Source organism: Acinetobacter sp. TYF_19 (assembly GCF_043105125.1).
Lineage (GTDB): Bacteria > Pseudomonadota > Gammaproteobacteria > Pseudomonadales > Moraxellaceae > Acinetobacter > Acinetobacter johnsonii.
Genome location: NZ_JBICLH010000013.1, coordinates 171,237 through 228,907 on the forward strand (window position 1 = coordinate 171,237; position 57,671 = coordinate 228,907).

General features: G+C 42.5%; 53 protein-coding genes, 4 tRNA genes and 1 pseudogene (2 of these 58 cut by a window edge). 28 read left to right on the forward strand and 30 right to left on the reverse strand.

Going from position 1 to position 57,671, the window contains the following annotated elements:
• The 3 genes in view from ACF8FD_RS01380 to ACF8FD_RS01390 are tightly spaced (each overlapping or abutting the next) and all read right to left on the reverse strand, a layout consistent with a single transcriptional unit that may run on beyond the window.
• On the reverse strand, positions 1-256 hold the start of the coding sequence (locus ACF8FD_RS01380; RefSeq protein WP_130235305.1) for a type 4a pilus biogenesis protein PilO. It extends 482 nt beyond the left edge of the window; 256 of the gene's 738 nt are visible here — the first part of the coding sequence; the start codon lies at positions 254-256; its stop codon lies beyond the left edge, outside the window.
• Positions 253-909, reverse strand: coding sequence for a PilN domain-containing protein (locus ACF8FD_RS01385; RefSeq protein ID WP_168158668.1), 657 nt, complete (start codon positions 907-909; stop codon positions 253-255). Before ACF8FD_RS01385 ends, ACF8FD_RS01380 begins: the two co-directional genes overlap by 4 nt.
• Positions 909-1,967: a pilus assembly protein PilM gene (locus ACF8FD_RS01390; RefSeq protein WP_086209047.1), complete on the reverse strand. Its 1,059-nt coding sequence runs from the start codon at positions 1,965-1,967 to the stop codon at positions 909-911. The genes ACF8FD_RS01385 and ACF8FD_RS01390 overlap by 1 nt, the downstream gene beginning before the upstream one ends.
• Before the next feature lie 165 nt (positions 1,968-2,132).
• Between ACF8FD_RS01390 and ponA the strand changes: the two genes are divergently transcribed.
• A complete protein-coding gene (ponA, locus tag ACF8FD_RS01395; protein ID WP_279678839.1) occupies positions 2,133-4,661 on the forward strand; it encodes a penicillin-binding protein PBP1a in 2,529 nt (842 codons plus the stop codon).
• 31 nt (positions 4,662-4,692) lie between these two features.
• Here the strand turns inward: ponA and ACF8FD_RS01400 are convergent, their stop codons facing one another.
• The 9 genes from ACF8FD_RS01400 to ACF8FD_RS01440 all read right to left on the reverse strand — a co-directional run bounded on the left by ACF8FD_RS01400 (position 4,693) and on the right by ACF8FD_RS01440 (position 15,160).
• Positions 4,693-5,499: a putative RNA methyltransferase gene (locus ACF8FD_RS01400; protein WP_094148984.1), complete on the reverse strand. Its 807-nt coding sequence runs from the start codon at positions 5,497-5,499 to the stop codon at positions 4,693-4,695.
• A gap of 69 nt (positions 5,500-5,568) precedes the next feature.
• Entirely contained in the window at positions 5,569-6,687 is a 1,119-nt protein-coding gene (gene mraY / locus ACF8FD_RS01405) for a phospho-N-acetylmuramoyl-pentapeptide-transferase (RefSeq protein WP_004691502.1), read from the reverse strand.
• Positions 6,688-8,097 (reverse strand): UDP-N-acetylmuramoyl-tripeptide--D-alanyl-D-alanine ligase, encoded by a 1,410-nt coding sequence (gene murF / locus ACF8FD_RS01410; RefSeq protein ID WP_279678838.1) that lies wholly within the window; start codon positions 8,095-8,097, stop codon positions 6,688-6,690.
• A gap of 9 nt (positions 8,098-8,106) precedes the next feature.
• Positions 8,107-9,603: a UDP-N-acetylmuramoyl-L-alanyl-D-glutamate--2,6-diaminopimelate ligase gene (locus tag ACF8FD_RS01415; RefSeq protein ID WP_279678837.1), complete on the reverse strand. Its 1,497-nt coding sequence runs from the start codon at positions 9,601-9,603 to the stop codon at positions 8,107-8,109.
• A 7-nt stretch (positions 9,604-9,610) separates the two neighbouring features.
• Positions 9,611-11,434, reverse strand: a complete 1,824-nt coding sequence (gene ftsI / locus ACF8FD_RS01420) for a penicillin-binding protein PBP3 (protein ID WP_010327652.1) — start codon at positions 11,432-11,434, stop codon at positions 9,611-9,613.
• A gap of 12 nt (positions 11,435-11,446) precedes the next feature.
• A complete protein-coding gene (gene ftsL, locus ACF8FD_RS01425) occupies positions 11,447-11,779 on the reverse strand; it encodes a cell division protein FtsL (protein WP_234954484.1) in 333 nt (110 codons plus the stop codon).
• Positions 11,779-12,702, reverse strand: a complete 924-nt coding sequence (rsmH, locus tag ACF8FD_RS01430; RefSeq protein ID WP_279678835.1) for a 16S rRNA (cytosine(1402)-N(4))-methyltransferase RsmH — start codon at positions 12,700-12,702, stop codon at positions 11,779-11,781. The genes ftsL and rsmH overlap by 1 nt, the downstream gene beginning before the upstream one ends.
• A gap of 187 nt (positions 12,703-12,889) precedes the next feature.
• Entirely contained in the window at positions 12,890-13,909 is a 1,020-nt protein-coding gene (locus ACF8FD_RS01435) for a sulfate ABC transporter substrate-binding protein (RefSeq protein ID WP_279678834.1), read from the reverse strand.
• A 252-nt stretch (positions 13,910-14,161) separates the two neighbouring features.
• Positions 14,162-15,160 (reverse strand): sulfate ABC transporter substrate-binding protein, encoded by a 999-nt coding sequence (locus ACF8FD_RS01440; RefSeq protein WP_184117970.1) that lies wholly within the window; start codon positions 15,158-15,160, stop codon positions 14,162-14,164.
• Between the two features lie 387 nt (positions 15,161-15,547).
• On the opposite strand from ACF8FD_RS01440, the gene ACF8FD_RS01445 reads away from it, so the two are divergent.
• From ACF8FD_RS01445 to ACF8FD_RS01465, 5 genes are all read left to right on the forward strand, one after another.
• Positions 15,548-15,832, forward strand: coding sequence for a hypothetical protein (locus tag ACF8FD_RS01445; RefSeq protein ID WP_004978106.1), 285 nt, complete (start codon positions 15,548-15,550; stop codon positions 15,830-15,832).
• Between the two features lie 148 nt (positions 15,833-15,980).
• Positions 15,981-17,489 carry a glutamate--tRNA ligase gene (gltX, locus tag ACF8FD_RS01450; protein ID WP_126035030.1) on the forward strand — a complete coding sequence of 503 codons (1,509 nt, stop codon included), beginning with the start codon at positions 15,981-15,983 and terminating at the stop codon, positions 17,487-17,489.
• Positions 17,490-17,581: 92 nt separating this feature from the next.
• Positions 17,582-17,657: transfer RNA gene (locus tag ACF8FD_RS01455), tRNA-Glu, on the forward strand.
• 152 nt (positions 17,658-17,809) lie between these two features.
• On the forward strand, positions 17,810-18,151 hold the full coding sequence (locus ACF8FD_RS01460) for a hypothetical protein (RefSeq protein WP_087011787.1): 342 nt from the start codon (positions 17,810-17,812) through the stop codon (positions 18,149-18,151).
• 145 nt (positions 18,152-18,296) lie between these two features.
• Complete coding sequence (locus ACF8FD_RS01465) at positions 18,297-19,100, forward strand: DUF4198 domain-containing protein (protein WP_279678832.1); 804 nt, start codon at positions 18,297-18,299, stop codon at positions 19,098-19,100.
• Between the two features lie 59 nt (positions 19,101-19,159).
• On the opposite strand, the gene ettA is transcribed toward ACF8FD_RS01465, so the two are convergent.
• Complete coding sequence (ettA, locus tag ACF8FD_RS01470; RefSeq protein ID WP_004691537.1) at positions 19,160-20,821, reverse strand: energy-dependent translational throttle protein EttA; 1,662 nt, start codon at positions 20,819-20,821, stop codon at positions 19,160-19,162.
• Between the two features lie 295 nt (positions 20,822-21,116).
• On the opposite strand from ettA, the gene ACF8FD_RS01475 reads away from it, so the two are divergent.
• The 4 genes from ACF8FD_RS01475 to ACF8FD_RS01490 all read left to right on the forward strand — a co-directional run bounded on the left by ACF8FD_RS01475 (position 21,117) and on the right by ACF8FD_RS01490 (position 24,458).
• Entirely contained in the window at positions 21,117-22,394 is a 1,278-nt protein-coding gene (locus ACF8FD_RS01475) for an O-acetylhomoserine aminocarboxypropyltransferase/cysteine synthase family protein (RefSeq protein ID WP_234304410.1), read from the forward strand.
• A gap of 320 nt (positions 22,395-22,714) precedes the next feature.
• Positions 22,715-23,590, forward strand: a complete 876-nt coding sequence (locus ACF8FD_RS01480; RefSeq protein ID WP_238893368.1) for an SDR family NAD(P)-dependent oxidoreductase — start codon at positions 22,715-22,717, stop codon at positions 23,588-23,590.
• Between the two features lie 131 nt (positions 23,591-23,721).
• Positions 23,722-24,045: a hypothetical protein gene (locus ACF8FD_RS01485; protein WP_010327664.1), complete on the forward strand. Its 324-nt coding sequence runs from the start codon at positions 23,722-23,724 to the stop codon at positions 24,043-24,045.
• 95 nt (positions 24,046-24,140) lie between these two features.
• Positions 24,141-24,458: a hypothetical protein gene (locus ACF8FD_RS01490; RefSeq protein WP_279678831.1), complete on the forward strand. Its 318-nt coding sequence runs from the start codon at positions 24,141-24,143 to the stop codon at positions 24,456-24,458.
• A gap of 57 nt (positions 24,459-24,515) precedes the next feature.
• Here the strand turns inward: ACF8FD_RS01490 and ACF8FD_RS01495 are convergent, their stop codons facing one another.
• Positions 24,516-26,867 (reverse strand): Tex family protein, encoded by a 2,352-nt coding sequence (locus ACF8FD_RS01495; RefSeq protein ID WP_279678830.1) that lies wholly within the window; start codon positions 26,865-26,867, stop codon positions 24,516-24,518.
• Between the two features lie 336 nt (positions 26,868-27,203).
• On the opposite strand from ACF8FD_RS01495, the gene ompR reads away from it, so the two are divergent.
• The 4 genes from ompR to ACF8FD_RS01515 all read left to right on the forward strand — a co-directional run bounded on the left by ompR (position 27,204) and on the right by ACF8FD_RS01515 (position 32,004).
• On the forward strand, positions 27,204-27,968 hold the full coding sequence (gene ompR, locus ACF8FD_RS01500) for a two-component system response regulator OmpR (protein WP_004691545.1): 765 nt from the start codon (positions 27,204-27,206) through the stop codon (positions 27,966-27,968).
• A gap of 303 nt (positions 27,969-28,271) precedes the next feature.
• A complete protein-coding gene (locus ACF8FD_RS01505) occupies positions 28,272-29,732 on the forward strand; it encodes an ATP-binding protein (RefSeq protein ID WP_078425529.1) in 1,461 nt (486 codons plus the stop codon).
• A gap of 206 nt (positions 29,733-29,938) precedes the next feature.
• The gene (locus tag ACF8FD_RS01510; protein WP_004978127.1) at positions 29,939-31,456 is read left to right on the forward strand and encodes an acetyl-CoA hydrolase/transferase family protein; all 1,518 of its coding nucleotides are present in this window, start codon (positions 29,939-29,941) and stop codon (positions 31,454-31,456) included.
• Positions 31,457-31,584: 128 nt separating this feature from the next.
• On the forward strand, positions 31,585-32,004 hold the full coding sequence (locus ACF8FD_RS01515; protein WP_005401378.1) for a GNAT family acetyltransferase: 420 nt from the start codon (positions 31,585-31,587) through the stop codon (positions 32,002-32,004).
• Between the two features lie 10 nt (positions 32,005-32,014).
• Here ACF8FD_RS01515 and ACF8FD_RS01520 read toward each other — a convergent pair whose 3' ends face one another.
• The 4 genes from ACF8FD_RS01520 to ACF8FD_RS01535 all read right to left on the reverse strand — a co-directional run bounded on the left by ACF8FD_RS01520 (position 32,015) and on the right by ACF8FD_RS01535 (position 33,763).
• Positions 32,015-32,767, reverse strand: a complete 753-nt coding sequence (locus ACF8FD_RS01520) for a class I SAM-dependent methyltransferase (RefSeq protein WP_234304408.1) — start codon at positions 32,765-32,767, stop codon at positions 32,015-32,017.
• A gap of 143 nt (positions 32,768-32,910) precedes the next feature.
• Positions 32,911-32,986: transfer RNA gene (locus tag ACF8FD_RS01525), tRNA-Phe, on the reverse strand.
• 137 nt (positions 32,987-33,123) lie between these two features.
• A tRNA-Phe gene (locus ACF8FD_RS01530) sits at positions 33,124-33,199 on the reverse strand.
• A gap of 186 nt (positions 33,200-33,385) precedes the next feature.
• Positions 33,386-33,763 carry a GNAT family N-acetyltransferase gene (locus ACF8FD_RS01535; protein WP_004691552.1) on the reverse strand — a complete coding sequence of 126 codons (378 nt, stop codon included), beginning with the start codon at positions 33,761-33,763 and terminating at the stop codon, positions 33,386-33,388.
• Positions 33,764-33,855: 92 nt separating this feature from the next.
• On the opposite strand from ACF8FD_RS01535, the gene hisB reads away from it, so the two are divergent.
• The 5 genes from hisB to hisA all read left to right on the forward strand — a co-directional run bounded on the left by hisB (position 33,856) and on the right by hisA (position 37,391).
• The gene (gene hisB, locus ACF8FD_RS01540) at positions 33,856-34,449 is read left to right on the forward strand and encodes an imidazoleglycerol-phosphate dehydratase HisB (RefSeq protein WP_058951612.1); all 594 of its coding nucleotides are present in this window, start codon (positions 33,856-33,858) and stop codon (positions 34,447-34,449) included.
• Positions 34,449-35,066 (forward strand): imidazole glycerol phosphate synthase subunit HisH, encoded by a 618-nt coding sequence (gene hisH / locus ACF8FD_RS01545; protein WP_234304407.1) that lies wholly within the window; start codon positions 34,449-34,451, stop codon positions 35,064-35,066. The genes hisB and hisH overlap by 1 nt, the downstream gene beginning before the upstream one ends.
• Positions 35,067-35,354: 288 nt before the next feature.
• On the forward strand, positions 35,355-35,819 hold the full coding sequence (locus ACF8FD_RS01550) for a DUF805 domain-containing protein (RefSeq protein WP_004978134.1): 465 nt from the start codon (positions 35,355-35,357) through the stop codon (positions 35,817-35,819).
• Positions 35,820-35,911: 92 nt separating this feature from the next.
• Positions 35,912-36,580 carry a 3'-5' exonuclease domain-containing protein 2 gene (locus ACF8FD_RS01555; RefSeq protein ID WP_279678829.1) on the forward strand — a complete coding sequence of 223 codons (669 nt, stop codon included), beginning with the start codon at positions 35,912-35,914 and terminating at the stop codon, positions 36,578-36,580.
• Between the two features lie 79 nt (positions 36,581-36,659).
• The gene (gene hisA / locus ACF8FD_RS01560; protein ID WP_159152670.1) at positions 36,660-37,391 is read left to right on the forward strand and encodes a 1-(5-phosphoribosyl)-5-[(5-phosphoribosylamino)methylideneamino]imidazole-4-carboxamide isomerase; all 732 of its coding nucleotides are present in this window, start codon (positions 36,660-36,662) and stop codon (positions 37,389-37,391) included.
• A gap of 76 nt (positions 37,392-37,467) precedes the next feature.
• Here hisA and ACF8FD_RS01565 read toward each other — a convergent pair whose 3' ends face one another.
• A complete protein-coding gene (locus ACF8FD_RS01565; RefSeq protein WP_184117962.1) occupies positions 37,468-38,016 on the reverse strand; it encodes an XRE family transcriptional regulator in 549 nt (182 codons plus the stop codon).
• Between the two features lie 91 nt (positions 38,017-38,107).
• Here ACF8FD_RS01565 and ACF8FD_RS01570 point away from each other — a divergent pair, with 91 nt between their 5' ends.
• Positions 38,108-39,007 (forward strand): DMT family transporter, encoded by a 900-nt coding sequence (locus tag ACF8FD_RS01570; RefSeq protein ID WP_234304405.1) that lies wholly within the window; start codon positions 38,108-38,110, stop codon positions 39,005-39,007.
• Between the two features lie 72 nt (positions 39,008-39,079).
• Here the strand turns inward: ACF8FD_RS01570 and ACF8FD_RS01575 are convergent, their stop codons facing one another.
• Together ACF8FD_RS01575 and ACF8FD_RS01580 are read right to left on the reverse strand one after the other, a co-directional pair.
• A complete protein-coding gene (locus ACF8FD_RS01575; RefSeq protein ID WP_234304404.1) occupies positions 39,080-40,492 on the reverse strand; it encodes an FAD-binding oxidoreductase in 1,413 nt (470 codons plus the stop codon).
• 40 nt (positions 40,493-40,532) lie between these two features.
• Positions 40,533-41,834, reverse strand: coding sequence for an APC family permease (locus ACF8FD_RS01580; protein WP_392452959.1), 1,302 nt, complete (start codon positions 41,832-41,834; stop codon positions 40,533-40,535).
• 129 nt (positions 41,835-41,963) lie between these two features.
• Here ACF8FD_RS01580 and ACF8FD_RS01585 point away from each other — a divergent pair, with 129 nt between their 5' ends.
• Positions 41,964-42,323, forward strand: coding sequence for a helix-turn-helix domain-containing protein (locus ACF8FD_RS01585; RefSeq protein WP_234304402.1), 360 nt, complete (start codon positions 41,964-41,966; stop codon positions 42,321-42,323).
• 336 nt (positions 42,324-42,659) lie between these two features.
• On the opposite strand, the gene ACF8FD_RS01590 is transcribed toward ACF8FD_RS01585, so the two are convergent.
• Genes ACF8FD_RS01590 through ACF8FD_RS01600 form a run of 3 tightly spaced genes read right to left on the reverse strand, consistent with a single transcriptional unit; the run spans position 42,660 to position 44,674 of the window.
• On the reverse strand, positions 42,660-43,052 hold the full coding sequence (locus tag ACF8FD_RS01590; RefSeq protein ID WP_234304401.1) for a hypothetical protein: 393 nt from the start codon (positions 43,050-43,052) through the stop codon (positions 42,660-42,662).
• A gap of 28 nt (positions 43,053-43,080) precedes the next feature.
• Positions 43,081-43,710: a DUF1294 domain-containing protein gene (locus tag ACF8FD_RS01595; protein ID WP_234304400.1), complete on the reverse strand. Its 630-nt coding sequence runs from the start codon at positions 43,708-43,710 to the stop codon at positions 43,081-43,083.
• A gap of 13 nt (positions 43,711-43,723) precedes the next feature.
• A complete protein-coding gene (locus tag ACF8FD_RS01600; protein ID WP_004978153.1) occupies positions 43,724-44,674 on the reverse strand; it encodes a homoserine kinase in 951 nt (316 codons plus the stop codon).
• A 110-nt stretch (positions 44,675-44,784) separates the two neighbouring features.
• Here ACF8FD_RS01600 and hisF point away from each other — a divergent pair, with 110 nt between their 5' ends.
• Both hisF and ACF8FD_RS01610 read left to right on the forward strand, forming a co-directional pair.
• Entirely contained in the window at positions 44,785-45,546 is a 762-nt protein-coding gene (gene hisF / locus ACF8FD_RS01605) for an imidazole glycerol phosphate synthase subunit HisF (RefSeq protein ID WP_317112828.1), read from the forward strand.
• Between the two features lie 74 nt (positions 45,547-45,620).
• Positions 45,621-46,082, forward strand: coding sequence for a hypothetical protein (locus ACF8FD_RS01610; protein WP_010327681.1), 462 nt, complete (start codon positions 45,621-45,623; stop codon positions 46,080-46,082).
• A gap of 336 nt (positions 46,083-46,418) precedes the next feature.
• Here ACF8FD_RS01610 and ACF8FD_RS01615 read toward each other — a convergent pair whose 3' ends face one another.
• On the reverse strand, positions 46,419-47,057 hold the full coding sequence (locus ACF8FD_RS01615) for a hypothetical protein (protein WP_010327682.1): 639 nt from the start codon (positions 47,055-47,057) through the stop codon (positions 46,419-46,421).
• Between the two features lie 110 nt (positions 47,058-47,167).
• Here ACF8FD_RS01615 and ACF8FD_RS01620 point away from each other — a divergent pair, with 110 nt between their 5' ends.
• Both ACF8FD_RS01620 and aqpZ read left to right on the forward strand, forming a co-directional pair.
• Entirely contained in the window at positions 47,168-48,169 is a 1,002-nt protein-coding gene (locus ACF8FD_RS01620; RefSeq protein ID WP_010327683.1) for an AraC family transcriptional regulator, read from the forward strand.
• A 131-nt stretch (positions 48,170-48,300) separates the two neighbouring features.
• Positions 48,301-48,986 (forward strand): annotated as a pseudogene (gene aqpZ / locus ACF8FD_RS01625) (aquaporin Z).
• Between the two features lie 81 nt (positions 48,987-49,067).
• Here aqpZ and ACF8FD_RS01630 read toward each other — a convergent pair.
• Positions 49,068-49,313 (reverse strand): hypothetical protein, encoded by a 246-nt coding sequence (locus tag ACF8FD_RS01630; RefSeq protein ID WP_010327684.1) that lies wholly within the window; start codon positions 49,311-49,313, stop codon positions 49,068-49,070.
• A 76-nt stretch (positions 49,314-49,389) separates the two neighbouring features.
• Positions 49,390-50,478 carry a DNA/RNA non-specific endonuclease gene (locus ACF8FD_RS01635; protein WP_010327685.1) on the reverse strand — a complete coding sequence of 363 codons (1,089 nt, stop codon included), beginning with the start codon at positions 50,476-50,478 and terminating at the stop codon, positions 49,390-49,392.
• 257 nt (positions 50,479-50,735) lie between these two features.
• Here ACF8FD_RS01635 and ACF8FD_RS01640 point away from each other — a divergent pair, with 257 nt between their 5' ends.
• On the forward strand, positions 50,736-51,239 hold the full coding sequence (locus ACF8FD_RS01640) for a hypothetical protein (RefSeq protein WP_234304397.1): 504 nt from the start codon (positions 50,736-50,738) through the stop codon (positions 51,237-51,239).
• 62 nt (positions 51,240-51,301) lie between these two features.
• Here the strand turns inward: ACF8FD_RS01640 and ACF8FD_RS01645 are convergent, their stop codons facing one another.
• Complete coding sequence (locus tag ACF8FD_RS01645) at positions 51,302-53,179, reverse strand: potassium transporter Kup (RefSeq protein ID WP_242759781.1); 1,878 nt, start codon at positions 53,177-53,179, stop codon at positions 51,302-51,304.
• A gap of 121 nt (positions 53,180-53,300) precedes the next feature.
• Between ACF8FD_RS01645 and ACF8FD_RS01650 the strand changes: the two genes are divergently transcribed.
• Both ACF8FD_RS01650 and ACF8FD_RS01655 read left to right on the forward strand, forming a co-directional pair.
• A tRNA-Ser gene (locus ACF8FD_RS01650) sits at positions 53,301-53,391 on the forward strand.
• Positions 53,392-53,574: 183 nt separating this feature from the next.
• Complete coding sequence (locus ACF8FD_RS01655) at positions 53,575-54,771, forward strand: tyrosine-type recombinase/integrase (RefSeq protein WP_392452935.1); 1,197 nt, start codon at positions 53,575-53,577, stop codon at positions 54,769-54,771.
• A 137-nt stretch (positions 54,772-54,908) separates the two neighbouring features.
• Here ACF8FD_RS01655 and ACF8FD_RS01660 read toward each other — a convergent pair whose 3' ends face one another.
• Both ACF8FD_RS01660 and ACF8FD_RS01665 read right to left on the reverse strand, forming a co-directional pair.
• On the reverse strand, positions 54,909-57,509 hold the full coding sequence (locus ACF8FD_RS01660) for a DEAD/DEAH box helicase (RefSeq protein WP_392452937.1): 2,601 nt from the start codon (positions 57,507-57,509) through the stop codon (positions 54,909-54,911).
• A gap of 44 nt (positions 57,510-57,553) precedes the next feature.
• On the reverse strand, positions 57,554-57,671 hold the end of the coding sequence (locus tag ACF8FD_RS01665; RefSeq protein WP_392452939.1) for a DUF3732 domain-containing protein. Its footprint extends 1,883 nt past the window's final position; 118 of the gene's 2,001 nt are visible here — the last part of the coding sequence; its start codon lies beyond the right edge, outside the window; its stop codon occupies positions 57,554-57,556.

Below are 57,671 nucleotides of genomic sequence, written 5' to 3' on the forward strand. Positions count from 1 at the left end.
CATTCAGTAAATTTTGTTCTTGTGCATGTGCATTTGAAATCGCGTCAAGCTTCGGCTTAATCACGACAAAATAACCCAATGCCCCAATCACTAAAATGATAAAGATCCAACAAGTCAATTTGACTGAAAAGGGCCAACTGCCGTAATTATTTGGATCTAAGGTATTAAACTGTTGAAAAAACTTATCAACCGTCATTTTTTTCTTGGTTACAGCATGGTTTTCTGATGTTAATTCTTCAAATTCATCGCGACTCATTGTGCTGCCCCCGCTGTTGAATTATTAACTGTACTTGCGGCTTCAGGTGTCGTCGCATCAGGTGCTACCGGCTGTGCAATCTCATCTAAATCTGCGGTGACCACAAAGGTGCCATAGGTTTCTTCAATACGTGGCACGATGGAACTTGGTGCTTTATCTTTTTTCTCTTCAGCAACCAAGAATGAATTCATAAAGGCATTGCGATACCACGCCGATGCTTCGAGATTTCGTAAGAATTCCGCAACTGTATTCGGGCTTTCCGCTTTCCCTTCAATGGTAAATTTATCACCCGTACGCACAAACTTAGTAATGTACATATTACTTGGTGTGACACGTACCATTTCATCGACCAAACGCACAGCCACAGGACGTTGACCTTGCAAGCCTTGGATCAACTTCATCCGTTCAACAATCGCATTACGCTGCTCTTGCAGACCTTCTAATGACTTTAATTGGACATCTAAGTTTTGATTGGTACTCACCACCAACTGATTGGCCTGTTCTTGATCTTCAAGTTTTTGACTGTAAAAGAACCAAGCCAAAGCAACAGCTAAAACCCCAACTAATGCAGCCCCAACACAATAGGCAATAAATTCTTTTTTTCGTTTCTCTCTTAACGCATCACGCCAAGGGAGTAGGTTTATTTTTGCCATTAATCAAAACTCCTCAATGCCAATCCACATGCCACCATGAGTGATGAAGCATCATTTTCAATTTTTTTAATGTCGATTTGTGGAGAAAAGCCCATCTGTAAAAATGGGTTAGCAATGGTGACCCGATAACCTAATTTTTGTTGTAATAACTTCGCGAGTCCTGGAATATTGGCATTCCCCCCTGCCAATAAAATATGGTCGATCTCATTAAATTGAGAGGACGAAAAGAAGAACTGCAAAGAGCGTGCTGCTTGTTGCACCACAGCTTCAAGAAAAGGCTCAAGCACTTCAATATCATAGTCGTCAGGCAGGGTACGGCTTTTTTTGGCACGTCCAGCTTCTTCAAAAGACAAACCATAACGATTTTGAATTTCTTGCGTCAGTTGTTTCCCACCGAAGACCTGCTCACGGGTATAAATCACTTTATTGTTTCGCATAACAGATAAGGTCGTCATGGTGTGACCAATATCCAAAATACCAACAGTGTTCACGCCCATCGGTAGAGTGTCAGAAAAGACTTTAAATGCATTTTCTATGGCAAAACTTTCAACATCGGCAATTTTCGGTGTCAAACCCGCAAGCTCTAATGCTTCGGCACGTGCCTCTACATTTTCAATGCGAGTTGCAACGAGGAGTACATTGACACGATTAGGATTGGCTAAACGGTCTGGAAGGACTTCAAAGTCCAAACTCGCTTCATCTAATGGGAATGGAATATATTGCTCAGCATCATCACGAATCTGAATTTCACGTTCGTCATCGTTCATATCGGCATCCATTTCAATGATTTTAGTAATCACCATGGACGTCGGAACTGCCAGTGCTACGTCTGTCGATTGAACATTGGCCAAATTTACCGCACGCTCAAGGGCATCACCAACTGCTTCTGGATTCAATATATTTTTTTCGACCACACTTCCTTCTGGTAAAGGGACAAGTGCATAGCTCTCCACCCAATACCGATTGTTTTTAACAGAAAGTTCCAATACCTTAACAGAAGTCGAACTAATATCTACTCCTATTAACCCCTTACTTGGCTTACGATATAACCTGAGCACAGTATCATTCCTATTATTTTTTTATCCCCAAAAAAAGTAACCCACTAATTAGTCCGCGTCTATAATTTTATACGGATACAATAACTCATCTAACATTCCGTATGTGTACAGGATATACTGACCGCTAATTAGTTTGCCATTAGCTCTTATTAAAACTTACTTGTTATGAAAAAGCTATCTTGTTCGGGCCGTGTTCATCCATTTTTTTTGATCATTATTATAATGTTGGTCTCAATTCCAATGGGTTTTTATGGCATGTATCTCTATATTGCCCCATCTTTGCCGCAAATGACAACTCTAAAAAAGGCGCCATTACTAAAACCTTTACAAGTTTATAGTGCGGATAACCAACTCATTTCGGAATACGGTGGCAAGCTATCTGTACCCGTAGATTACGATCAGATCCCACGAAGTTTTATTCATGCCTTCTTAGCGGCGGAAGATTCTTCTTTTTTTGAGCATAGTGGTATCAGTTTTAAAGGTTTAGGACGTGCAGTCAGTGAAAGTATTACTGGGTCAAACGTCCAAACGGGTGGCTCGACCATCACCATGCAAGTGGCAAAAAACTATTATCTCAGTCCCGAGCGTACCTTAAAACGTAAGTTGACTGAGGTTTTTCTGGCACGAAAAATTGAACAAAATTTGACGAAAGAGGAAATCTTAACCCTCTATGTCAACAAGATTTTCTTGGGTAAAAATGCCTACGGTATCGCAGCGGCTGCTAAAATTTACTACAACAAAAGCTTAGACGAACTCAGCATTGCTCAAATGGCAATGATTGCTGGTCTACCTAAAGCGCCATCTAAATACAATCCAGTGGTCAACCCCGAACGTGCTTTAGAACGTCGTAACTGGATTTTGGGTCGTATGCTCCAGCTAGGCTACATTAACCAAAGCCAATATGAAAAAGGGATTGCGGAACCAATTAATCTTGATATGCCTGACCGTGGGGTAAGCAATCGATTTCCCTACATCGGTGAAATGGTCCGTAGCGAACTGATTGAAAAGTTCGGCGAGCACGCGATTGACTCTGGTTATAAGGTCTACACCACCATCAACAGTGAACGCCAAGCCTATGCCGAACAAGCGGTACAAGATGGTTTAGAAGCCTATGACCGTCGTCATGGTTGGCGTGGTGCGGAAGCTCATGACAAACCCTTAAGTAGCTTTAGTGCATTTGCCAACACCTTCCCTGCCGAAGTTACCCGTGTGAATCAAAATAGTTTTGATGCCTTAATGCAAGATGGCTCAACGGTAACCGTACCATGGTCTGGCATGTCTTGGACACGCCCTTATCGCAATGCAAATGCGGTAGGCGGTGCACCATCAAGAGCACCTCAGATTGTTAAAGTAAAAGACATTGTACGTCTGCGCCCCAATGACAACAAAACCTCATGGGCTTTGGTGCAACTGCCTAAAGTTCAGGGCCAGCTGATTGCACTTAACCCAAACAATGGCGCTGTAGAAGCATTGGTTGGTGGTTATAATTTTTATCAATCTAAATTTAACCGAACCACACAAGGCTGGCGCCAACCAGGTTCGATTATTAAACCCTTTGTCTATGCACTCGCTTTAGAGCGCGGTATGACACCGTATAGCATGGTCAATGACAGCCCGATCACCATTGGGAAATGGTCACCACGTAATGCCGATGGCCGCTATTTAGGCATGATTCCCCTGCGTCGTGCACTGTATTTATCGCGGAATACCGTGTCAGTTCGACTCCTTCAAACCGTGGGCATTGAACGGACACGCCAATTGTTCATGGACTTTGGCTTAACCGATGAACAGATTCCCCGTAACTATACCATTGCACTCGGAACACCTCAGGTTTTACCGATTCAAATGGCCACGGGTTACTCAGCCTTTGCCAATGGCGGTTATCGTATTCAACCGCACTTCATCAATCGTATTGAAGATGCCTATGGCAAGGTCATTTATCAGAACAACCCCGAATATGCATGTATCAGTTGTATCTCTCAACAAGAATCAAATCCTCAGTCTGCTGACACCATCACACCTGATGATGAAGTAATTGAAGTCACTAACCAAGATCTAAACCCCACTGAAAAATCGGCAAATCCTGTTGAGATCAACAGTGACTATCGTCAAGCGCAACGTATTTTAAAATCTAGCTCTGCTTATGATATGGCGAATATTTTAAAAGACGTGATTCAACATGGTACAGGCCGTGCTGCGCTGCGTATTGGACGAGATGACTTGGGCGGTAAAACAGGAACCACCAATGATGCAAAAGATGCTTGGTTTGCAGGCTTTAATGGCAAATTGGTCACTGTAGCGTGGGTTGGTTTCGACCAACCCACAACTTTAGGACGCCGCGAATACGGTGGTGTGGCTGCGCTTCCAATTTGGACAGACTTCATGGCCAAAGCCTTACAAGGCACGCCTTCGGCGTGGGTTCAACTCGATGCCAAAGCCAAAGCGCCAATTCAACGCCATCAGAAAGAAACACCTCAGAGCAACTTAGGGCCAACCCCACCTTTGGCGCAGCCGTTGTATCGCCCTGCACCGGTGGTGGTTCCACGTGCTCCTGAGCGTGACTTTGATGATTTGCCTGGTGAAGAGGAAACGTTGGTTCCAAAGAACAGCACCCCACCCACCATGCAAGCACCCATAGAACAACCAAAACCTAAATCAGATGCGCTCGATCATTTGATTGATCAAGTCCAATAATAAAAGCCCGCATCTGCGGGCTTTTTTATACTTATGCTTTTTTCTGAAACAGTAAAATTTGATACTGCGCTTGTAGTTCAAAAGCTGTTTGAGCCTCTAAAGCTTCACGGCGCTCTTGTTTTGCTTTATAGGCATAAGGGGTCATGGCAATCAGGTTTTTTAAGTCCTGCTGATTAAGCTTAAGTTCAGCATCAACAACATCATCACTCACCAAATCAAACGCATCACTCAACTGCTCTACAAATTTGCTCGGTTCATGCGGCTTCACCTCTTCGAACAGAGCTTCACGCATGGCATACAAATGCTGAGGCGCAGGCGTCACTACAAATAAATATCCTTGCGGCTTGAGCACCCTTAAAATCTCTTGTTTTGGAATCGGGCTAAATAAACTGCTACATAAATCAATTGACTGATCCAGTACAGGTAAAGTTGCTCCAGTACCCACAACCCAAGTAATCTTTTTATTGATTTTCGCAGCCACTTGCACTGCATTTTTCGCAATATCGACACCAACACATTGCAGCACTTCAGCCTGCATCGCGTCTGTGTAATAGCCTTCACCACAGCCAATATCGAGTAAATTTTCAATACGTAAATCACGCACCTTATTTACAACTGCTTGCTGTAAAGGCGCGTAATGACCTGCACTTAAGAAGGCACGGCGGGCTTGTACCGACTCAGGCGTATCCCCCGGATTTTTGCTGTGCTTATGTTGGACGACATGCAGATTGACGTAGCCTTGTTTCGCCACATCATAACTATGTGAATTCGCACAGCGCCATGTTCTTTCGTTTAAAGTTAGAGTCTCACGACACACAGGACACATGAGCAGATTCATTATTTTCTCCAAGACATTACCTCACGCATAAAAAAAGCCGGCAAATACCGACTCTTTTCATACTTTTGCTTAGCGCAATTTTAAAGTCATTAGCCCTAAAACTACCAGCATAATTGTGATAATCCAAAAACGAATCACCACTTGGGTTTCACGCCAGCCTTTTTTCTCATAATGGTGGTGTAAAGGTGCCATCAGAAATACCCGTTTATTGCGCATTCTGAGAGAACCAATTTGCAAGAAGACTGAAATCGCTTCGACCAAAAACACACCAGCCATAATGGCAAAGACAATTTCCTGACGAACCATGACCGCAATTGTACCGAGCATTGCACCCAATGATAATGCACCCACATCGCCCATAAAAACCTGTGCAGGGTGTGCATTAAACCAAAGGAAGGCTAGACCCGCGCCAATCATGGCTGCACAAATCACCACCAACTCAGAAGCAAAGCGCACATAAGGAATATGTAAATAATTGGCAAAACGGACATCACCGGCCAAATATGCAAATACACCTAAACCCGCTGCAACCAGCACTACAGGCATAATCGCTAAACCGTCCAAACCATCGGTCAGGTTCACGGCATTTGATGCACCATTAATCACCAAATAGGTGAAAATGATAAAACCAATACCCAGCGGAATCACCGATAAAGGAATACTTAAATCTTTAAAAAATGGAATCAGCAGATCCAGCATATTTGCGGTATGTACAGGATTGCTCTGTTGCTGTGCAATTACATATAGTGCAATACCAGCACCCAGTGACGCAAGCGACGTCCAGAAGAACTTTTTACGGGCAGGTAAGCCAGCATTGTCTTTATAGCGAATCTTGATCCAGTCATCGGCCCAACCCACTGCACCAAAAATCACCATCACTGCCAAGACAATCCATACATAAGGGTTGGATAAGTCTGCCCACAACAGTGTGGAGATACCAATTGAGAGTAAGATCAGCACCCCACCCATGGTTGGTGTACCCATTTTTTTGGCATGATTTTCAGGAGCATATGAACTCACGGCTTGACCATATTTGAGTGCTTGCAACTTGCGAATCATCACAGGACCGAGCACTAGACCAATGGTCAGTGCGGTTAAAACACTGAGCAAAGAACGCAATGTTAAATAACGAACCACCTGAAACGAACTATGGTAGCCCGCCAGTTGTTCAAATAACCATAACAACATTTAGAGTTTCTCCATCAAATCAGCCATCAACGTTTCCATATGGGTATAACGAGAACCTTTAAACAGGAAACTCATAGACTGGGGTTGATGTGTTTCAATTAAACTGAGTAAGAACGGCAAAGCCTGCTCTTGAGTTAAAAAAGCCTGCATTTTTTTGCCATATTGGGTGCTGCGTGCGCCTTCTTGTGCCGCAGGTGCAAATTCACCGACAGCCACCACGAAGTTCAACCCTTTCACCGAGACCAAATCACGTCCCAGCATATAGTGCTGCTGTGCAGCAGAGCTACCTAGCTCACCGATATCACCCATCACCATCACTCGAACCCCCTCTTGCTGTGCAAGCACTTCAGCAGCGGCACGCATAGAGGTTGGGTTGGCATTGTAAGTATCATCAATCAACAAATGACGGCCTTGTTGAATAAAGTTCAAACGCCCTTTTGCACCGACTGCTTGCTCAAGGCCAAGTACGATATCATCCAAGCTAATACCAATCGCTAAAGCAAAAGCTGCCGCAGCGGTTGCATTTTGAACATTATGCTCCCCAGCAAATGGTAAATTCACCTGACACACGCCTTGTGGCGTATTCAACTTAAATATTGCAGATTGTGCCTGTAGGCCAATCTCAGTGGCAAAGATTTCACCACCCGCACCAAAGCTGAGCACCTGTTCAGTTTGCACTGCTTGACGAATGCTATCGGCAAAATCATCGGCTGCTGGAACAATAGATGTGCCATTTGGGGCAATATGCGCATAAATCTCAGACTTGGCACGGCAGATACCATCGCGTCCACCAAACTCACCCAAGTGTGCTGTACCAATATTGATAATGCCTGCAACCAAGGGCTGGACCAAATTCGAGGTATAATCAATTTCACCTTGATGGCTTGCACCCAATTCCATCACTGCATATTGATGCTCAGGACGTAATTCCAATAACATGACTGGCACACCCAAGTCATTATTCAGATTGCCACGGGTCACCAACGTTGGTGCTATACGTGACAAAATACTGCCTAACATTTCTTTGGTGGTGGTTTTACCACTACTCCCCGTCAGCGCAATCACTTTTAGCTGTGGGTTTTGTGCACGACGATAAGCCCCCAGCTGTCCCAATGCCAAACGTGTATCAGGCACCACCAACTGACAAATCTCCGCATCTATAGGCCGGCTCACAATGGCCACTTGGCAGCCTTGTTCAGCAACTTGCGTAATAAAAGCATGCGCATCAAAACGTTCGCCTTTGAGTGCCAAGAAAGCATCTCCTGCTTCTGCATCACGCGAATCCGTCAAAATACGCTTAATTTCAGTATTTGGTGCTTGATCATTTAGCCAATAACCTTGGGTGGCTTCGAGTAACTGTGCGGCGGTCCATGACACTAAAGGCACTGTGCTGGTTGTTGAGGTATGCATATGACTTCCTTAGTGTGCAGGATAAGCAGAATCAGTAGTGTGGTGCTGTGCATCAATCGCGGATTGCACTTCGACGACATCGTCAAACCAATGTCGAACACCCTCTATTTCTTGATAGTTTTCATGACCTTTGCCTGCAATCACGACAATATCACCCGCTTGGGCCTGTTGAACGGCAAATTTAATCGCTTCACGACGATCATGGATTTCATGAACCACACGAGTTGAGAAATCAACACCCGCTTTCATATCGGCAAAAATTTGCTCAGGATTTTCTGTACGTGGGTTATCTGAAGTCAACAACACCACATCTGCTCCGTTTAATGCTGCTTGGGTCATGAATGGGCGTTTGCCACGGTCGCGGTCTCCACCACAACCAAATACTGCCCAGAGTTGCTGTTCTACATGGCGCTTCAACGTGCTTAAGACTTGCACCAGAGCATCAGGCGTATGCGCATAATCAACCACAAATAAACGCGCATCATCACGAATCACTTGCATACGACCTGGTGCACCTTTGAGCTGTGCTGTCGTAGTAACCACATCGGCTAAATCAAAACCCGCTTGTTCAACCATAATTAAACTTGCGACCAAATTTTCAATATTAAATTGACCCAATAATGGGTTCTGTACCTGATATTCGGCCTGTGCCGTAGACAAGCTAAAGTTCGCACCCGTCAGGCTATATTGAATATTCTTCACCTGATAGTCTGCAGGCTGCGTGGTTGAATAGGTTAAAATTTTCGGTTGGACTGGATTATTTTGTGCCGCTTGAATCATGACTCCAGCATGCTCATCATCCAGATTGATGACTGCAACTTTCAATGATGGAAATTGAAATAAGTGAGATTTAGCTTCGGCATAAGCCTCAAGCGTGCCATGGTAGTCCAAATGGTCACGACTTAAGTTGCTATATGCAGCAATTTCAATCTCACTGCCCGCTAAACGACCTTGCTCCAAACCATGTGAAGAGGCTTCAATCGAAGCAAATTCAGCCCCTTGCTTGGCATAGCTATGTAGTGCATTTTGTAAATGCAGCGCATCCAAGGTGGTATGCGACGATGCTTCTAAATTGGGTAAAATGCCATTACCTGTCGTGCCCATCACAGCACAAGACTGACCTTGCAACATCAACAGTTCAGCAACCAAACGAGAAATGGTGGTTTTACCATTGGTTCCCGTCACCGCTAAAATGCGAGCAGGCTGTACTTGGCTAGTGGCCAACAAAAATTGCTTTTGCCAGTCTCCCATCAAGTGACGCACATTCGGCACCACAATACTGTTTTCAAGTGCAAGCTCAGTTTCGCTCACCACCGCTAAAGCCCCTTTGTCCAAGGCTATTTGCGCAAACTGCACTGTTTTTTCAGGCTGTGAAAGTGATGTCAGCGCAATAAAAATTTGCCCTGCCTGTACTTTACGACTATCAAGAACAAAACCTTGAAATGGCTGTGCCATCCATTCAGCGCTTAAGTTAGCGGTGTAGAGTTGTTGAAATGTAATGGACATTCATCACCTATCTCTTGATTACAGGAGCATCTAAAGGTTTATCTAAAGGCACGTTCATTAAACGTAAGGATTCTTGCATAACACGGGCAAATACAGGCGCAGACACCGTACCACCATAGTAAGTCCCTTGCGGGTTTTCGACCACGACCACCATCGCTAAACGCGGGTCGCTAACGGGTGCCACACCAGCAAAAAGTGCACGATATTCATTGGTTGAGTAGCCTTTACGGTCCGCACGCAACTTATGTGCGGTTCCTGTTTTACCCCCCACACGATAACCCGGAATAGTCGCACGAGTCGCGGTACCACCTGGTAAGGTTGCCGTTTCCATCATCAACAAAACTTGATCCGCAATTTTTGGATCAATCATTTGCTCACCACGCGGCGGTGCATCTAACTTATACAAACTCAAAGGCATTTTCACGCCTTTGTTAGCCAACATGGCATAAGCATCCACCATTTGCAGCACAGTCGCATTTAAGCCATAACCATATGCCATGGTCGCGACTTCCGATACATTCCATTTACTTGGCGGAAGAATTAAACCACCACTTTCACCTGGGAATTTAACCGCAGAACGCTGACCAAAACCGAGACGTTTATAAAAAGTCGGTAAAGTTGCATAAGGGAGAGACAAAGCAATTTTAGCCACACCCACGTTAGAGGATTTTTGAATAATCCCGCCCAAAGTCAGTGGACCGTAGTTATGCGTATCTCGAATGGTATGGTTACCGACTCGCATCGAACCTGGTGTAGTATTGACCACAGTATTCGGCATGTATTTGCCGCTTTCCAAGGCCATTGAAATGGTCAAAGGCTTCATGGTTGAACCTGGCTCGAAAGAGTCAACCGCACCACGGTTACGCATGGCATCTTTATTGGACAAACTATTTTTATCGTTCGGGTTATACGACGGCCACGACGCCATCGCTAAAATTTCACCCGTTTTCACATCGACCGCAATCGCTGTTGCAGAACGGGCATTATTGGCTACACCCGCAGCGGTCAGTTCACGGTACATAATGTACTGAAGGCGCGAGTCAATACTGAGCGTAATATTTTCACCCGGCTCAACTTCTTTAACCACTTCAGCATCTTTAAAACGATTGCCCTTTTTATCTCGAACAATTTGCTGCTCACCATCAATACCCGACAGGCGTTGATTCAGCTGCATTTCTAAACCTTCAATGCCCGAACCTTCACTGTTGGTCAAACCAATAATTTGCGCATTCGGTTGTGGTTGCGGATAGTAACGCTTATAGTTCTTTTCGGTATACACCCCTTGGAACTCACGCTTCGCAATCAGTTCAGCTTGCTGAGGTGGCACTTCTTTTTTCAAGACCAAGTAACGCGAACGCGGACGTTCATTCAGTTTCCGCTTCAGTTCTGCGCGATCCATGCCCACAGCATCAGCCAGTTCATCCAGATTTAAGTTTTTGTCTGGTAATTGACGCTTCAATTTACGATTGTGCGGGTCTTTGGCTAATTCAGCCGTAATCTCATCAAACAGTTTTTTATTATCAAAATAATCACGTGGATCAATCACCACTTTCATAATCGGCGTACTGATCGCCAAAGGCACACCATGACGGTCATAAATCACACCGCGCATGGCTTTAATTTTTTCAGTTCTTAAAATATTGGCATTGGCTTTGTTTTGCAAAAACTCAGTATTGATGACCTGTACGTAAAAAGCACGTCCAACCAAAGCAATAAAGCAAGCTAAAACCACTGCCCACATGAGATAAAAGCGCCACATTTCAACCTGTAGAGCCGATTTTTCAGTCACCGCTTGCTGTTTTTTACGAGTGGGTTTACGCTTTTCTACCATGTTACAGCGGCCTTATTTTTTGTCTTCTGAAGTCGTGGGTAAAGAAATCACTACGGTTTGCGCCGCAGGTGGTGAATACATCCGCAGTTGCGTCACTGCGCGCGTTCCAATTTGTGCAGTTGCGCCAAAAGTTTGCTGTTCAATCAGCAAACGGCCCCACTCTGCATTTAAGTCATCACGCTCGCGCATAAAAGAGCTCATTTCGCGATAGTCATGACGGTATTCAAACACTTGGAACACCACCATCATGGCACTGACAAACACCAGCACCAATAAAATGACATAGGCAATCAGCTTCTTAAACTTTAACTTTGTTGGAATTTTTTCAACGACTTCAGTTTTCATTATTCGCCTTTAAGTGCTAAGCGCTCTGCAATTCTAAGCCATGCACTACGTGAACGTGGATTGGCTTTAACCTCGGCATCACTTGCTTTCACACGTGATACTTTCTTTAAACGACGCGTATCTGGTCGTTGTTGTGGCATACCCCAACCCATGTCTTCCTCAAGTGTCGACTCTTTTTGAATAAATTGTTTAATTAATCGATCTTCTAAGGAATGGAAGCTAATCACAGCCAAGCGACCATTCGGTTTTAATACGTCTACCGCTTGCGGTAGGAAAACTTCAATATCTTCTAATTCTTTATTAATGGCAATACGAATTGCTTGGAAAGTTCGTGTTGCAGCATGTTTATTTTTTTCCCATTTCGGGTGCGCCACTTTCACAATTTCAGCCAACTGCGCTGTGGTTTCAATCAACCCAGCCGCTTTAATCGCTTTGGCAATACGACGGCTATAACGCTCTTCACCGTATTGGAAAATAATATTGGCTAACGCTTCTTCCTCAATATTGACCAACCACTGCGCTGCGGTTGGACCTTTTGAATTGTCCATACGCATATCCAGTGGTCCATCTTTCATAAAACTAAAGCCACGCTCCGCCTGATCAAGCTGCGGTGAAGACACGCCCAAATCTGCCATAACACCATCGACCAAGCCAATGCCGCGTACTTCTAACTCATGCTTAAGGTCAGCAAAGCTGGCATGGATAATTTTAAACCGTGGATCTTCTTGTTCTAAAATCGCAGCTGTTTCCAGTGCTTGCGGGTCTTTATCAAAACCATAGACACGTGCATTTTCATCCAGCTTAGACAACAGCAAGCGTGTATGTCCGCCACGACCAAACGTCCCGTCAATGAAAATCCCTGTATTGCGATCTGCTACCAAAGCATCAACAGTTTCGTGAAGTAATACAGAAATATGCGACATAAAGACTCAATATGATCGGAAGGAAAAATGTAACTGCACATTATTACCTTGTTTTAACAAAGCTCCAAACGACTTTTTGTAGGGAAATATTACTTTTCATAGACAAAACCGTTTTTAAACAGCATTCATTATCAAAAAAACCTCCCAAGGGAGGCTTTTTAAGTAGTAGCTGAAATAATGAACTGGATTATTTACGGCTATTATAGACTTGGTCAAAAGTCGCCCCATTCACAAAGTGGGTCTTTTGAGCATTGGCCCAACCACCAAACACCTCATCAATGCTGAAGGTTTTTAACGGTGGAAATTGCGCTTTATATTTTTCTAGAATTGCAGCATTACGCGGACGATAGAAGTGTTTCGCCGCCATTTCCTGACCCAGTGGTGAATATAAATAGTTGATATAACCCTGTGCTAACCACTTGTTGCCATTTTTCGCCACGGTCTTATCAACGATTGCCACCGAAGGCTCGGTTAAAATCGAGATCGATGGATAAACAATATCGAACTGATTTTTACCTAAAGTTTTTTGTGTCACTAAGGCTTCATTTTCCCAAGTCAATAACACATCACCAATGCGACGTTCTGCAAAGGTGGTCATAGACGCCCGTGCCGCAGAGTCCATCACTTTCACGTTATGGTACATTTTACCCACGAACTCTTTGGCTTTGGCATCATTACCGCCAGGTTGTTTCAGTGCATAACCCCAAGCAGACAGATACACCCAACGCGGTAGACCGCCTGTTTTAGGATTAGGCGTAATAATTTGTACACCCGGTTTGGTTAGATCAGACCAGTCCTTAATTTTTTTCGGGTTGCCTTTGCGTACCATGAACACAATGGTCGATGTATAAGGTGCAGAGTTATTTGGAAACTCTTTTTGCCAACCCGGCTGGATTTGACCTGATTTGACAATTTCTTCAATGTCATTGGCTAAGGCCAAGGTCACCACATCCCCTTTTAGACCATCCACGACCGAACGGGCTTGTTTACCTGAACCCCCGTGTGACTGTTTAAAGTCGACCGTTTGTCCTGTACGACTTTGCCAATAGGCACCAAAGGATTTATTGAACTCATCGTAAAATTCACGTGTTGCATCATAGGAGACATTGAGCATAGTACGGTCAGCCGCTTGAGCTGATGTCATACTGAATGTCAGACCTGTTGCCACTACGGCAGCAGCCCAGAGAGATTTCAAATGCATTTTCATGGCGTATTAAATTAAATATCAAGAATTATGCTAAATATATGAAACAAAATCATAAATCGCAATTCACTTTTGTTTTTTAAATACTCGTTACTTTAGAATCACTGAGACTTAATGAATTGTTTTTATTTAAAATAATAGCAAACACTTTACTTATTCTTATTATATACATTTTTATGCTTAAAATATAATAAAAGTGGATATGCGTATATCCACTTTTATGTTCGAACGTGATCGCGTCAAACCACAGCACGTTTATTTTTCAGCATAAATTTGATCAAAAATCGCACCATTTACAAAGTGAGTTTTCTGCGCTTTGGCCCACCCTCCAAAGACATCATTAATATTAAAGGTTTTTTGCTTTGGAAATTGCGTAAGGTATTTGTTCGCCACTTGTTTATTTCGTGGACGGAAGAAATGCTTCGCCGCCAACTCCTGCCCTTTTGGCGAATACAGATAATTTAAATAGCCCTTGGCCAAATTTCGATTGCCGTTTTTGTCGACGGTTTTGTCCACAATCGCAACCGATGGCTCCGCTAAAATCGAAATAGACGGATAAACAATATCGTATTTGTCTTTACCGAGGCCTTGGGTTGCCAGTAAGGCTTCATTTTCCCAAGACAACAACACATCTCCTATGCTTCGTTCAGCAAACGTGGTCAATGAACCTCGCGCACCTGAATCAAGGACTTTGACATTTTGATAAAGTTTTTTCACCAATTCTTTGGCTTTCGCATCATTACCTCCCGGTTGTTTTAATGCATACCCCCAAGCCGATAAATAGATCCAACGCGGCGCACCGCCTGTTTTTGGATTTGGGGTAATGATCTCAACCCCCGGTTTGGTTAAATCATTCCAGTCTTTAATTTGTTTCGGATTACCCTTACGCACTAAAAAAACAATGGTTGACGTATAAGGTGCAGAATTATTTGGAAATTCTTTTTGCCAATTTTTATCAATTTGTCCAGTATTCACAATTTCATCAATATCATTGGCCAAGGCCAAGGTCACCACATCTGCTTGTAGACCCGTTGCAACGGCACGTGCTTGCTTGCCCGATCCACCATGAGACTGTTTAAAGTTGACCTCCTGCCCAGTTTTGCTTTTCCAATACTGTCCAAAGGCTTGGTTATATTCTTGATAAAACTCACGGGTTGGGTCATAAGACACATTTAAAAAATCTTTTGCTGCATAAGCACTGGCTGCAAAGCCCCCAAATAATACCAAAATAGATGTCGCTAATATTTTTTTCATTGCTTTATACTCGAACTGAATTTGCTCACTATATAAACAACAAAAAACCAACACAATCATCTAGTTATAATTAATTATGGCTTTTATATCTGATAAAAAGATATCTCTAAAAGGACTATTTTGTGCACTTTTAAGGATAAACCCATATCCATCCTCCACAGATCAAGCTCAAAATATCCATGCTATCTCCACAGTTATTTGGTACAAAAAGCCAAATGATTTATATTTGATGTTTAAATGTCAATTTAGCCCAAATTTGTTTATAATTTTGTAAATTGTGTGACACAGTTCTACTTTTTTATTTGTGAAATCGGTTAAATTGAAACTAGATTACCAATGACTTTAATAAAAATCTGTTCCAATACCATGTTGAGAGGGGAAAAGGACATGAAAGCAACATTTTTACATACCGTTACGTTGAGTATCGGCTTGGCTTGTTTTAGCCAACTGGGACATAGTGCAGCCATTCAAAGCAATGACAAAGCAACGATGCCCACTGAAAAAACATCATTGATTGAAAAAGCGCTCAGCCAACAAAAAGGCAGTGATAGAACTACGATGACGGATAATGATTTAAAAATCATGACCTCAATCAAAGTTGCACCGACACAAAATTTCTTTGCTACACAAAACCAGCGCTTTAGCCGTTTTGTGCAATCATTGTTCCTCTAAACTAAAAATATGCCACAGTGTCGTAACCTCTCTCAAGTTATGACATTTGCGCACAAAAGCCTGATCACTGAATGTTGAATTAAGCATTAAGTGATCGGGCTTTTTCGTTATAATAGACCTCAATTTACATTCTGAATCATAATTGGCTATGACTGTTCGTACTCGTATTGCACCCTCTCCAACTGGCTTCCCGCATGTGGGCACAGCGTATATTGCGTTATTTAACTTATGCTATGCCAAGCAACATGGTGGTGAATTTATTCTGCGTATCGAAGATACCGACCAACTTCGTTCGACTCCTGAATCTGAAAAAATGATTTTAGATTCATTGCGTTGGTTAGGATTGAATTGGTCTGAAGGTCCAGACATTGGCGGGCCACATGCGCCATATCGCCAGTCTGAACGCATGCATATTTATAAGCAATATGCACTGGATTTGGTTGAAAAAGGTCATGCGTTCTACTGCTTTGCAACGAGCGAAGAACTCGATCAAATGCGTGCAGAACAACAGGCCCGTGGTGAAACACCAAAGTACGATGGTCGTGGTTTAAAATTATCTGCTGAAGAAGTCCAAAGTCGCCTTGCTGCAGGTGAGCCACACGTGATTCGTATGAAAGTGCCCGAAGAAGGTATTTGTACAGTCAATGACTTACTGCGCGGGGAAGTGGAAATTCCTTGGGTGCAAGTGGACATGCAAGTCTTGCTTAAAACAGACGGTTTACCAACCTATCACCTTGCCAATGTGGTGGATGACCATTTGATGCAAATCACCCACGTTTTCCGTGGCGAAGAATGGTTGCCTTCCGCACCTAAACATCAGTTGCTGTATCAATACTTTGGTTGGGAAATGCCTGTACTGGGTCATATGCCATTACTACGTAACCCAGACAAATCAAAACTGTCGAAACGTAAGAACCCAACTTCTATTAACTACTACAAAAATATTGGTGTCTTGCCTGAAGCCTTGTTGAACTACTTAGGCCGCATGGGCTGGTCGATGCCAGATGAACGCGAAAAATTCACATTGGCGGAGATGATTGAACACTTTGATATTCAACGTGTATCCCTCGGTGGTCCAATTTTTGATGTAGAAAAACTGAATTGGCTCAATGGTCAATGGATCAAAGGCCTAAGCCCTGCTGAACTGTTAGATACCTTATTAGCATGGAAAGCAGATCGTAAGATGCTCGAAGACATCGCAGCAGCGATTCAACCTCGTATCAACTTGCTTTCAGAAGCGGTGAACTGGTCTGCGCATTACTTTAACCAGTTCCCAAGCTTGACCAAAGAACAGTTTGAAAGCAAGAAACTGAGCGAAGAACAAGTTCGTCAAAGTCTTCAATTTGCGATTTGGCGTTTGGAAAGCATGTTCACATGGAACAATGACACCGTAAGTCAAACCTTGATGGACTTAGCCAGCCAAATGGAAATTAAGCTCCGTGACTTTATGCCAGCGTTCTTTATTGCCATTGCAGGTTCAACCGCTTCGACCCCAGTGATGCAAACCATGGTCACCATTGGCCCTGACTTAACTTTCGCGCGCTTACGCCATGCTCTTGAAATTGTGGGTGGTCCTAGCAAAAAAGAAGCAAAAGTTTGGGAAAAACTCAATGAAAGCCTAAAATTGCCGAAAAATGACGCAGTTGATGAAGCTTAATTGATTTTTTAGTTGACGCATGGGCGTTATATCCCTAATATAGCGCTCACACAGAGAGACGGTGTTAACCACTCAACGTGATGCCTCAATAAGTCCCTATCGTCTAGAGGCCTAGGACATCGCCCTTTCACGGCGGTAACCGGGGTTCGAATCCCCGTAGGGACGCCATATTTAAGATGGCAACATCTGGTAAAAAACCCAAGCATTATGACTTGGGTTTTTTATTACCTCAAATTTATCAGCACTTCATTAACACGCTTTTTTGGCTTTCTGCTCCAATCCGATTAGAATACGGCATAGATTCGAATTTTGGAGTTGTAATGCAATATCGTTGTCCTCAATGTCAAAGCCCAAAAATTATGCCGGTTGCTCAAGCAGGGGCTCCAGCAACACGCCCTGTCGTGCCTAAAAGTCTGGTTTTTTTAGTGCCAGCCATTTTTGTATTATTACTTTTGGTGCTCATTAGCATCGCAATGTGGCTATTTGGGGATGGCGCTGGCTCAACATTACAAATTGCAACGGTTGTGGTTTTCATCGTGTGTGTGATTGCAGGCTTCCTATTTTACCGTGACCTTCCTGACTTTAAGATTTCAATGCAAGGCTTCATGCAGTCTCAGAAAAAATGGAAATGCCGCGAATGCAACCATGAGTGGGAAATCTAAGCCTTAACTTAGAACCTGCATCCAAAAGGGGGAGTCTATGAACTCCCTTTTTTTATCTGCCTAAATAATAATCATTATCACTTGTTAGTTTTTCTCGATATAATCAAAAACCTCATCTTACGAAATATTTTTAGGCCTAGTCTCTATGAAAAACGCTCTACTCTGCACACTCTTGTTCTGTTCAGTGGCTCAAGCACATGAACCCTACGTCGCTCCACTGGCGTATCACACTGAAAATACTCAAGTCCCTCTATTGAGTGCCTATGCGGAACAAGCCTTTCATCCTGAATATGCCCTAAAAGATATTTCGTTCACGGTTTTCCAACCCAACCAAACACAGACGACGATTCAAGCACAGAAGCACTTAGAATCTGCCACTGCATTTGATCTTAAGCTACCAGAAAAAGGCACCTATACCATTTTTGCCAAGACCTCATATCCAATTGAATATGTACAACATAATCATCAATGGAAAATATTTGCCGATGTCGCAGCAGATAAAGTCCCTGCCCTAAGCGAGCGTGACTATGTCATTCCAAGTGACTTTAAAGGCAAAGTGCCAAGCAAAGTCTCTACGGTTCGCGAATGGAGCATTCAAAGCTATGTGAGCAAAGACAGCACCTCACCTGTTGCTGTAACGCCAACCCCAATTCAAGTCAAATTCAAAACCCATCCAAACCAAATCACGGTGCAACAGCCTGTACAACTGCAAATTACTCAAGCAGGCAAAGCCCTTGCACACGCAGAACTCATGGTTCGCGCTCAAGGTGAGCTTGAGCAACAAGCGAAAAGCACACCTGTCGATGCACAAGGCAATGCCACACTCACTTTTGCACAAGCTGGGCAATACCTGATTGAAGTGAGCGAAAAAGTCGATGCCAAAGCAAAACCTAAAAATCAGTATTACACCATTATCAGCTTACAAGTGAATGCCCCTAAAACGCCTTAAGCGGCAATTGCTAAGCATAAAAAAACCAGCCCGAAGGCTGGTTTTTTTATGCGGGGAAATTAACCGCCAATTTTTTTGTATTTGGTACGCTTTTGAACCGCAGCATCACCTAAACGCGCTAAACGATAGGCTTCATACTCAGCATAGTTACCTTCGTAGAATTCAGGCTGTTCGTTCTCAAACGACAAGATGTGCGTTGCAATACGGTCAAGGAACCAACGGTCGTGCGACACCACCATTACCGTACCTGGGAATACAAGAATTGCATCCTCAAGTGCACGTAAGGTTTCGATATCCAAGTCGTTCGATGGCTCATCCAGTAAGATGACGTTTGCGCCCATTTGTAGGATTTTCGCCAGTTGTAAACGGTTACGCTCACCACCTGACAACTCCCCTACACGCTTCTGCTGGTCTTGACCTTTAAAGTTAAAGCGACCGATATAAGCACGTGATGCAATTTCATAATCGCCAATTCTTAAGATATCCAAACCGCCAGAAACTTCTTCCCAAACGGTTTTATTGTTATCTAAGGTGTCACGAATCTGACCCACATACGCTACTTTAACCGACTCACCCAAAGTCACCGTACCTGTATCTGGCTGTTGTTCACCAGTCATCATACGGAACAGTGTGGTTTTACCCGCACCGTTTGGACCCACGATACCCACAATTGCTGTAGGTGGTACGGTAAAGCTCAGGTTTTCGTACAGTACGCGACCATCAAATGATTTGCTGATACCTTCCACTTCTACGACTTTATTCCCTAGACGTGGGCCAGGTGGAATATAGATTTCAGAAGTTTCGTTACGCTGTTGGAATTCGCGTGAGTTAAGCTCTTCAAAACGCTCCATACGCGCTTTGTTTTTCTTTTGCTGACCTTTGGCATTTGAACGAACCCATTCAAGTTCTTTTTTCAATGCTTTCGCAAAAGATTCTTCTTGTTTATTTTCCTGCTCTAAACGTGCATTCTTTTGTTCTAACCAAGAAGAATAGTTACCTTGGTAAGGAATACCCATGCCACGGTCAAGCTCAAGAATCCATTCTGCTACGTTATCCAAGAAATAACGGTCGTGCGTAATCGCCACAATCGTGCCGGCAAAGTCTTTCAAGAAACGCTCTAACCAAGACACAGATTCTGCATCCAAATGGTTCGTCGGTTCGTCTAGAAGTAACATGTCTGGCTTAGATAAAAGCAAACGACACAATGCAACACGACGACGCTCACCACCTGAAAGTAGTGTGACATCCGCATCCCAAGCAGGTAGGTTCAAGGCAGCTGCAGCTTGATCCATTTGGTTGCTAAGGTTATGCGCATCCCATGAATGGATAATCGCTTCAAGTTTTTCTTGCTCTTTTGCCAATGCATCAAAGTCTGCATCTTCTGCTGCATATTCAGCAAATACTTCGTCCAAACGTGCTAAAGCATCCAATGGTTCACGTAAACCATCTTCTACGTTTCCACGGACATCTTTATTTGGATCAAGTGGCGGCTCTTGTTCTAGGTAACCAATTTTGATACCCGGTTGCGCACGCGCTTCACCAGAGAAATCTTTGTCTACGCCCGCCATAATACGAAGCAAGGTCGATTTACCTGCACCGTTTAAACCAAGTACACCAATTTTTGCACCCGGGAAAAATGACAAAGAGATGTCTTTTAAGATTTCGCGCTTAGGCGGAACCATTTTAGACACTCGGTTCATCGTATAAATATATTGGGCCACGTAGGACTCCTCAATAGAAAAACCAAAAAATCGCAAGAAGCGAAAAAATATTTGCGGGCATTATACGATGAATACGTTGAAAAAATAAGGCATGAAACCGATCTTCAATGCAATGTTACAACTTTCAGTGCGGTTATTTTTTAAACATACTCTTTATCTCACTTTTCCACAGACAAGAAGCTATTCTTAGCTCATCTTTATGAATTTTTTAGATAAATATTCATTATTTTCACACTTTCACTCATATTCATTGATGGTAGACTGTGCAATATTTAACTCACGCAGATGAAGTCCCATGACCTATAAAGATGAAACTTTGGCTATCCATGCTGGTTATAGCCCCGAAGCCACCACCAAAGCAGTGGCTGTGCCGATTTATCAAACTACGTCTTATGCCTTTGATAATACGCAACATGGTGCGGATTTATTTGACCTAAAAGTCCAAGGCAATATTTATACCCGAATTATGAACCCGACCACTGCGGTGCTAGAACAACGTTTAGCCGCACTCGAAGGCGGTATTGGCGCGTTGGCCTTAGCCTCTGGCATGGCAGCCATTACTTATGCTATTCAAACCATTACCGAAGCAGGGGACAACATTGCTTCTGTTTCGACCTTGTACGGTGGCACCTATAACCTGTTTGCCCACACTCTACCGAAACAAGGCATTGAGGTACGTTTCTTTGATTATCAAGATCCAGAAGCCCTACGTGGTTTAATTGATGAAAAAACCAAATTGGTCTTTGTTGAATCGATTGGCAACCCACTCGGCAATATCATTGACCTAGAAGCGATTGCCAAAATCGCACATGAGTATGGCGTGCCTGTGGTGGTCGATAATACCGTCGCAACCCCTGCGCTGCTGAAACCCTTTGAATATGGGGCAGACATTGTGGTGCATTCATTAACCAAATATATTGGCGGGCATGGTAACTCGATTGGTGGAGCGATTGTCGATAGCGGTAAATTTCCTTGGGGCAAGTATCCTGAGCGCTTTAAAGTGCTGAATACGCCAGACCCAAGCTATCACGGCGTGAACTATGTCGAAGCTTTAGGCGAAGCAGCTTATATCGCACGTGCCCGCGTGGTGCCATTACGTAATACTGGTGCTGCGATTAGCCCTTTAAGCGTGTTCTTGATTCTACAAGGCTTAGAAACGCTAAACCTGCGTATGGAACGTCATACTGAAAATGCGCAGAAAGTGGCTGAATATTTACAGCAACACCCTAAAGTACAATGGGTCAACTATGCCGGCCTGAAAGATCACCCTCAGCATGGCTTAGCGCAAAAATATGTCAAAGGAAAACCTTCGGCAATTTTATCCTTTGGGGTACAAGATGGTCGTGAAGGAGGCACTCGCTTTATTGATGCACTACAACTCTTCACTCGCTTGGTCAATATTGGCGATGCCAAAAGTCTGGCCTGCCACCCCGCCACCACCACACATCGCCAACTGAATGAAGCAGAATTAAAGTCTGCTGGAGTAAGTCTTGATATGGTGCGTTTATCTGTAGGTATTGAACATATTGATGATTTGATTGCAGATTTAGAGCAGGCCTTGGCTCAAGTCTAAAAAACAGACTGCTAAACTTAAAACCTCAATCACATGATTGAGGTTTTTTATACGCTTGTCTTTTATATTTATAGCCCTTTCACTTTGATTGAATTCATGTTAAAAACAATTAATTAGAACCAATAAAATAGAGCTTTTACTCTAATTTTATTTATTATTTCAATAACTTATGCAGTGATATTTTTAAGCAGTTTAGGTATTATACCGTGAAGGAAAGCCGCTACATTTCTCAGAAAATGTAGCCTTAATAATCGAATATAAAAATAGCCATAACCCTCAAATATTTGACTTAGATCAGGAATGATAACGTGAATTCAAGAATGGATAGACTTTTTAAAGAACGTGTAAATGGAAAAACCGTCTTAATTACAGGCGCTTCAAGTGGTATTGGTTTAACCGTTGCACACAAACTGGCTGACGCAGGAGCGCACGTCCTTTTAGTTTCGCGCACCAAAGAAACACTAGAAGAAGTGAAAGCAGAAATCGAAGCCAAAGGTGGTTCAGCCTCTGTTTTTCCATGTGACCTAAATGATTTAGACTCGATTGATGAAGTCTCTAAGCAGATTTTAGCTTCAGTCGATCATATTGATATTTTAATTAATAACGCAGGTCGTTCGATCCGCCGTGCTGTACATGAGTCAGCGGAACGCTTCCACGACTTTGAACGTACCATGCAGCTTAACTACTTTGGTGCTGTACGTTTAGTCATGAACATCCTGCCACAAATGATGATTCGTCGTGATGGGCATATTATTAACATTAGCTCGATTGGCGTATTGGCAAATGCCACTCGTTTCTCGGCTTATGTGGCGTCTAAAGCCGCACTAGATGCATTCAGTCGTTGTCTTTCTGCCGAAGTGCATTCACATAAAATTGCGATTACTTCGGTTTATATGCCTTTGGTACGCACCCCGATGATTGCGCCAACAAAAATTTATAAATACGTCCCGACTCTTTCGCCTGAACAAGCAGCAGATTTGGTTGCTTATGCGATTGTGAAGCGTCCGAAGAAGGTCGCAACTAACTTAGGTCGTTTGGCATCGATTACTTATTCAATTGCACCAGACATCAACAATAAGCTCATGTCGATTGGTTATAACTTATTCCCAAGTTCTACCGCGTCTGTAGGCGAACAGCAAAAACTCAACTGGGTACAAAAAGCTTATGCACGCTTATTCCCAGGTGAACACTGGTAAGTTTTCTTACAATTTACCCAACCTTTGATCAAAGGTTGGGTAGCTAAATTTTTCGAAACTCTTTTATAGTTCTTAATATTCGCTTAAGAAAAAAAGCTCATCATAAAAGCAATTATAAAAGGGGAAAAGAAATGCAGACATTTTATTTATTCAAGCTTTTTTGCTTCATCTTTGCTGCAACCACTGCTTTTAATCTATATACAGAACTTACCCTCTCTCATATTTCAATCTGGCAAGTGCTGATTCATGGCGGTTTGCTGATGATCTTGCTCGAATTTGGCTTTAAGAGCCAACGCGCACCGCAACAGCCTACCCCACTGACGAGCGAAATATACTCTCTAGAAACAAAAAACAAGCCAACCTCACAACCCTCAAGCATGTATTGCAATATTTTTTCAAAAATAGGTTTAGTCTCCATTTTTTCCAGCCTGATTGCACAAAGCCTAATCAGTTAAGACTCATACCTTTTTTTGTGGACAAAAAATAAAGACGACGTGACCCTTCTACTTTTTGTGTTATAAACAGCCGTCTTTTTTTATTTTGTGAATTTATGCGCGCTTTTACTTTCGTACTGCAATATGTGTGTATCGCTTTTGCGATTTATCTCTGCTACCGAGTAGGCAGTAGCCTGTATTTACAAGATTATGTATTGATGGATATCGTGGCCAATGTCGGCACGATTCTGATCTGTATCGACCTTGCTGTTTTCGTGTGGCATAGCCGCAGCACCCAAGCCATAAGCCTCAAAGATTATGCCACTCGACTGGAACAACCCGCTCCAACTTTTGTCAAAGTTTGCCGAAAGCTTGGGCACTTTGGCATTATGCTGATTATCACCAGTTGGATCGTGCCCATCATCAACGGATAAAAGTAACCATAAAAAAAACCTCCCACTTGGGAGGTTTTTTTATTCAAATCTTAAAGATTATTTCGAACCTTTAATCCCTGCTTGAAGTAACAATGCACCTAAACCACCAATTTTATTTTCTTGAGGTTTAGCCGTTTGCGGCTTCTTATTTGTTTGAGCACGCTCGCCTTGAGGACGTGTTTGTTGTGGACGTTTACCTTGTGGTTTACGTTCACTACGCTCTGTATTTTCACGACGTGGTTGACGCGGAGCTTTAGGCGCTTCAGCACCTTCCGGACGCATCGACAAATTCACACGATTACGCTCAGCATCTACAGTGAGTACACGTACTTGCACAATTTGCCCCGGCTTCACCACTTTATGCGGATCTGCAACGAATTCATTCGCCAACTCTGAAATATGAACTAAACCATCTTGGTGTACACCCACATCCACAAAAGCACCGAAGTTCGTCACATTGGTCACGACACCTTCAAGCTGCATGCCTTCAGTCAGTTGCGCAACTTCGGTAATATCTTCACGGAATTTTGCTGTACGGAACTCTGGACGCGGATCACGACCTGGTTTTTCCAGTTCAGATAGTACATCTTGAATAGTTGGTAAACCAAATTTCTCATCTGCAAATTCCTCAGCATTCACTTGGCGAATGATTTCCGAGTTACCAATGATGTCCTTCACTGTCGTCGCTTTCGCTTCAACAATTTTACCCACCAGCGCATAAGACTCTGGGTGAACAGCAGAAGCATCCAGTGGCTCTGAACCATCTTGAATACGTAAGAAACCTGCCGCTTGTTCAAAAGTACGCTCGCCTAACCGCGGTACTTTTTTCAAATCTTGGCGGTTGTCGAAACGGCCATTTTCTTTACGAAAATCGACAATTTGCTGTGCAATCGACTTATTCAAACCTGCGATATAACCCAAGATAGCAGATGATGCAGTATTAACATCCACACCTACCGAGTTCACACAGTCTTCAACGACTGCTTCAAGGGTTTTAGCTAAACCAGTTTGGTTCACATCATGTTGGTACTGACCTACACCTATCGATTTTGGATCGATTTTCACCAGTTCAGCCAATGGGTCTTGTAAACGACGTGCAATCGACACTGCACCACGAATCGATACATCTAGCTCTGGTAACTCCGCAGAAGCCAATTCAGACGCTGAATAAACCGATGCACCCGCTTCTGATACAGAAACACGTGTCAGTTTTAAATCGCTGTTTGCAGCCATCATTTCAGCCACAACGCTTTCTGTCTCACGGCTTGCTGTACCATTGCCAATGGCAATCAGGTCAACATTGAACTCGCGGCATAAACGGGCAAGTTCTGCAATTGAACCCGCTTTATCATCTTTAGGTGCAAATGGATAAATCGTGCTATGTGCAAGTACATCACCCGATGCATTCACCACAGCCAATTTCACCCCTGTACGGATGCCAGGGTCCACACCTAATGTTGTACGTGCGCCCGCGGGTGCAGACAACAACAAATGACGTAAGTTTTCAGCAAAAACATCCATTGCTTCAGATTCGGCGGCAAGACGTTTTTCGGTGAGCAACGAATGTTCGATGCTTGGACGAACCTTGCCTAACCAGAACAATTTAGCCGTTTGTTTTAAATAGTCTTGACGTGCTTGCGGCTGTGCAGTTTCAAGGCTGTATTCAGTTTCAATACGCGCCAATGGTGCATCATCTTCGCCATCAACTTTTAAACCTAAAACGTTTTCTTGACGACCACGTAACATAGCCAATAAACGGTGTGACGGGACTTTATTTAAATTTTCAGAAAAGTCGAAGTAATCGCGGAATTTTTTGCCAACTTCTTTTTTCTCATCACTTGCCACTAAACTTTTTAAAGTGGCCGTTTTTGCAAACGTGGCCTTAAGTTCAGTGGTCAGTGCAATGTTCTGCGCCCAGTCATCGATTAAAATATGTTGAATCGCATCCAGCTGACTTTCTAGATCTGGATAATCTTCATGGCTAAAGCCTGCCAATGCTTCAGCTGGATCAACCGCTTCTGCAAAGATTTTCTCTGCAATCGGGCCCAAGCCTGCTTCTTTGGCTTTAAATGATTTACTGGTCCGTTTTGGACGGTATGGTGCGTAAATTTCTTCTAAGGCATTTTTAGTTTCAGCAGCATTTACACGTGCCAATAAATCATCAGACAATTTGTCTTGTTCTTTTAATGATTCGATTACCTTGTCGCGACGTTCAAATAAGTCACGTAAATAAGCCAAACGTGTATCGAGCTGACGTAACTGCGCATCATCTAAGCCTTGCGTGACTTCTTTACGGTAACGCGCAATAAATGGAACGCTAGCACCTTCATCAATCAACTTGATGGCAGCCTCGATTTGATTTGGACGTACGGCAATTTCTTTTGCCAACTGCTGAACTAAGTCAGTCATCGTATGTGATCCCACAAGGATATGTACTAAAAGCCATGATTATAAAGACCAAGACTATAAAATCCACAACTGTTTTTATTAATTTAATGGCTTAAATGTGACATATTTCAGGCAAATTTCATAAATCCATCTCATTTTCAGTATTAAATCTTATTTTTAGGTATTCTTTGCCATTTTTTTCTATGGGCTAAGATGTATACATTTGGTATCTATGTCTTGATTTTACCTGCAATATTTGTTGCTTTAGAGCATAGTAAAGACATACAAATGAGTCGTATACTCAAGACTGTCCCGACTTTTGTTTACGATGACAATAAAGAATAAAGGAGCACTTCAATGAGTTTAGTTGTACCTGCTGAAAAAACAGATGCTGTACATAGCGACGCAGATCGCGTTGAACGCATTTTAGTGGTAGATGACGATGTGCGTTTACGTACGCTACTCCAACGCTTTTTAGAAGATAAAGGCTTTGTGGTAAAAACAGCGCATGACGCAACCCAAATGGATCGTCTGTTACAGCGCGAACTGTTTTCACTGATTGTGCTCGACTTCATGCTCCCTGTTGAAGATGGCTTAAGTATCTGTCGTCGTCTACGCCAATCCAATATTGATACGCCTATTATTATGCTCACCGCACGTGGCAGTGACTCAGACCGTATTGCAGGTCTAGAAGCAGGTGCAGATGACTACTTACCGAAACCATTTAATCCAAATGAGTTGTTAGCACGTATTCGCGCCGTACTGCGCCGCCAAGTCCGTGAAGTTCCAGGCGCACCAAGCCAACAAATGGAAGTGGTCAGCTTTGGGCCATGGTCACTTGATTTATCAACACGCACTCTCACGCGTGAAGGTCAAGTCGTAACCCTAACTACAGGTGAGTTTGCGGTACTGAAAGCCTTGGTACAACATCCACGTGAGCCTTTGACTCGCGACAAATTGATGAACCTTGCACGTGGCCGTGAATGGGGGGCAATGGAACGTTCAATTGATGTTCAAGTATCGCGTCTACGTCGCCTTGTAGAAGAAAACCCTGCTCGTGCACGTTATATCCAAACCGTTTGGGGTGTGGGTTATGTGTTCGTTCCAGATGGCGCGGAATAATTCAAAACTGAAAAATACGGCTTCGGTCTTTTTAAGCTGAGTTGCAACAATCAGCACAACGGAGTCCTAAAGTTAAGCTCAACTTTATCGATTAACCTGCGGTTCGCCTTACTATTGTTTCGACAAAAGTAAGCAAAACCATTGTCATCTGCAAAACTCGGCATATTTCTGCATTTCAACATCATGCTCGCAGAAACTTTATAACACCCAGACCTCCTGCCTCGAACAATTGCAGATGACTTTTCGCGTATCGCATACCTGTCACCATTGAACTATGTCTCTTACATAGAAACAGGAAATCACGTGAAACTCGAACCCATCGACCCTCAAAAATTTACAGATTACGAAGCGTATTCAGAACGTAAACGCACGCGTTGGGAACGCTTTTTAGATAAAATCAAGCCGCGTTCTGCTGCCATGCGCACCACCGTACTGGTACTCTTCATTGTATTTTTCAGTTTATTTATGTCTTTGTGGTTCTTTTGGCGCACCTTATATCTTCCAGAAATTCAACAACATGCTCGTTATCTTGCTGTTGAAATAGAAATTCTCAACAACCCCGATTTACGGATTTATCATCAAAATACTGAAGTCGATGTCGATGACTGGCTAAGAAGCCGCGTCGGGATTGAATACGTCACCGATCCCAAAGAATATCCCAATGTTAAAGATAAGGTGATTGCCGAGTTCTTTACCAATCAAATTGAAGCTAAGCTGGCCAAAGAATTAAAAGTCGAACATGCCACAGTATATTTCCAATTTAAACCTAGCCCGCGCATTTGGATTCAAACGCCTGAAATGAACGGCAACTGGGTACGGGAACCACTGAAAACCTATGCCAACTACAGCCCTGAGTTAATTTTCGGTTGGCTGCTTGGCGTACCCCTTATTGCAGCAGCCATTATTTTAACCTTGGTTCGTCAGCTCAATCGCCCGCTGCGTCGTCTGCAAAATGCTGCCAACAGTTATAGTAAAACAGGCACAGCGCCGTATTTAGAGACCAATCACGGCCCCCAAGAAATTCGTGAGGTCAACCAAGCGTTTAATCACATGATCTACACCTTAGATCAGACTGAACGTGACCGCCGGATTATGTTGGCGGGGATTTCACATGACTTACGCACCCCTCTGACACGTATTCGACTCAGTGCGGAAATGATGCCCGATGATGATTTTTTAAAAGAGGGACTGATTTATGACGTTGAAGATATGGACGCGATCTTAAATCAGTTCATTTCCTATATGCGTGACGGTTCAGATGAGGAAATCCAAGACACCGATTTAAATATGCTATTACAAGAATTGGTGGTGCAATTCAAACCCTTGGATATTCGTTTTGAACCTGCTGAATTACCGATTATTCAGGCACGGAGTCTGTCTCTTAAACGCCTGATTGGTAACTTGATTAATAACTCAAAACGCTACGGTGCTGAGCCGATTGAACTTTCCGCAACAGTGGAAAATGAACATATTTTAATTAGCGTAGCAGACCATGGTGAAGGCATTCCTGACGATCAAATTGAAGAACTTATGCAGCCTTTTGTGCGTGGCAATGAAGCCAGAACAGTCCAAGGCAGTGGTTTAGGTCTCGCCATTGTGAAACGCATTGTTGATATTCACCAAGGTCAACTGACTATTCATAATCGAGAACAAGGCGGTCTTGAAGCAATTATTTCGCTGCCTCTTCATCACAATCAAGATGCTGAAATTTCCAGCAACAACCCACTCGAAAAATTAAAGCAAACCTTGGTTGAGCATTTTTAAACTTTGTACAATAGTTGATCAAACGATTTTGTTCAACTATTCAACAATTTAATTTTACCAAATATATTTCAACCACTTACAAATCATCAGAATCCCTTATACCCACATTTTTTCAAAAAATTAGACCTTAGCCTAACAGGTATGCACAATGTCGTTCTTGATCGGTACAATCGGTGCCAGATCCAGAATATTAACGAGAGTAAACCATGTCTTTAGATCGTATCCGTTTAGCTTCACTTCACGATAAAGTCATCAGTGCAGAAGAAGCGTCTGCTTTTATTGAAGATGGCATGACTGTAGGTATGAGTGGCTTCACTCGTGCTGGCGAAGCGAAAGCTGTACCTTTGGCATTGGTTAAACGTGCACACACAAATCCTTTAAAAATCACATTAATTACTGGTGCTTCTTTAGGTAATGACCTAGACAAGCAATTGACTGAAGCGGGTGTATTGGCACGTCGTTTACCGTTCCAAGTGGACAACACGTTACGTAAAGCAATCAACAATGGCGAAGTGATGTTCATTGACCAACACTTGTCTGAAACTGTTGAGCAAATGCGTAACCTTCAGTTGAAAAAGCCAGATGTAGCGATCATTGAAGCGGTTGCAATTACTGAAGATGGCGGCATCATTCCAACAACGTCGGTAGGTAACTCTGCAAGCTTCGCAATTTTCGCAGAAAAAGTGATTGTTGAAATCAATACCAACTTAAGCCCTGCATTTGAAGGCTTACACGATATTTACATCCCAACTTACCGTCCAACACGTCAACCGATTCCATTGACTCAAGTGGATGAGCGTATTGGTACGCACGCGATCAATATCGATCCTGCAAAAATCGTAGGTATCGTCATCAACAATGACTTGCACGACTCTCCATCAACAGTAACTGCACCAGATGATGAAACTCAAGGCATTGCAGACCACTTAATCGCATTCTTTGAAAAAGAAGTAGCTGAAGAGCGTCTACCGAAGAACTTAGGCCCATTACAAGCAGGGATTGGCTCAATTGCCAATGCTGTACTTACAGGCCTTAAAGATTCAAACTTCGAAGACCTCGTCATGTACTCAGAAGTACTTCAAGATTGTACGTTTGAATTGATTGATGCAGGTAAAATGAAGTTTGCTTCAGGTTCATCAATTACCCTTTCAGCTAAATACGGCGAGAAAGTATTTAATAACCTTGAAGCCTACAAAGATAAATTGGTTTTACGTCCGCAAGAGATCTCAAACCACCCTGAATTGGTTCGTCGTTTAGGTATTATCGGCATCAACACTGCGCTTGAATTTGACATTTACGGTAACGTGAACTCAACTCACGTCTGTGGTACAAAAATGATGAACGGTATTGGTGGTTCAGGTGACTTCGCACGTAATGCACACCTTGCGATCTTCGTAACCAAATCAATTGCAAAAGGTGGCGACATCTCATCTATCGTACCATTTGCATCGCACATCGACCATGCTGAACACGACGTTGACATCCTTGTCACTGAACAAGGTTTGGCTGACCTGCGTGGTTTAGCACCGCGTGAACGTGCTCGTGCGATTATCGACAACTGTGCGCACCCACTGTATCGTGATGCATTAAATGACTACTTCGATCGCTCATGTGCAAAAGGCGGTCATACACCTCATCTTCTTCGTGAAGCTTTGTCTTGGCATTCTAACTTTGAAGAAACAGGCCATATGCTTCCTGTTCAAGCAGAAGCGAAATCTGCTTAATTTAAAGTTTTAAAAAAACGCCCCATTGGGCGTTTTTTTATGTCTGTTGAAAAGTGCAATAAAACACTTATCAAAATAAAAAAACTCAATTAATCTAAACGCATCCAAAAAATAAAAATGCCAAGCTCATGTTCATTATTCGCCCCTATCTCGAAACAGATTTAGAAGACGTCATTGCACTTTGGGAGTTATGCGACCTCACTCGCCCTTGGAATAACCCTGAAATTGATATTTTTAGAAAAACCGCACAAAAAGATGGTTTATTTTTATTGGCCGTTAAAGATGAACAACTCATCGCCACGTTGATGGGTGGTTATGATGGCCATCGCGGCTGGATTAATTATTTGGCAGTACATCCACACTTTCAACGCAATGGGGTCGCAACTGCACTCATACAGCAGCTCGAGAAGCGCCTGATTGCGTTAGGTTGCCCCAAACTACAACTGCTTGTACGTAAAGAAAATATCGACGTGCAAAGCTTCTATGAGCAACTGGGTTACGAGGAAATCGAAGTCGTATGCTTTGGTAAACGTCTGATTGCCGATTAAGCTCAAACACTCAATGCGCCGATACAGGTAGACGACCCAATCTTAAAAAAATTGGAAATTTAAGCTCAAAGACTTGGTTCCCATAATCATCCAACGCAAAGAATGCTTTGATCTCATATAAGGGGTCATCTGAATTTTTCGCCCGATAATGTTTCAGTGCAGACCATGTGTTTAAATAATCCAACAATTGAGCAGCAGACCATTGAAATGACATCGACAATTCAGGCGTCGCTATTTCCTCAAAAGGAAAAGGAATGGTTTGGTAGGCCTCGTCGATATAACGTCTTTCGGCATCCCAATAGCCTGTCAAAGTCTTAAAATAAAGTCGCTCAATACAACCCTGTAACTCAGGTTGCTGCAGCTGAATTAAACCATAGCCAATGACCGCAAAAATGCCTTCAGGTCGTAAAGTCCGCCGCACCTCTGCATAAAAACCATCAAAATCAAACCAATGAATGGCTTGAGCCACCGTGATTAAATCAAAACTCTGCTCGGCAAAACTGGTGTGCTCTGCGGATTGGACCTGATAACTGACATTTTCAAAATAAGGTGCATGTTGTAACTGATGAGCACTGATATCTGTCGCCACCACGGCATCAAAATGCGGCGCCAACAATTGAGTCAATTGCCCCGACCCTGCGCCACAGTCCCATGCAAATTGAGGAGTCGCCACATGCTTGAGTATTTCTTGAATCAAACTTGCTGGATAACTTGGACGTGCGAGTTGATAAAGCTGACTTCCCGATGAAAAGCGGTCCTTCATAAGCCATTCTCAGTCTTATTTTTGACTCAAAATTAGCACATTTTCCATTAACCAAAGCATGATGTTGTCCAACATCTTATACAATCCTACTTTTCATAAGACAAAAAAAAAGCCCCAAACATTGTTTGAGGCTTTTTTGAATATGGTGGCGAGACCCAGGATCGAACTGGGGACACACGGATTTTCAATCCGTTGCTCTACCTACTGAGCTATCACGCCGATGCCGTGTATTAAGCCGCATCTCGGATGAATAGTCAATAAAAATCATCACTTTTTTTATTTGATCGAATAAATTTCAGTCAAAAAAAATCCCTGATGGGATCAGGGATTGAAATCTTTAAATAATATTTTGAATATGGTGGCGAGACCCAGGATCGAACTGGGGACACACGGATTTTCAATCCGTTGCTCTACCTACTGAGCTATCACGCCGATGTCGCGTATTAAACAGTTTAAGCGAAGCAGCGTCAAGTGCGTTTTCAAAAAAATCATTTGAGTGTTTACTTTTACAGCAAACCCAGCACCCTTCGTACATTTTTTGAGTCATTCTTTGTACTTAGAGTGCATCACCATCACTATTCATGAAAAAAAGCAGTGTATAAACTGCTTGAAAAAAGCTTAAATTTTACCAATGTGCTCTAAGCAACGGTGAATCGCACCACAACCCGGCTCGAACACTTTCACACCTTTGGCTTCTTCCATACGACAGACTTCTTCAACCAGCCGCTCCGCAACCCCTCTTCCACGGTTAGCAGGATGTACTACGATGTATTCTAAGGTTTTATTTTCACCCTGCCCACTACACCAAATGGCGCCAATGACTTTAGTATTAAATTCTGCGGTGTAAAGTAAGGTATACTGAGCTAGATTTTGCTCAAGTTGTTCTACGGCATCATGCCCATCGCCAAATTCAGGACTGGTGTCGTACAGTCGCTCTAGCTGGCTGCGCAACTCTTCTTTTTCCAGTGAAGTATAAGCGTGTACGGTAATAGGCATTGATAAACCCTCCTGAGCAATCTAATATGCGGTGACTTCGTTACGGCGAAACATTTTACATCAATTATTTGACGTCTTTGAGGAACGTGTCTATGACAGAACGTATCAGTGAAGTGGTAAGAAATACCAACGAAACCAAAATTCGAGTTCGTGTAAACCTCGATGGTACGGGTCAAGGCACGCTCAACACAGGTATTCCCTTTTTAGATCATATGGTTGATCAAATCAAGCGACATGGCTTATTTGATATTGATATTGAATGTGATGGCGACTTGGAAATTGATGATCACCACACGGTTGAAGACTGTGGTATCACGCTTGGACAGGCTTTTGCTAAAGCTTTAGGTGACAAAAAAGGTTTACGTCGTTATGGTCATTTTTATGCACCGTTAGATGAATCTTTAAGCCGTGCTGTGGTGGACTTATCGGGCCGTCCGGGTTTGTTTATGGATATTCCATTTACCCGTGCCATGATTGGTCGTTTTGATGTGGATCTTTTCTCTGAGTTTTTCCAAGGCTTTGTGAACCATGCGCTCATGACAGTACACATTGACAACCTGAAAGGGAAAAATAGCCACCACCAAATTGAAAGTGTGTTCAAAGCATTTGCGCGTGCACTTCGTATGGCCTGTGAAATTGACCCACGTGCAACCAACACCATTGCTTCAACCAAAGGTAGTTTGTAATGACACGTATTGCCCTTCTTGACTATGGTATGGGTAACCTACACTCAGCAGCAAAAGCGCTTGAGCATGTTGGTGCAACAGTCGATGTAACCAATGACCCCAAATTAGTGGCTCAAGCTGATAAAATTGTATTCCCCGGCGTAGGTGCTATGCGTGACTGTATGCAAGGCATGCATGAAGCAGGGATTGATGAAGTCGTTCGTCATGCGGCATTTAATAAGCCCGTATTAGCGATTTGTGTGGGTATGCAAGCGCTCATGCAACGCTCTGAAGAAAATGGCGGAGTGGATGCTCTCGGTATTTTTGAAGGCAGTGTGAAACGCTTTCCTGATGTAGACGGCTTGAAAGTACCCCATATGGGTTGGAACCAAGTTCATCAAGCCGATCCGAGTCATCCAATGTGGAACGACATTGAGCAAGATGCACGTTTTTACTTCGTGCACAGCTTTTATGTTGAACCGAAGAACTCTGGCATTGTGGCGGCGACCTGTGACTACGGTTTAGAGTTCTGCACAGCCATTCATCAAGAAAATTTGTTTGCGACCCAGTTCCACCCTGAAAAAAGTCATACCGCAGGTTTACAACTGCTGAAAAACTTTGTGGAATGGAAAATTTAATTTATTCCAGCCTCTGTTTGATTGAAAAAGCTCAACTTCGGTTGGGCTTTTGTTTATCCAAAATTGATGCACCTAGACTCAAAATAAATCAGAAACAGTTTAAATAAATGAGGCGTGTGCCTCACTCCTATACATCTGAAGATATAAAATCTTTGCTTTACAGCAGACTAGTGTACTCAAGATGGCTGAGATGCCTTTTCATTGTCACCAAATTTGATTATGATTTGCCTGCTTTTTAGACATTTTTATTTATAAAAAACTTAATTTACAACGATAAGGTAAGTCACTATGACTCAATATGCACAAGAATCTGCGCTGAATGCCGCAGGTCGTTTCGGACGTTTTTCATACCTAGCATGGAACTGTCTACTTGCCATTGTAGCGTCAATTATTCTTGGTATTTTCATCGCCATCTTTCCTAATACATTCGTGAACTTGGAAACAGGCAACTTCGGTGGCGGCATGATTTTTATCATCCTGATCTATGTTGCGCTGATGTACTTCACGTTTGTATTTACTATTCGTCGCCTACATGACCGCAACCATACGGGCTGGTTATCACTGTTGATGTTGGTGCCTCTTGCCAACGTGATCTTAATGCTTTACCTGATTTTCGCACCAGGCGATGATCGTAGCAACAGCTATGGCTCACCACGCCCAACCGCAGGCTGGGAAGCCGTTTTGGCATGGATTTACATCGTGATTTTCGTTTTAGCAATTATCGGCGGTATTGCGGCTGGTTTTATGTCCTAAAATCACCCGTGCAAAACAGCCTGCCTAGGTCGGCTGTTTTGCTAAATCAACCTAAAAGCTTTAGGCTTAAGCAACAATGGCATAGTCAAAGCATGATGGATTCTTCTTTTCAACACATCCTTCCCAGCAAAGTCGAAATTCAACAATTTCCTCGTTTTCAAAATTTGCCAAAACAAGCAATTCATGTCATTCAAAACTTTGAACAGTGTGAAGCAATCCGCGCTGAACTAGAACAGGTTTCCATCTTCGGTTTTGACAGCGAGTCCAAACCGACCTTTCAAGTGGGAGAAGTCTCCACGGGTCCGCATTTAATTCAACTAGCCAGCGTCGAGCAGGCTTATTTGTTTCAAATGAGTCCACCCATTTGGAGCTTCCTTGCACCATTTTTGGCGAATCCAGACCAGCTCAAAGTGGGCTTTGGTTTAAAAAATGATACCCATCTTTTCCGCAAAAAAGGTTTTGAGCTCAAAGGCGTGGTTGAGCTGTCAAAATGCTTTGCAAGCTTTGGTTTGACCAACCCTGTCGGCATTAAAAATGCCATCGCCCTGCTCTTTCAGCTCAACTTCCCGAAAAGTAAAAAAGTCAGCACTTCAAATTGGGCAAGGAAAATGCTCACGCCTGAACAAGTTGACTATGCTGCTGCGGATGCCTATGCGGCGCTGTTGGTTTTTGAAGAATTGCGGCGTTTAGAGCGACTTCCAAAAGATATTTCCAAAGAATTAGAAAAAACAACAAAACCTTGTCGTCATGAAAAGCTGTAACAGATGCTTAGAAAATTGCCAATACTTTGCTAAGATGACGGACATTGATTTTATTTAAGATTTGGCTAGGAGCGAAAGCATGCTGATCATCCCTGCAATTGACCTGAAAGATGGCAAATGTGTTCGTTTAAAACAAGGTCGTATGGAAGACGATACGGTTTTTTCTGATGATCCTGTTGCAACTGCACAGCACTGGGTAAATGAAGGCGCGCGTCGCTTACATTTGGTCGATTTAAATGGTGCTTTCGCTGGTACACCAATTCATAAACCTGTGGTTGAAGCCATTGCTCGTGCGCAACCTGAACTGCCAATTCAAATTGGCGGTGGTATTCGCTCACTAGAAACTATCGAACACTACTTAGAAGCAGGTGTGTCTTTTGTCATTATTGGCACCAAGGCAGTTCAAGACCCTGAGTTTGTTGAAGAAGCTTGTAAGAAATTTGCAGGTCATATCATTGTCGGTATCGATGCCATGAATGGCATGGTGGCCACCGATGGCTGGGCCAATGTGACCGATGTGAAAGCAACCGATTTGGCCAAACGTTTTGCCGATGCGGGCGTATCGAGCATTGTCTATACCGACATTGCACGTGACGGGATGATGCAAGGTGTGAACGTTGAGCAAACTGTTCAACTGGCACAATACTCTGGCCTACCTGTGATTGCATCAGGTGGTGTGACCAACCTTGATGACGTACGTAACCTCAAAGGTCAACCGGGTATTTTGGGTGCAATTACCGGTCGTGCAATTTATGAAGGCAGTTTAAACCTACGTGAAGCACAATTGCTGTTAGATGAACAATCGTTCTAATTGTAGAATTTAAAAAAGAGGTCTTTTGACCTCTTTTTTATGCGCTAAATATCAGTATGTAAGATCTGCATCTTATTTAATAAATCGCATTACGAATAAACTTTAACGGTACAGTTCCACGGTTGATATATTGGTATTCGATGGCACTCGAAAACACAATCGACTCACCTACACCTAAGACTTTCATGTCACCCGCCAAATCCAAAGTTAACTCCCCCTCCATCACATAGAGCATCTCACGCCAACCGACTGGGTCGGGTTCTGCACTATAGTGCTCATTTGGGGCAAGTACCCATGTCCACAGTTCAACTTTTTGTGTTGCTGCCGCCGAGGCCATTAATTTTGCTTCACTGTGTGCTTGTGTACCCTGCCAAGCCAAAATATTGACCACCGCTTGCCCTTGCTGTTCAGGCGCAGCAATAATCTGTACAAAATCGACCTCAAGCACATCGGCAATCAAGCTGAGTTTCGCCAAACTAATATTGTCCTGCCCTGATTCAACTCCAGCCACCATACGACGGCTTAAACCAGCCAAATCCGCCAGTTGTTGCTGGCTCAAGCCTTTTAAACTTCGATAATGACGCACATTTTGACTGACGTGTTGTAGTACCGCAGGAGACTTCATAGAGATAAATCAAAAAAACATTGAGCAATATATTGCACACAAAAACAAAGCATGACAAGCTATGTGCAATATATTGCACACCAGTTCTTTTATGTTGAATACTCAGCTCGGCTCTAAAGCGCCTGTCATTGCACTGATTTTAATTACCTTTATTTGGGGCGGCACCTTCTTAGCTGTGAAATACGCCTTAAATTTCAGCTCTCCCATGTTCTTTGTGGGCTGTCGTTTCGCCTGCGCCGCGACAATTATTGGCTTATTTTCCTATCAACATTTAAAACATATTACCCGACAGGACTTGTGGGCAGGTGCACTCATTGGCTGTATGGTCACTATTGGCTATGGCACACAAACGGTCGGACTACAAACAGTCAGTAGCAGTGAGTCTGCCTTTTTAACTGCACTGTATGTACCCCTAGTACCCGTACTATTATGGTTAATCTTTCGTAAAGTGCCCCATTTTATGATTTGGATTGGTGCGCTCTGTGCGTTCATGGGCTTAGTCTTACTTACAGGCAATAGCCTGAATTCAATTTCACTGAACTTTGGCCAGACCTTAACCCTACTCGGTGCAATTGCTATAGCGATGGAAATTATCCTGATTGGTTATTTTGCCCCAACAGTCGACATTGGTCGAGTGACGGTCATTCAACTGGCAGTTGCCTCTGTGCTCGCCTTTGCAGCCATGCCATTGGCAGGTGAACACCGCATTCCAGACTTTTCATGGCCTTTACTGAGTATCGCACTCGGCTTGGGTCTTGCCAGTGCCGTGATTCAATATGTAATGAATTGGGCACAGCGCTCAGTCAATCCATCTCAAGCAGCGATTATTTACGCAGGAGAGCCTGTATGGGCAGCACTGTTTGGGCGTCTTGCAGGAGAACGCTTAGCACCACTGGCTTTGTTGGGCGGACTTTTAGTGGTCTTTGGCATTATGATTAGTGAATGGAAACCGAAACTGCTGAAGTCGAAAAAGAACCTCGAACAACTTTAGCCTATCTCCGAAACGAAAAAACTGCTGAATCGAGTGATCAATAGCCCCCAATTCAGCAGTATGGTCAGGTGGTTAGAATGACACCATCTTGCCCGGATTAATCATTGCTCCAATTCCATACATGCTTTTGGCTATTGGAATGACCAACGGCGCCAGTGCACGCCCAAAAGGAATGTTCTGATGTTGAATACGGGTCAACATATTAAAGTCATCACTTTCACCGCAGAAATCATCGGCAATGGCTTTACCAATACGCACCGTTTGCGCAACACCATGTCCACTCCACCCCTGAACAGCATAGATTGGGTATTGGCTGCCAAATTTGCGACTATCCGCGGCGCCATTAACGGTTAAATCTGTCGTACCACTCCACACAAAATCAAGCTGGACTTGCTCTAACTGAGGAAATACGTGTTGAATACGCCCTAGCAAATAGTCATGCGTTTGTTCAGGACTCCAACACGAACCCGTGCCTTCACCGCCAAATAACAATCGATTTTTAGAAACCCCGCGGTAGTAGTCAATTTGAAACTGGGTATCGTATACTGGCAGATCCGTCGGCAAAAGTTCTTTCAAATCTAATGCTAAAGGCGCAGTGGTACACACATAAGTATAAAAAGGAATGGTGGTTTGATTGCGTTCTTCCAATAGTTTAAATGAGGCATGATGTACACCCATTACCACACTTTTACGTGCTTTAATCACGCCTTGGGCTGTGGTCACATAAATACCATCGGCACGTTCTTGGATTGACTGTACTTCCGTCTGTTCATAAATCGTGCCGCCGTTTTGGCAAAAGCCATAAGCCAAACCACGCGTCAGTGCTAAAGGATGAATATGCCCCCCAAGTTGATCCAACTGACCGCCAAAATAGTTGTCGGATTGCACATGCTCACGTAATTCATCTTGGGTCAGCATTGAGGTATTTTTTTCATCTAAATACTGACGTGCTTTCATCCCTTCATGCAGTGCATCTAAATGTCCAGGGTGTACCGCAGCCGTCAAGTGTCCACGTTTACGTTGCACATCTAAGCCATATTTTTCAGTAATGCTATCAATCAAAGCCATCGCTTCCGTTGAGGTAAAGTGCCATAACTTTTTAGCCTCTTCAAAGCTGAAGTGCTCAATCATGGTTTCGGCTTCCCAACGTGCCAATCCCGGTGTGAGTTGCCCACCATTGCGCCCTGAGGCGGCACTGCCCACTCGGTTTTTTTCAACCAAGACCGTATCGACACCCTGCTCCGACAAATGCAGTGCAGCCGATGCTCCCAGTAAGCCACCGCCTATCACGACCACGTCACATTCGATATCCGCATTTAAAGGCTCAAACTCATGCCATACTTGTAACGAGCTTTCGTAGTAATTGGCTGGATGACTAAACGCAGCACACTGCGGGTTCAACCAATTCCACTCTTTACCACTTTGTGCCGCAGAACTGGCTTTGTATTCAACGTCGTCTAAAAATGTCGGTTTATTCATCTTCATTTCATTCACACTCAATATCTATCTCATTTTCATGCAGGGTTTAATATGCATTTCCAATCACAATGTTTTGTCTTTTCAATTTCTTATAAATAAATAGACCAATGCCTATCACCAGCCAAGAGCAACCAAAAATTAGCGCATTTCGTTCTAAATTGACCCAAAGGCAAAGCATCACCAATACAGATAACAAGGGAAGAATCAAATTGAGGCATTTGTTTTTAATGCCTTGGGTTTGTTTTTCCAACAGATAGAACTTCACAAAAACTGAGAAATTCACCGCCGTAAAGGCAATCAAAGCACCGAAGCTAATCATGCTGACCACCGTCGCAAGATCTAGAAAAATGGCCGATAGCGAAATCAGGCCAATACTTAAGACGGCATAAAGTGGCGTACCTAATTTTGCATGGAGCTGCCCAAAGGTTGCTTTGGGAAAAATGCCATCTTTCGCCATAATATGAATCAGACGTGAAGCGCTGGCATGGGTGGCTAAACCTGAAGCGAAGGTATTCATGATTTGGGCACATAAAAATACGGCTTGGAAAAGTGCTCCCCCCACATAGAGGACAATTTCAGGTAAGGCTTCGTCAGGGTTGTTAAAACGCACATTGCTTGGAAAATACAGCTGGATAAACCATGAGGCACTAATAAAAATTCCGCCCCCGAGCAACGTGGTAAGCAGCACGGCACGTGGAATATTCTTTTGCGGATCTTTGGTTTCATGGGACATGGTCGTGACCGCATCAAAACCCAAAAATGAAAAACATAAAATCGATGCACCCGCAATCAAAGGCAAAACAGAACTGTCTCCATTAAACAGCGGGGCTAAAGTCAGTACATGATCATAGCCTTGTTCAGAACCCACGCCTTGAATGACTAGATAGATAAATAAAACCATCAGCAGTAAGGGTAAAAGTACAAACAACAGACTTAAATTCGCCAAAATGTTGATTCGGAAACAGTTAATCAGCGTAACCAAACCCGTGAATAGAACTACCCATAGCCAATACGGCACACTCGGAATCACAGCTTCTAAGTAAATACTTGCCAGTAAGGCATTCACCAAAGGCAACAAAATATAATCTAGCAGTGAACACCAGCCGACAAAAAAGCCGGCTTTGGCTCCACACGACTGTGCCGTGTAGTTATAGGCAGAACCTGAGTCACCACTGATTCGGCTAAAACGTGCATAACTAAATGCGGTCAGTAACATTGCAACCAACGCCAAAATATAAGCCAATGGCACACGCCCATCGGTGATCCCAGACACAATCCCAAAGGTATCAAACACGACCATCGGGGTCATATAGGCCACACCAATAATGACCACTTGCCATAGTGACATTTTCTTTAAAGAAAAATCTGCATTTTTCACCGAAATCACCATCTTTCATTTTTTAATCTAGTGATTTTGGTTTTTGCAACAACTATGCCATATAATAACAGCTTCGCTATTTTAAAAATATTAAATTAAATGCCAAAGTACGATTTAGAAACTCGAAAAGCAGCGATTCAACGCTATAAACTCACGGATTATAAGGTTGCCGTTTGCAAGGAATTTAACATCTCTCGTGTGACCTTAGACGCATGGATTAAGCTCGAAGAGGAAACAGGTAGCTTGTCTCCAAAAGCAGCGAAAAATCGTGGAGCACCTAGCCATATTAAAGACTGGAATGAATTTCAAGTATTTGTTAAAAATACAAAATTTCAGAATATTAGCGATTTAATTCCACTTTTTGAACAACACTTTGGCTATTCTGTTTCTTATGCAGTTTTGGTTCGCGCCATCCATGTTTTGGGGCTAAAACGTCGTCGCGGAAGATTCTACGCTTAGTCAAAAAAGGCTATTTTTTAATAATATTCTCTACGCATTTATTCATATAAATAAATGTACATTAATGTAAGGTTAATTTATTAAAAATGTAAATTATAATTATTAAAAAAGTAATTACCTATCAATAAAAATGTAAGTTATAAATATTAAAAAAGTAAATTTATTAATATAAAAAAGTAAAGATTGAAATTCAATTTAGTAAGGTACTTTTTAAAAGCCTGCGCAAAAATAGACATACTGCTGCATCAGCTTGGTTCATCTCGGTGCATAAATATCATCCCAAAAGATACAGACCTAAAAAAAGGGCATACAGCCCTTTTTAAATCCCATCACTTGTTATTGATACATCGGTTGATTGTCATTTAAACGAATAATGCCTTTAATGGCACGATATACAATCCACACCCATGACAACCCAATCACAGACACGCAGAAGGTTGAAGCACCAAGTGCGACACCTGCGAAAGCGGTGGTATTTTCACCCGTAAAGAATAAGAAAATAAATGGCACAAAGGCAATCACGTTCCAAATCAAATACCACCAAAAGGTGCGAATCTGCCAAGTAAAATGGCTCTCAAAAATGGAACCATGCACAGAGCCACGCTTCACATAATTAATCACTAAAGCAATAATGGCTAAAATGCCTGCGGAAAAAATCGCAACGATATACAAAATATAAAGAATAAAAGTCAGACTACGATTCGGATCTTGATCGACTGAATAATTCATATTGTCCCTCATAAAGTGGGCTTGAACTTTAAATAGGCAAACTATTGAAAGGAGAAATAAGCCATAAAATTAAAAGAATATTGAATAGAATTGTACAAAAGTAAATCTTTCTAAACGGTTGTTTTTGTGTTTTATGTCGTAGCTTTTGCTGCGCTAACCATGCTGCAGGCCAACCGCCCAAAAATGAAAGGAGATGCAACGTGTTTTCAGGTACACGGCGCTGTCCATTTTGCGCAGCTTCTTTATCTTGCGCATAGAACCAATAACTGGCCGCATTCATCACACTAATCAACAGCAGCACTAATCCACTCAAACGCCCCAACAATACCAATAGCGCCAAAAACACGATGTATGCCACCGACGCAATTTGCATTGGACTCCAGCGTTGACCCTGTTCGGTCTTTTTCGGTGAGACTTTTGAGGTACGACTCTTTTGGGTTTGTGATGCTTTTAAATAACTGACTTGCTGTGCACGATAACGCCCTTGCGCATCCACAATCACATTGTATTCCAACGCACAGCCTAAAATAGGACGAGGACCTTGCCGCGCAAAGTCCTTGATATGTAAAAACACGCGATCTTTGCTGTCATCGTTGGGCTGAATAAAGCCATAGCCTTTTTCATCAAACCATTCAACGAGTCGTCCTTGGTCACGCATTTTTCTTTCCTATTTAAGCAGTTACAAATTTTAGGCGGTCAATCACCATATTACGCATTTCGGCAGGATTTTTCTGCAAAATGTCATCCCCCGTACGGCCTTGTTCTGCATTTTTTTGTGCCACTTGTAAACGCATCATCCAAAAACGCGCAGCGGCCATTGCAAGATACAACTCGAGACAAGATTTTTCATCGGCAGTCAAAGGACGAATGCTTTCATAGGCGTTTAAGAATGCAATGGCTTTGTCTTCATTTAAATGCACACTTGGATATTCGGTACAGAAATCATTCAGGGTAATCGCAATATCAAACAAGAACTCATCTTTATTCAGTTCATAAAAGTCTAAAATGCCTTTGAGCTGATTGCCCTCAAACAAAGTGTTGTCACGAAATAAATCCGAGTGGATAAAGCCCTTTGGACGATTCGGATAAACCGCCGATAATGCGTCATATAACCCCAACAACTTATTGAGTAGTGCTTGATCCGCCTCACTTAATGTCGGTTTCATCTGTAACGCTACAGCGAGCCAGTAATCATGGTCACGGTATTCTGCACGCTCTAGTGGAAAATCTTGCAGTGCGACATGCATTTGCGCTTGTGCAACCGCAATCGCCTCGGCTTGCTCAAGGGTCGCAGGCATGGGATGTTTGCCCATCATCCGTGGGGCAATTTGGGCAGGTTTATCTTTTAAACTATGAATGGCTTTGCCTGAGTGACTTAAAGGTACAGGAACCACTAAACCAGCCTGACCTAAATGCTCAAGCACAGGAACCAACTCGCCTGCGCCCTGTTCATCCATTTCTTCAAATACAGTCAATACATACTGCACAGCATTTTCACACACAATAAAATAGTTCGTATTTTGAATACCGCCTTGAATTGGGATCAGATCGATTACCTCAAGTCCATAAGGTGCTGCAAACGCCTGAACTTCCTGTAAAGTCAAAGTGGTATAAACCGACATATAAAACCTGCAAAAAAACTTACATAAGTTTGATAGAATACCCGCTCCGACTATTAAGGTGTAGCATCTAAGTCGCGAAGTTTCATAATCGGCTGTTATTTTTGGAAAAAATTATGCTAGCTAAACGTATTATTCCTTGCCTCGACGTAGACAACGGTCGTGTAGTGAAAGGTGTTCAATTCCTTGATATTCGTGATGCAGGTGACCCAGTAGAAGTAGCACGTCGATATAACGAACAAGGTGCTGATGAAATTACCTTCTTAGACATTACCGCAACTTCGAATGGTCGTGACACGACTTATCGTACGGTTGAACGTATGGCTGAAACGGTTTTTGTTCCCTTAACTGTCGGTGGTGGCGTTCGCAAAGTTGAAGACATTCGTCTCTTACTCAATGCTGGCGCGGACAAAGTCAGCATTAACTCAGCAGCGGTGTTTAACCCAGAATTTGTACAAGAAGCATCGCAACGCTTTGGCGCACAATGTATTGTGGTTGCCATTGACGCAAAAAAAACGGGCGAGAATAAATGGGAAATTTTTACCCATGGCGGCCGTAAACCAACCGGTATTGATGCAATTGAATGGTCCGTGAAAATGGCCGACTTTGGTGCAGGCGAACTGCTGATTACTTCGATGGATGCCGATGGTACTAAAGCAGGTTATGACCTCGAGCTAATGCGTCAAATCAATGACCGCGTGACTATTCCAACCATTGCTTCGGGCGGTGTCGGTAACTTACAACACTTGGCCGATGGTATTTTAAAAGGTGGCGCAGACGCTGTACTGGCTGCTTCGATTTTCCACTTTGGACAACACACCATTCCTGAAGCGAAGAAATATCTTGCAGATCAAGGCATCGAAATGCGTCTATAAACAGACCATAACCGTAAAACCTATGAAAAGAGTGCTTTCGAGTACTCTTTTTATCATTTTAAAGATGAGAAAAAATGTATCACTTAGAGCTAATCTTATTTATTTGTGGTCTATTGATCTGTTTTGTTTTCATTCTGTTGATGAAGAAATATGTTGAACGCCCTTTTGCTATGCTGGCTGTACTGCTACTCCTTGGTTTATGCCTGTTTAGCTATATCAGCTTCTGCAAATACCAGTTTAAACACTATTATGAAAAAGCGCTGATTGCACCTGATCAAATTCGGGCTTGTGGTATTTTTACACAATGGTCGGAGGTCACTCATTATCGACGGCACAACATTAGTACTGAAAAAGTTTTTTACTTTAAGAGTGATCGACAAGCTTTTTTATTTAGCAATAGTCCGCGTGCCAGACAAAGCTTCCCTGATCTCAAAACCTTAAACATCAACGAGCATGTTTGCTTTCAGTTTTCCCCTGACTATACCGATGAAATGGATCGCTATATTTTAACAGGCTTCAAAAAGCAGGCAAATTAATAGACTCAATTACGCTGTCTTCGGTACAGCTGAGCTAATGCTAAATCGAACAGTACTGTCGTTTATGCATTAGATGTTAAAGTTTAGAATGCTCGCTGGCTTTTGACCGAACTTATGCTCTCAATTTTTGAGATAAAAAAAGGGAGTCTTGCGACTCCCTATAAACCTAGAATAACGACAACATTGACTTGTTAAACTGGAAAATGAAAAATGACGTACTAGTGCTCATGAGATGATTTCAGCTCATCAACAGCTTTACTATAGAATGTTCAAATGACGAAATATTGACAATACACACCAATATTATTGACAAATCACGACAAAATACCCATTCAGTTATCCTGCAACCGTTTCAGTCGTCTGCGCTGAGTTCAGTGGAATCGCTTCAGGTGCCTTAACCCATTTTGCAGGGAAGACCTGATTGACCCACTGGGTGAGCTTATCCGGCACCACTTGAGGTAAAGCAATACCCAACGGATTTTGCTCTTGCAAATCCAACGAGGAAATGACCCGCGTTCCTAAAATATAATCAAACCACGGCTTGGTCACACACCAGTTGGCATCCTGATTAGAGTTCATATGATGATCATAATGCCAAGGAATCTTACGCATTGCCCAGTCTGGCTCTAAGTGCGCACGGCGGTGGATGTAGTAATAATTTCCTGCACTGTACAACACAGACAACGTCATGCCTTTGGAGACAGGATAAAATAATGTCCCAAACACACCCGCCACGACAGCGAGTGACACGATTTCATTTTTGGTACGCCAATTGCTCCAACCTTCAACATAACCATGATCGTGAAATGTGGTTTTCCGCACTTCTCGGTGATGCTCCCAATGCGATTTCATGCTGTCAGGCACGGGGCTATAGCGTGGCTTTCCAGCACGGTGTGTTCCATGCAAAATATATTTATGTGCAACCCACTCAAACGCATTGGCAACCACCAGTCCTGCGACAAAACCTTTCCACATGGCAAATTCCTCCTATATTCAGATTGAATATAATGAGGAAACTATGCTAAATATTGACCCTAGCATTCAAATTCATTGACAAATTACGACAAGAACAATAGAGCCAATCAATGCAACATTTCAAAGATTACACAGGTTCTGTCTACGGTGGACTGGGGCATTTACTCTATGCCTATTGCCAAGCCGTGGGCTACCCAATTTCTGAACAGCTTGAAAAAGCACAGAACTTAGAACGTTTTGATTATGCCCTATGGTTAGAGTTACTGAATGATCTTGACAGCCATCTGCACATCCCTGCGCTCGGACTTGAGATTGCAAAGTATGTACAGCCCAAGCATTTAGGCATTTTGGGCTATATTGCGCTGTCCTGCGAAAATTTAGGCGAGGCGCTCACCCGTTATCATGACTTTCATCGCCTCATTTATGATGGCAGTTCACTATATGTTGCAATTGAAGGTGAAAATCTATGCTTTGGTTGGGTGGAGATGCCGATTGAACTGACCACACAACTCAGCAATGAAGTGGCAATGGCGCTGATCATTCAGTTTATGAAGCACTTTGTCGCCCATGAAGACATCCAGCTCAGCGAGGTTCATTTTACTCACCCTACACCGAAAAATACGGCACTGTATGAGCAATATTTTAATTGTAAAGTTCGCTTCTCTCAAAGCCGGCCGATGATGATGATTCCCCTCAGCGAATTATCCATGCCCTTTCAGCAAGGTGATCAAACCCTGCAAAAACTGCTCTTACAGCAGGCCGAAGCTTTACTGGAAAAACTTCCCAACTCCACCCAAATCGACCAGCGCCTACAGCATGCGATTTTAACGGGGCTACAAAAAAACCAATATCAAATTGAACATATTGCTCGGCAACTGAATTTTTCAGTCCGACAGCTGCAACGTTACTTACAACAACAAGGCACGACCTACCAACAGCGGATGCAAGAAGTTCGACGTATTTTGGCGGAGCAATACTTAAAAGATCCACACCTCAGCTTACAGGAAATTGCACTGTTGCTGAGTTACTCTGAACAAAGTGCTTTTCAACGTGCCTTTAAACACTGGACACAAGTCACACCTCAGCAGTGGCGTATTCAGCATTTTCACTAAAATCTGACCTGTTTAATCCACGTCATCAGGATGTCATGCTTTTTTTGTTAAATTGATTGAAAAACGAGTATTTTCTCGTTAGATATAAAGTTCTATGCGAATAAAACATCAATAACTACAAAAAGCGCATTATGAATAAATATCTTGCTGAATTCATCGGAACGTTTTGGTTGGTCTTCGGAGGCTGTGGCAGTGCCATTTTTGCAGCAACTTTTCCCGAGTTGCGCATCGGCTTTCTTGGCGTTGCACTTGCCTTTGGTTTAACCGTTTTAACGGGTGCCTTTGCACTTGGACATATCTCTGGCGGTCACTTTAACCCTGCAGTCAGTGTCGGCTTATGGGTCGGTGGACGTTTTGATACCAAAGATCTGATCCCTATGTGGTCTCCCAAGTGGTCGGAGCAGTTTTAGCCGCTTGGGTGTTATACCTGATTGTCCAAGGACAAGCTGGTTTCGCCGGTACAGGAGGCTTTGCGACCAATGGTTATGCCGAACTGTCACCAGGAAAATACTCCTTAATCTCCGCTTTAATGATTGAAATTGTACTGACCGCAATGTTCTTAATCGTGATTATGGGCGCCACAGATAAGCGTGCGCCTGCTGGTTTCGCGCCGATTGCCATTGGTTTAGCTTTGACCTTGATTCACCTGATCAGTATTCCTGTGACCAACACCTCGGTTAACCCTGCACGAAGTACAGGTGTTGCAATATTTGCTGAAACAGCCGCTTTAAGCCAACTCTGGTTGTTCTGGGTTGCTCCGATTGTCGGTGCCATTATCGGCGCTATTATTTATAAAATTTTAGAAAAAGAGGATTAATTTTTTCTCTCCCCATTAATAACAAAGCCTACAATCTGTAGGGTTTGTTATTGTTCCACATGGAACATAGATAGACTTATGTTATAAAAACGGATTGTCAATTTCACCCGACTGCGGACGTTCAATTTTCTCAGGAAGCTGAGCTTCACTTTCAAGCTGTTGCACAATGGCATTCAGATACGCCTGCAATGCTTTGGCCGCAGCTAGGCCAGCTTGGTCTTTGGTGAGTTGTAAATTGCCATAAATACTGACGCAGTCTGTGTCATTTTCAAGGGTCAAATCATGAATGGCATGAGACTCGTTGCCTTGTACAAAAGGTTTAAACATTTTATTTTTACTCGTATTTATTTTTCAGGCATTGGGCACTGCAGTCGAATGTCTATACATACAACTGCCTAGAACTTTAACGTAACAGCTGCAAAATATATTGCAATAAGACGTCGACTAATTGTTTCACAATTGCATCTTGATCCGCCGCATCAATACCCGTGCCCTTTGTTGCGGTGCTACCAGTATTCGACTGAGTAGAGCCCGATTTAAAGTTTTTTTGTAAGGCTTTGAGCTGCTCGGATGAAACCTCTTCTGCACACTGACTTTCCGCATCCCAATGTGAATACTGAATTGTACTATTGGCTTTTACCGCCGTTGCTGTCAACGGTAGTTTATAGGTATTACGTTTTTGCTCTTCTGTCAGTTGCGGAAATAAATTCACACCCAACTGCTCTTCCAAATAGCAGACACTGACAATTCTTACCTGCTGTGAATTATCATTCGGTGCGTAATAAGCGCCAATTGCACCCGTTTTTGGCATATAGACCGCTTTGTAAATCGCACTCGGAACAATCACTCCCTGACCAATGGTCTTGAGCTTTTTGCCCTGAAACACTGGCCCAGTCACCACAAAAACATCTAGCTTTTGCTTGGTCACAAGCGCCCGTGTGGCTTCTTCCAATTCACGCCACACTTGCTGATTATTTTTAGGGGCTTGTGGCACCATGTTGGCCAAAGAAAAACTGTCGAATTGTGCGGCTTTGTTGGGCATATCAGCATTCGGTGCCATATGTCCACGGTCATAGCCTGAACCACGGTAGTCCGACAATGTCGCTCGATGTTCGGTTGCAACATTATTTTCTTCGTGAAAACTATCTTCACGTGGAATTTTTTGGCTCAGGCGCTGCGGCGTCAGGGCCTCTGCAACCCAGAGGGGGGTTTTCGAAACGCCCGAATACATCACATTAAAACCGTTAAAGCACAGTGCATAGCTGTGTTTACTTAAACTTTCTTTGAGTAAATAAGGCGGAATTTCCCGATAAAATTGTTCTAAACAGGCTGAATTTGAGCTTGGGCTTAAAGACACGTATTGCTGAATTTTTTCTTGACCAAAGGCAATCGCAAAACTTCCCGTTGCCACCAATCCTAAAATCACTTTCAGGCCATTTTGATTAAACATGTTAAAGACTGACTTACCTGAACTACTTTTCTTCTTCGCCATCACAACTACAATAAACATCGGTTTTTCACGAGCTTAACAATCAGCGTATACGAAGTATATCGCTCGAGTTCTATTCGCATAACAATTAAACAAAACGCCATATTTAGATGATTTTGCATGTAACAAAATGTCTTTTTTGTAGAGTTTTTCTACGGCAACGTGATGCGATTGCGTATCTTTGATTGCTGTCGCTTCAAAAAATATGCCAAGGTAAAAAAGAATCGAACGAAATAATACATGCAATTTACGGAGTTCTTATGCATTCTAAGATTTTAGCTTCTCTTGGTTTAATCGGCACAGTGATAAGTGCTTCAGCCTTCGCCGAGCCACCTATCCAACCGGGTGACACCTTAGAAAGTCTCTCTCAAGCCAAAGTCACGACTACGGTTAATGGTCAACCGGGTTCTATTCAAGAACTCGTAAGCTCAGGGCAAATTAAATTGCTTGATCCAAATGCAGCACCTATCAGCCCAGCGAACCGAGGTGTACCCAATGACCAAGCAGTGATGCCAACATCACCACAGAGTGAAGTCCCTGTTCAACAGGCCGCACCTGATACCACAGCGCAACAACAAGTCGCTGCGACTCCAACAGAGCAACATCCGCTGGCACCGAATGCAGAACTCTCAGCACAACAAGCTGAAGCGGCGTTAAATGATGCTGTCGCACCCACGGCAAATGCAGACATGAATGCTGCCCCAGCTGCTGCACCGCAATTAGATTCATCAGCAGAGGCACCTGTAAATGATCCAATGAACTAAGACTTCAGCTGATTTATCCTCCAAAAAAAACCAGCATATGCGCTGGTTTTTTTATTGAGGTTTTAAATCTCGATCTGACTACCGAGTTCAACCACACGGTTTGGTGGAATCTGATAGAAGTCACTCACAGGACTGGTATTCCGTTGCATCGAGATAAAGAGCTTTTCACGCCACGGCGCCATACCATCACCCACGGTACTGATAATCCGTTCACGCGATACAAAGAAGCTGATCTGCATTAAGTTATATTCCAGATCAATCGCTTGATACACCGCTTCAAGCGCTTGTGGAATGTTCATTTCATCTTTAAAGCCATAGTACAATTCAAGACGATAGAAATGCTGATTCATGGTTTCGACATGGAAGCGATTGGTCTCTTCCACATAAGGAACATCTTGAATTTTAACAGTGAGAATGATGTTCTTTTGATGCAGTACTTTATTGTGCTTCATATTGTGCAACATCGCATGCGGTACAACGGTTGGTGTCCCTGTTAAAAAGACCGCCTCACCTTCAACCCAATTGGCTTGATCACCAATACTTTGTACAAATAAATCCAGTGGCAAGGTATCTTGCTGAAGCTTGGCAAAGGTTAACTCGCGACCTTGTTTCCATGTCATTAATAACATGAATGCAATACCGCCAATCAGCAATGGAACCCAACCGCCCGATAATACTTTAAGTGAGGTCGCACTCACCAAGACCAAATCTAAAACAAGGAATGGAATAATCAGCAGCACCAATTTTGGCATGCTCCATTTCCATGTATAACGAATAAATACCGCAATCAATAAGGTATCACACAGCATGGTCATGGTGACCGCTAAACCATAGGCATGCGAAAGCTGTGAGCTGGTTTGGAAGATTAAAATTAAGACAATAATCGATGCCAACAATATCCAGTTCAGTAAAGGTACATAAATCTGCCCCTGTTCTGAGTCTGAAGTATGTTTCACATTTAAACGTGGTAAATAACCCAATTGAATGGCCTGACGCGCTAAAGAGAAGACGCCTGAAATTACAGCCTGTGAAGCAATAACGGCGGCCATAGTGGCCAAGAAGATCATTGGGTACAAGCCCCACTCTGGCACCAACAGGTAAAATGGATTTTCAATCGCAGTCGGATCACGCAAGAGCAATGCACCTTGTCCTGCATAATTAAGCAGTAAACACGGCAAAACCACAATAAACCAAGCCAAACGAATCGGCACAGGACCAAAATGTCCCATATCTGCGTACAGGGCTTCGCCACCTGTGACGGTCAACACTACCGCACCCATAATGAAAAAGGCCATTAAAGGGTTGGTCACGATAAACTGAAATGCCCAATGTGGGCTCAGCATGCCCAAAACCAAAGGCGTTTGAATAATGCTCGAAATCCCAAGAAGACCGAGAGAGAAGAACCACAATAAGGTCAGTGGGCCAAAGAACTTACCAACAAAGGCTGTCCCATACTTTTGCATGACAAATACAGCAGTGACGATGCTAATTGCAATCGGCACAATATAAGGGTCAAGTGCATCGGTTGCGATGGATAAGCCTTCTACGGCAGATAAGACTGAAATGGCTGGGGTGATGATCCCATCCCCAAAAAATAGTGAAGCCCCAATAAAGCCGATCGAAATTAACAGTAATTTTTTCCGATGGCTAAAATTGGTATTACGCAAATTGAGTGCAAGCAAAGCCATAATCCCACCTTCACCATTGTTATCTGCACGCATGACAATTGCAGAATATTTAATGGTAATAACCGTGGTCATGGTCCAAAAGATAATGGACAAAATACCCAATACGTTTGCAGGGGTGATGCCCAAGCCATGTGCAGCGTGGAAGGATTCTTTCAATGCATAGAGTGGACTGGTTCCAATATCCCCAAACACGACCCCTAATGCTGCCAAGGTCATCGCAGGCAAGGCGGCTTTTTTTGCAGTACTTTGCATAAGCTTGTCTTCAATTATCGACACTATTTTTGCGAATCATATCATTGAGCTAAAACTTTTGCTCGAATTCAATTGTTTCACCTTGTCGATGGCTATGTTTTTCGATATTATCCTCCGCCATGGTGAAGTGTCCGAGTGGCTGAAGGAGCACGCCTGGAAAGTGTGTAAACGTTTATAGCGTTTCGAGGGTTCGAATCCCTCTTTCACCGCCAAATTAGCTTCCCGTAGCATCCAACGGGGTACTGAAAGGCTTAAACCACATAGGTTTAAGCCTTTTTTATTGTTTTGTTAAATCCTAGGACATCCATTGCAATCCCCCATATCGTGGGGGATAATTGGGGGACAGACTTTTTAAGTTATTTTTCGTCCCCCAATTTGCACGGATACCATTAAAAATGCTTACTGATGCTCAAGTTAGAAAAATAAAGCCACTTGATAAAAAAAAGCGCTATTCTGACGAAAAAGGACTATATCTGGAGGTTACACCTTCAGGTGGAAGGTTCTGGCGTTTAAAATATAGATTTAATGGCCGTGAAAGCACCCTAACTATTGGTAGCTATCCAGAAATCACACTTGCCCAAGCTCGCCGTGCACGAGATGAAGCACGTATTCAGCTTTACAATAATATTGACCCAAATGCTAAAAAAAATGAACGATTACAACAATTAGATGAAAGTACTCTCTTCAGATCCCTAGCTATGGAATGGATGGAGGATCGAAAGCCCGTTATTAAAGAAGGTACATATTTGCGCGACTTGTCTGTATTTGAAAAAGATCTTTTTCCAGCATTAGGACATATGCCTATTGATCAGATTAAAGGTAAAGATGTCCTTGCTTGTGCTAAACAAATTGAAGCGCGTGGTGCTCAAGAGATGGCTAAAAGATCCATACCTTTAGCTGGACGTATTTTCCGTTTTGCAATTGGTAAAGGTCTGATCGAGAACGACCCTACTCCTCACCTTCAGAAAGTTCTCAAGCCTCGTAAAGTGAAGCATATGGCTCGCTTAGATATTTCTGAATTTCCTCCTTTCTTAGAACGCATGGATCATTATCACGGCAACATATTAGTTAAGACAGCATTACAGTTCATGACCTTAACTTTTGTGAGGACAGCTGAACTCATCAACATGGAATGGGATGAAATTGATTTTGAAAATAAGTTGTGGCGTATTCCAGCTTATAAAATGAAAATGGCTCTACCCCATATTGTTCCTCTATCTCGACAAGCGATTGAACTCATTCGAGCTCTGCAGCCACTCACAGGAAATAAGCAATTTGTTTTCTATAATCACAGTACTGCAAAACCATTAAGTAATAATGCTCTTTTAAGTGCAATTCGAACGATGGGTTATACAGGTAAAATGACTGGACACGGCTTTCGTGGACTTGCATCAACTACATTACATGAGCAAGGTTATATGCATGATGCAATTGAAATACAACTAGCTCACACTGTTGGCAATGCAGTTTCTCAAGCGTATAACCATGCTCAACACTTGGAGTACAGAACTAAGATGATGCAGGAATGGTCTGATTTTATTGATAGCTTGAGGGACAAAATTGTACCTTTTCCTAAAAATCAAATTATTTAAACCTAATAGATTAAGTTTTTTATGTCATTAGTGATCTAATATTTTTTTGAACAAAATAATAACCACATGAAATAAAGTAAAAAATACTTTTAAAAACTTAAAAGCTATAAAAGAATATTTTATAGCTTTTTAAAATATTATGATGCTTCAGAGAAGTAATCTTTTGCAGATTTACTTTTTAAAAACCCGAATAAACCCAGTGGGTCTGCATTTAAATGTATTAATTTTTCCGCTGCTATACTTCGCCATACTAGATCTCCAGCGCCTGTATAACTGCTACGTAACTCTCTAACAAGATCTAAAATTTGATCCGACCAAATTAAAAACTCATAAGAATTCCAGCAACTTACACCAACAAGATGGGGCATCGCTCCATCTCTAGCTTTTGTAACAGGAGTAACTAAAACTGGTAAAATTTGAGAATTTGAATACATAGCATCATGATTCTTTATCCAATTGGGGTGCAAAGCTACTTGTCGTGCTTTTTCAGGACTTAATAAAGATGTATCTTGAGCCCCTACATGATCTTCAAAAACAATTACTAAATCACCAATAGTCCACCATGGATCTGGTGATGCTTCTGTTTCCTCTTTAAATGCTTTAAAACCCATGTGTTTACCAAGTAATACTTGCGCAGTTTCAAAACTGTCCTTATCCCTTAACCCCTCTCTAATTAGAATTTCCTTAGAAGTAAACTTAGTATTATTTAACAATCCCAGACTATCAAAATACCCCTCAATCTGTTCAACTTGCTGCATAGCTAATAAATTTCGGAATTCAAGTTGAGGTTCATTTGTAGGGATATTTAATTCTCTTGAGAGCATAGACAGCCAAGGAATACTAATTGTAGCCTTTTTAGCAAGATTATAATGATCTCTAGCTTGTGCTCTAAAATCACCAAAGCCAGCCTCTGTAGCTTTATCAGCTGCTGCACCTGCTAGATAACTCCATAAAGCTCGATAACCTTTTAATTCTGGAGCTTTTAATTGAGAAAGAACATCTCTCGCAGCATCATATGCATCTACAAAATCATCATTCCATAATGCTTTTTGCCAATTAATTTCATACTTTACTGAACGACTCAGCTCATCCATTGCTGGAAATGGTTCTTGAGTAACAGAGGCTCTATTCTCTAAAATAATTTGATTGGCCTCCTCCCATTCTTCACCATGCTCTATAAATATTTTAAAATTTTCAATAATTGTATTCTTATCAATTTCTGAAGATTGTTCGACACCAAATTCAAGCTCAGCTTGTAACTCAGGATGGAAATATTTACGTCTCTTAGAGTCCGTCAGATAACAACTTAACTCATCGCCAGTTATAACTACAGCGGAATAATCATTTAATCCCCTAGTACAACGTCCAATAGCTTGCAATGCTCTTGTTTGAGTTCGCTCGTTGAATAATACACTAGCCCCCATTCTATTCACTAAAAACCGTTCCTGAAGGCTTGTGGACTGAGATAATCCCTCAACAAAAAGGAGTCTGCAACTTTCCTCTGGAAAATCGATACCGTCATATCTATTAGCAATTACAGCTACAGCTTCAGATTTATTTGTGAACTCATCCTTGCCACCTTCTAAGTCTGTTGCCGTAAATATTGGAAAATTGAGGTTTTGCTCGATATCTTCAATTATCTCATTTGCAGCATCATTACTTGAAGTAAGAACTAGACTTCTTCCCGACATCCCCATTAAATGTCTTCTTAAATCAATAATTTCGTCTGACTCCAACGTCTTTTCTGGAAAAATAAAAAAACGTCGTCCAATACCCTGTTTATCCCATCCTTCAGGGATAGATACTCTTTTAATATTTGGACGCCCTGTTAAACGTTCCAAATCACCACCTTGTCCCAATGTCGCAGACATAAAGATACGTTGCTTAGCATCATTAAAAGCGTTATGAGACCATGTAGGTGGAATGAAAGGTTTTATTAATATTTCTGAGGAAGAAACATACATCTGACAAGCATGTAAATGACTTCTTATCATACCCCAACTATATTTTTGGCTACTTGATTCTGTTAAAGCAGAATTTATGACTGTACACAGATCTTCTTTAATTATCTGGAATTTTGTAGAAGGAATTTTATCGACCCATGTTAAATCACTTATGTCCTCCCAAGCTCCACACATTCTTGCAAAATTCTGTTCTGTCAAAACAGATTTAAGAACGCTAGCAATTGTTCTATATAAAGTTGAATCATTTTCTGAAAAACGATTTACACTGAAAGTCCAAAGATTCTGAAGGTAATTTTCTGCTGCATGGGCATCATCAACGATAATGACATCTGCATCATCAAAAAAAGGGTTCGTATTGAAAATACTGTTATAGGTCGTTACAGCCACTTTTCTTCTATCTTTGTAAGCAGCTTTTGCTTCAGCTGAATATCCTTTAATCGGCCCAGAAAAACCTTGTACAGTTAAACCATATTTATTATTAGCCTCTTCAACTACTTGATTTACTAACTGTCTAGTAGGACAAAGAAAAACCACTTTTTCATCAAATTTTCTCCTTCTCCATTCTGCCAGTAATAATCCTACTAGGGTTTTACCACTACCAGTTGGTAATTGAATAGCTACATCACTATTGTTAATTGCATCAGAAGCGTAACTTCTTAATACCTGACCTTGATGATCAAATAAACTTGCATGCTTTCTGCGTGGCAAATCTATAAAAAGTCTGTCAGGACTATCAGGAACCGCCGATTTTGAATTTGGTTTTTTAAATGCCATTTTTTTATCTTCTAAAAAATTGAAATAACTTAAATATTCATTTCTCAAATTGTAGTTTTAATCCAGTGACTAGGTATTAATCCTTCACCAATACGCTTCCAATTTCTAACTTCAATAGTATTTTCAAACTCTCCCCATATGGATTGATCCGCATGTTCTAAT

Excerpts from the sequence above, each read along its gene's own strand:
- ACF8FD_RS01475 (WP_234304410.1), top strand. The coding sequence starts at position 21,117 with ATGACCTATAAAGATGAAACTTTGGCTATCCATGCTGGTTATAGCCCC.
- ACF8FD_RS01575 (WP_234304404.1), bottom strand. The coding sequence starts at position 40,492 with ATGAAGATGAATAAACCGACATTTTTAGACGACGTTGAATACAAAGCC.
- ponA (WP_279678839.1), top strand. The coding sequence starts at position 2,133 with ATGAAAAAGCTATCTTGTTCGGGCCGTGTTCATCCATTTTTTTTGATC.
- ACF8FD_RS01600 (WP_004978153.1), bottom strand. The coding sequence starts at position 44,674 with ATGTCGGTTTATACCACTTTGACTTTACAGGAAGTTCAGGCGTTTGCA.
- ACF8FD_RS01565 (WP_184117962.1), bottom strand. The coding sequence starts at position 38,016 with ATGAAGTCTCCTGCGGTACTACAACACGTCAGTCAAAATGTGCGTCAT.
- ACF8FD_RS01490 (WP_279678831.1), top strand. The coding sequence starts at position 24,141 with ATGCGCGCTTTTACTTTCGTACTGCAATATGTGTGTATCGCTTTTGCG.
- ACF8FD_RS01415 (WP_279678837.1), bottom strand. The coding sequence starts at position 9,603 with ATGTCCATTACATTTCAACAACTCTACACCGCTAACTTAAGCGCTGAA.
- hisH (WP_234304407.1), top strand. The coding sequence starts at position 34,449 with ATGACACGTATTGCCCTTCTTGACTATGGTATGGGTAACCTACACTCA.
- ACF8FD_RS01590 (WP_234304401.1), bottom strand. The coding sequence starts at position 43,052 with ATGAATTATTCAGTCGATCAAGATCCGAATCGTAGTCTGACTTTTATT.
- ACF8FD_RS01580 (WP_392452959.1), bottom strand. The coding sequence starts at position 41,834 with ATGTCACTATGGCAAGTGGTCATTATTGGTGTGGCCTATATGACCCCG.
- ACF8FD_RS01435 (WP_279678834.1), bottom strand. The coding sequence starts at position 13,909 with ATGAAAATGCATTTGAAATCTCTCTGGGCTGCTGCCGTAGTGGCAACA.
- ACF8FD_RS01495 (WP_279678830.1), bottom strand. The coding sequence starts at position 26,867 with ATGACTGACTTAGTTCAGCAGTTGGCAAAAGAAATTGCCGTACGTCCA.
- ACF8FD_RS01520 (WP_234304408.1), bottom strand. The coding sequence starts at position 32,767 with ATGAAGGACCGCTTTTCATCGGGAAGTCAGCTTTATCAACTCGCACGT.
- ACF8FD_RS01460 (WP_087011787.1), top strand. The coding sequence starts at position 17,810 with ATGCAATATCGTTGTCCTCAATGTCAAAGCCCAAAAATTATGCCGGTT.
- ACF8FD_RS01555 (WP_279678829.1), top strand. The coding sequence starts at position 35,912 with ATGATGGATTCTTCTTTTCAACACATCCTTCCCAGCAAAGTCGAAATT.
- ACF8FD_RS01400 (WP_094148984.1), bottom strand. The coding sequence starts at position 5,499 with ATGAATCTGCTCATGTGTCCTGTGTGTCGTGAGACTCTAACTTTAAAC.
- ACF8FD_RS01485 (WP_010327664.1), top strand. The coding sequence starts at position 23,722 with ATGCAGACATTTTATTTATTCAAGCTTTTTTGCTTCATCTTTGCTGCA.
- ACF8FD_RS01615 (WP_010327682.1), bottom strand. The coding sequence starts at position 47,057 with ATGTGGAAAGGTTTTGTCGCAGGACTGGTGGTTGCCAATGCGTTTGAG.
- ACF8FD_RS01630 (WP_010327684.1), bottom strand. The coding sequence starts at position 49,313 with ATGTTTAAACCTTTTGTACAAGGCAACGAGTCTCATGCCATTCATGAT.
- ACF8FD_RS01550 (WP_004978134.1), top strand. The coding sequence starts at position 35,355 with ATGACTCAATATGCACAAGAATCTGCGCTGAATGCCGCAGGTCGTTTC.
- ACF8FD_RS01535 (WP_004691552.1), bottom strand. The coding sequence starts at position 33,763 with ATGCCTATTACCGTACACGCTTATACTTCACTGGAAAAAGAAGAGTTG.
- mraY (WP_004691502.1), bottom strand. The coding sequence starts at position 6,687 with ATGTTGTTATGGTTATTTGAACAACTGGCGGGCTACCATAGTTCGTTT.
- hisA (WP_159152670.1), top strand. The coding sequence starts at position 36,660 with ATGCTGATCATCCCTGCAATTGACCTGAAAGATGGCAAATGTGTTCGT.
- ACF8FD_RS01645 (WP_242759781.1), bottom strand. The coding sequence starts at position 53,179 with ATGCAAAGTACTGCAAAAAAAGCCGCCTTGCCTGCGATGACCTTGGCA.
- ACF8FD_RS01480 (WP_238893368.1), top strand. The coding sequence starts at position 22,715 with ATGGATAGACTTTTTAAAGAACGTGTAAATGGAAAAACCGTCTTAATT.
- hisB (WP_058951612.1), top strand. The coding sequence starts at position 33,856 with ATGACAGAACGTATCAGTGAAGTGGTAAGAAATACCAACGAAACCAAA.
- gltX (WP_126035030.1), top strand. The coding sequence starts at position 15,981 with ATGACTGTTCGTACTCGTATTGCACCCTCTCCAACTGGCTTCCCGCAT.
- ACF8FD_RS01440 (WP_184117970.1), bottom strand. The coding sequence starts at position 15,160 with ATGAAAAAAATATTAGCGACATCTATTTTGGTATTATTTGGGGGCTTT.
- ACF8FD_RS01570 (WP_234304405.1), top strand. The coding sequence starts at position 38,108 with ATGTTGAATACTCAGCTCGGCTCTAAAGCGCCTGTCATTGCACTGATT.
- ACF8FD_RS01510 (WP_004978127.1), top strand. The coding sequence starts at position 29,939 with ATGTCTTTAGATCGTATCCGTTTAGCTTCACTTCACGATAAAGTCATC.
- ACF8FD_RS01640 (WP_234304397.1), top strand. The coding sequence starts at position 50,736 with ATGCATTCTAAGATTTTAGCTTCTCTTGGTTTAATCGGCACAGTGATA.
- ftsL (WP_234954484.1), bottom strand. The coding sequence starts at position 11,779 with ATGAAAACTGAAGTCGTTGAAAAAATTCCAACAAAGTTAAAGTTTAAG.
- rsmH (WP_279678835.1), bottom strand. The coding sequence starts at position 12,702 with ATGTCGCATATTTCTGTATTACTTCACGAAACTGTTGATGCTTTGGTA.
- ACF8FD_RS01620 (WP_010327683.1), top strand. The coding sequence starts at position 47,168 with ATGCAACATTTCAAAGATTACACAGGTTCTGTCTACGGTGGACTGGGG.
- ACF8FD_RS01660 (WP_392452937.1), bottom strand. The coding sequence starts at position 57,509 with ATGGCATTTAAAAAACCAAATTCAAAATCGGCGGTTCCTGATAGTCCT.
- murF (WP_279678838.1), bottom strand. The coding sequence starts at position 8,097 with ATGCATACCTCAACAACCAGCACAGTGCCTTTAGTGTCATGGACCGCC.
- ftsI (WP_010327652.1), bottom strand. The coding sequence starts at position 11,434 with ATGGTAGAAAAGCGTAAACCCACTCGTAAAAAACAGCAAGCGGTGACT.
- ACF8FD_RS01445 (WP_004978106.1), top strand. The coding sequence starts at position 15,548 with ATGAAAGCAACATTTTTACATACCGTTACGTTGAGTATCGGCTTGGCT.
- ACF8FD_RS01635 (WP_010327685.1), bottom strand. The coding sequence starts at position 50,478 with ATGGCGAAGAAGAAAAGTAGTTCAGGTAAGTCAGTCTTTAACATGTTT.
- ACF8FD_RS01585 (WP_234304402.1), top strand. The coding sequence starts at position 41,964 with ATGCCAAAGTACGATTTAGAAACTCGAAAAGCAGCGATTCAACGCTAT.
- ACF8FD_RS01595 (WP_234304400.1), bottom strand. The coding sequence starts at position 43,710 with ATGCGTGACCAAGGACGACTCGTTGAATGGTTTGATGAAAAAGGCTAT.
- ompR (WP_004691545.1), top strand. The coding sequence starts at position 27,204 with ATGAGTTTAGTTGTACCTGCTGAAAAAACAGATGCTGTACATAGCGAC.
- ACF8FD_RS01515 (WP_005401378.1), top strand. The coding sequence starts at position 31,585 with ATGTTCATTATTCGCCCCTATCTCGAAACAGATTTAGAAGACGTCATT.
- ACF8FD_RS01465 (WP_279678832.1), top strand. The coding sequence starts at position 18,297 with ATGAAAAACGCTCTACTCTGCACACTCTTGTTCTGTTCAGTGGCTCAA.
- ACF8FD_RS01655 (WP_392452935.1), top strand. The coding sequence starts at position 53,575 with ATGCTTACTGATGCTCAAGTTAGAAAAATAAAGCCACTTGATAAAAAA.
- ACF8FD_RS01385 (WP_168158668.1), bottom strand. The coding sequence starts at position 909 with ATGGCAAAAATAAACCTACTCCCTTGGCGTGATGCGTTAAGAGAGAAA.
- ACF8FD_RS01610 (WP_010327681.1), top strand. The coding sequence starts at position 45,621 with ATGTATCACTTAGAGCTAATCTTATTTATTTGTGGTCTATTGATCTGT.